Here is a 57,671-nt window from a genome sequence, read left to right as displayed (position 1 = left end):
GCCAAATGTAAAGAACCCTTAGCTATTCGCTGGTCTCGTCAAATCCCATCCGGTTGTGTGCCCAGTTCGGTAACAGTAAAACTGCATCGGTCAGGACGTTGGCATATTTCCATTAGATTTGATGACCCCACTATTAAACCCTTGCCTGCTAAGGATAAAGCAGTAGGTATTGATTTAGGAATTAGCCGCCTATTAACGACCAGTGATGGAGAGAAAATAGCTAATCCTAAAGCATTAAAGAAACACTACCATAAGTTAAGGAGACTTCAAAAAAGCTTATCGAGAAAACAGAAAGGTTCTAACAATAGATACAAAGCCAGAGTAAAGCTGGCTAGAGTTCACCAAAAAATAGTCGATACCCGAGGTGATCATTTACATAAGCTAACCACTCAACTGGTGCGTGAAAACCAAACGATAGGTGTTGAGGACTTAGCAGTTAAGAATATGGTCAAAAACCGAAAGCTGGCACAAGCGATATCTGATGCAAGTTGGGGAGAGATTACCCGACAATTGTCCTATAAATGCCGATGGTATGGCAGAAACACTATCGAGATAGACCGGTGGTTTCCGAGTTCAAAACGGTGTAGTAATTGTGGGTATATCGTTGAAAAAATGCCGTTAAATATTCGGCAATGGAAATGCCCTGAGTGTGGGAGTGACCATGACCGGGATATTAACGCCAGTAAAAATATCTTGGCCGCAGGACTTGCGGTGTCAGTCTGTGGAGCGAGTGTAAGACCCGATCAGAGTAAATCTGTGAAGGCAACTGCAAAGAAACAGAAACCTAAAGCCTCCTGCGGAGGAACTTCGCTAACGTGAGGTTTAGGAATCTCCTCGGCTTTAGCCAGGGGAGGATGTCAATCACTAAACGTTTTACTTCATTAGGTTCAAATTCAACTTTATGACCGACACTAAAGTCTCTCATATTCGTAATTTCTGTATTATTGCCCATATCGATCATGGGAAGTCTACCTTAGCCGATCGCCTCCTCCAGTCTACGGGAACGGTTGCCGCTCGCGATATGAAGGAGCAGTTCCTGGATAGCATGGATCTCGAACGGGAGCGGGGGATTACGATTAAGCTCCAAGCTGCACGGATGAATTATCAGGCGGATAATGGGGAAGTTTATGTCCTTAATTTAATTGATACTCCAGGGCATGTTGATTTTTCGTATGAGGTTTCGCGATCGCTGATTGCCTGTGAGGGGGCACTGTTAGTGGTAGATGCCTCCCAGGGGGTAGAAGCGCAAACCTTGGCGAATGTCTATTTGGCCCTAGAACACGATCTGGAAATTATCCCCGTTCTGAATAAAATTGACTTGCCTGGGGCGGAACCCGATCGGGTCAAGGCAGAAATTGAAGAGGTAATTGGATTAGATTGTAGTGATGCCATTTTAGCTTCGGCGAAAGAAGGCATCGGTGTTCCCGATATTCTAGAAGCGATTGTTCAGGGAGTTCCTGCTCCTCAAGAAACCCTAAAAGAACCCCTACGGGCCCTGATTTTTGACAGTTATTATGATAGCTATCGGGGCGTAATCGTCTATTTTCGGGTGGTGGATGGTAAGGTTCGTAAAGGCGATCGCATCCGCTTGATGGCAACCGGTAAAGAATACGATATTGACGAGTTAGGCGTTCTCTCTCCGACTCAAGTGCAAGTGGAAGAACTACATGCTGGAGAAGTGGGCTATTTAGCCGCATCCATTAAAGCTGTGGAAGATGCGCGGGTGGGCGATACCATTACCCTGAAAGCAGAACCTGCCGAAAATCCCTTACCGGGATATAAAGAAGCCAACCCCATGGTATTCTGCGGCATGTTTCCCACCGATGCCAACCAGTTCCCCGAATTGCGGGAAGCTCTAGAGAGACTCAAACTCAATGATGCTGCCCTTTCCTATGAACCAGAAACCTCTAGCGCCATGGGCTTCGGTTTTCGCTGTGGTTTTTTGGGATTATTACACATGGAAATTGTCCAAGAACGGTTAGAGCGGGAATACAATCTGGACTTGATTATTACTGCTCCTTCCGTAGTTTATCGGGTGGTTCTGAACTCGGAAGAAACCATTGCTATTGATAATCCGAGTACCTTACCGCCTGCCAACGAACGACAAAGCATTGAAGAACCCTATGTCAAAGTAGATATTATTACCCCAGAAGCCTATGTGGGCACATTGATGGAATTGTGCCAAACCCGACGGGGAATCTTCAAGGATATGAAGTATTTAACCCAAAGTCGGACCACCTTGATTTACGAGTTGCCCTTAGCGGAAGTGGTAACTGACTTCTTCGATCAGATGAAGACGCGATCGCGGGGTTATGCCAGTATGGAGTATCAGTTTATCGGCTATCGCTCCGATGATTTGGTGCGCTTAGATATCATGATCAACAACGATCCCGTCGATGCCCTAGCCATGATTGTCCATCGCGATAAAGCCTATTATGTGGGACGGGGATTAACGGAAAAATTGAAAGAATTGATCCCACGCCATCAGTTCAAAGTTCCCATTCAAGCCGCAATTGGTTCGCGAATTATTGCCAGTGAACATATTCCTGCCTTGCGTAAGGATGTATTGGCTAAATGTTACGGCGGTGATATTTCCCGGAAGAAAAAGCTGCTGCAAAAACAAGCCAAGGGTAAAAAGCGAATGAAGTCCATTGGTACAGTCGATGTGCCTCAGTCCGCATTTATGGCGGTTTTGAAGTTGGATAACGGGTAATTGGTGAGATAGCCGAGAAGGAGTGAGTTAGGAACAGTTAAGTTATTGCCTATTGCCTCAAACAATAACTTAACTGTCCCAACTTAAATCAACGGACATTAATGATGGAGGCTTCATTACCCCTGAAGCCACCGGGCAGCATCCTTGGCATGATAGGTGAGAATTAGATCGGCACCAGCACGCTTAAAGCTGGTTAAGGTTTCCATCACCACTCGCCGTTCATCAATCCAGTCATTGAGAGCAGCAGCTTTGACCATGGAATATTCACCGGAAACATTGTACGCGGCAACGGGGAGATTCGAGGCTTGTTTCACTTGCCAGATCACATCCATGTAGGCTAAAGCTGGTTTAACCATCAGCATATCCGCCCCTTCAGCCACATCTAGATCGATTTCCTTAATCGCTTCGCGACTATTAGCCGGGTCCATCTGATAGGTGCGGCGATCGCCAAATTGGGGGGCTGACTCAGCCGCATCTCGGAATGGCCCGTAATAGGCCGAAGCGTACTTAGCAGCATAGGACAAAATCGGAATCTCTTCAAACCCCTCTTCATCTAACGCTGCGCGAATCGCTTGTACAAACCCGTCCATCATCCCAGATGGGGCGATCACATCCGCTCCAGCTTTGGCTTGGGAAACGGCAGTTTTCTTCAATAACTCTAACGTCGGATCGTTCAACACCCGTCCCGTCAGATCTCCCACTTCCAAATAGCCACAATGACCATGGCTGGTATACTCGCATAAACAAGTATCTGCAATCACCACTAACTCAGGCACAGCTTCTTTGACTGCCGTAGCCGCTTGCTGGATCATCCCACAATGATGCCAAGCACCTGTTGCGTCCATATCTTTGGTTTCAGGAATACCAAACAGGATAATCGCCGGAATACCCAAATCATAGACTTCCTTCGCTTCGTCTACAATTTTGTCTACTGAGAGCTGATATACACCAGGCATCGATCTCACTTCCTTAGCGACTCCTTCACCTGGGATCGCAAACAACGGATAAATCAAATCATTAGTGGTTAAGACCGTCTCTTGTACCATGCGGCGCAAGGTAGCAGAGTTACGGAGGCGACGAGGGCGATGAATGGGAAACATAATTGGGAGTTTACAAACAGTAATCTAAATAAATCGAGAGTATTTCAGCATTGTATAGCGATCGCCGATCCCCCTTTACATTTGAGTCCTTTTTCTCAATGTTTTGTAACGTTAGCCCGCCCTAACCTCAAGCAAAATAAAATCAAGCATTCCCTATTCCCCATGCCCTCTATGAAACCTTGGAATTTTACCCCTCCTCCTGCCTCTGAATTAGGCGATCGCGAAGTCCCCCTACACGGAACCCACCTTCAAGGAAAACGTATTGCTCTGCTTATTACCGGCAGTATTGCCGCTCTCAAAGCCCCCCTATTAGCGCGGGAACTCAGGCGCGAAGGAGCAGAGGTTACCGCCTTTACCTCCACTGAAGCCCTGCGCTATACCACCCTCGACAGTCTAGAATGGAGTAGTACCCATCCGGTGATTACGAAACTGACGGCTGCGGCGGAACATCTTAGCGATGAAGACCCTTTTGATGTGTATGTCGTCGCTCCTGCCACCTACAATACGATTAATAAAATGCGCTATGGCATCGCCGATGGAGTTATCACCTCTACCCTCGCTTCCGCCTTAGGAAAACTAGAACAGGGGCAAACCCAAATTCTGATTGTGCCCACTATGCACGGCAGTTTACACAATCGAATTTTAACTGAATCCCTACAGCAATTACACCACTGGGGTGTAGAGATTATGCCTCCTAAAGAAGCCTACGGCAAACACAATTTACCCGATCTGCGATCGATTGTAACCACAGTTTCCCGCTTAGTTAGTTCTTCTCCTTTAAAAGGTATTCCCATTTTAGTCACGGGCGGTCCTACTCCCGTTCCCATTGATAACATTCGCCGAATCACCAATCGTTTTCGTGGCACATTAAGCCTTAAAATCACTGAAGAATTGTATTTACGAGGGGCAGAAGTCCAGTTAATTCTAGGAACGGGGGGGGATACCCCACCTTCCTATTTCCCCTGTGAAATCGCTCAAACCTACGAACATTATGCCCAATTAGTTTTAGATCACTTACAGCAATATCCCTATGTTTTTGGCATCTTTTCTGCCGCTGTTGCAGACTATCAACCGGAGCGCGTACTGCCTGGAAAAATCCCCAGTGGGGGAGCTTTGCACTCTCTGAAATTAGTCCCTACTGGCAAGGTAATTGAACGGGTAAGGACAGAATTCCCAGACCTGTATATGGTAACTTTTAAGTATCAGGAAGACGTTACCCATAAAGAATTAATTGATATTGCCCAAAAGAGACTAGAACAAGGATACAATGCAGTGGTGGCTAATCGCGGAGAAGAAACGGGAGAGCAAGGCGAACAAATTGCCTATTGGGTGTCGAAAAATAAAACGGCCGAGAAGATGATGGGTAAAGAAGGCATTGCCAGAGCAATTTCTAATCATCTAGAAGCCTGTTTTTCAACTACACTCCAAGTCTAAAAATCACTTTTTACCCATCGGGAAACTGCCAGCATAAGATACGCTCGATGCGATCGCCGTTACACTCTGGACAAGGCTGATTTTGCGCAGAACTCACCCATTCATAGTCACACTGATGGCAGTGGCAAAAAACATTATGTTCATTCGCAACATCTATCTTGTGCTTCCAGCGATCGATTTCAGTGCGATCGGGTTGAAATGGAATGTTCATCATTCAGTCAATCATTAAGGACAACCCAAAAACTTATGGGTTTGTAAACTTATACGCCAGTCTGGGTGATGTAAAACAAACTGCATCGCTAAATCAATCGTTTCTGGGCTATTCCATTCCGGTTGTAAAAATTTCACTGCGTTAGGCTTCACGAACTGAGCTTGTTCCTTAGCCCAGTCTAGATCTTCTGGCCCAGTAATCACCACTTTTAATTCATCTGCATAAGTGCCCATACTGCGATCGGGAGATTTAGACTGCTTCGGGGAAAACGTCACCCAATCAAATGTCCCGGAAAACGGATAAGCGCCAGAAGTTTCTAAGTGTAAAGGGAGATGACACAAAGATCTTAAGCCCTGGGTTAATTGATCCAAATTATGCATTAACGGCTCTCCCCCAGTAATCACAATCATACTCGGATTGACCGCTAAAACAGCTTCAGCCAATTGCTCAATGGAATATTGGGGATGTTTGTCCACAGGCCAAGATTCTTTCGTATCGCAGAACCAACAGCCGACATCACAGCCTCCGAGGCGAATAAAAAAAGCATTTCGTCCCATCCAATAGCCTTCTCCTTGGATAGAATGAAACGTTTCTACAATGGGATAGGTTTTCACAGATGGCTATCCATTAACATAGGAACAGATCTTCCATTATAACAACCACCTCTAGTTTTGGGTTATAATAATTAGAATTTACAGCGCTTCATGTTGGCAAATATAATAACTAACAATTACGACTATCAACCCAAAGGAGAAATGATGAACCATACAGGGTGTAAAGCGATTGGATTACTGGCCTTCTGGGGGGCGATCGTTGGGGCAATTTACCCCGTACAATTTGCTCAAGCTCAAAGCAATGGGGTAATGTATGGCAACTATGTCAGTGTCACGACTGCTGAACCCGCAGAAGACCCAAATTCTACCCTAGAGGAAACAACAGAAAGTCCTCTAGAATACCAGCCAGTCAGGGCAGAAAAACAACTTGAACCTGTTCCTTTAGAAAATCCTGTTCTACCAGAACCTCCTCCCCCTTTACCCACATATCCTCTACCCAATAATGAGTCAGCCGAACCCGATCAAACCACCGCACAGCAAACCAGCACATCCGATCCAAGACCAGCCGTAGGCAGTTATTTCGGCATTGGCGGAACCATTGGCTTAAGCGATGGAGAAACTGCCCTAGGCAGTGGTGGATTTTCTTTAATGAGTAAAGGAGCATTGAGCGAATATCTGACTTTGCATAATGCCACCTCTTTTGGCAACCAAACAGCAAGTATGTTTGCTCTAACTGGTGAAATTCCCATCAGAAATCCCCAAACTCAAGAAGTTGTTGCTATGCCGTTTTTAGGCGGAGGAACTTTAGTGACAACTAAAGATGAATTGCGGTTTCATGGGTTAGTGGTTGGGGGTGTTGATATTCCTCTATCCAGAGATTTCATGGGAACAGTGCGGGTGAATGCGGGGTTTGTTGATAGTAAAACTGAAGTCGGGATTGTATTAGGAGTTGGCTATCGATTTAATTTGTTTAACTTATTCTAATTCATCTTGATCTTCCTTGTCTTGGCAAGAGAGTTCTGGCACTTGAGGCTCAGGTAAACTCTCTTGAACCGTTTCATCTCTATTATCTCCCGAGCCTTGGAGAACGGCGGCGAAAGGTGAATCTGGGTTTTCTAATACCCATTGGTCAAGAATATCTTCAATCAGAAGTCGTTTAATCCAGACCTGAGCAATAACTGCTAAAGGAAGGGCTAAGAACAGACCAATAATACCAAAAAGCTGTAAACAAATAAGTTGAGCCAGGAGCGTTGCTGCCGGTAACAGGGAGACTTGTTTGGCCATCACTGTGGGTGTTAACCAATAGCTTTCCACTTGTTGAACAACAACATATAGAATCAAAACTGCCCCAGCTTTGAGGAATCCACCGGTATCCAAGAGGGAAACAGTCATCGGTAAAACAACACTTAAAGTTGGCCCAATATTGGGGATAAAATTGAGTAGTCCTGCCAATAATGCATGGGCTAAAACTAGCCGAACTCCAATGATGGATAATCCGATAAAACTGAGCGTACCAATGAAGAGGGAGTTGATAATAATGCCCCCAAACCAATTATCTAATGCGATTTCACATTCAGCTAAAATACTATCGGCTCGCCGCCGATAAAAGGACGGAAAAAGGCGAACTAAAGCTTGACGATAGGAAATGGGATCGCCTAAAAACATTAAGGTTAAGACAATCACCAGTAGCAATTGACCTACGGCAATGATGGAGTTAGAAAAGAAGGAGTAGAAGTTGCCAAAGACTTGGGTCAGCAAGGGTTGAATTTGTTGAAATCCACTGGATAAATCAGGAGGCTCTGGTAACCAAGAGGGAGTATTTGCTCTCCATTGGTAGAGCAGAATTCGCAGTTGTTCGAGTCCAGTCGGGATCAGATTAATCAGAATTTGAAATTGTTCAATGAAGGGAGGAACAATAATCCAATAGAAGAACAAAAAACAGAGAAAGGTAACACTGATAGTGACTAAAACCGAGAATCCTCGATTGAGGCCGAATTTCTGCACCAGACGCACTCCACGGTTGAGGGCAGTCGCCAGTACAATCGCAGTGAAAACAAGTAGCAAAATCCCCCGTATTGTCCAGAGAATATACAGGGATGTAACTAAACTAAAAAAGCCAAGTAATTGACCAAGTGTCACCAGGATTTCCTCCTTACCCTTGATGGGTAATGGGTAATGGGTAAGGTTGTTGTTCGGCTATTTTACTTGAGTAGAGGTCGATCGCGGGAGAAATTGCTTTAAAATCTTTAGGGGTGGACGATCCCAAGTATCGACATGATGATCGATCAGACCTTGGTCGTTGAAGGTATAAGTAGAATAACCATTAAAGTTAATCTGTGCCTTCCAGGGAACTCGCAGTTTGCCGCGCACAGTCCAGTCTACCCGCAGGGTTTGGGGAGGCAAAAAGTGCATCTGATGGACATCAAAAAATAGCTCGGTGAAAAACAATTGACCATGAAAGCGCAGTGTCCAAAAGATAATCCGATAGTTGAGTTTACCCTTAAATTGACTGATGGGGTCTTCAAAGAGGATATTTGGGGTATAAATGTTGTAGTTAATATCCTGTTCAAATAAGGTGGGTAAGTCCTGTTGCAGAATCTCCATCACCTCTTTAATCTGGGGCGGTAGAGCGTCAGAGTTGGTGGATAGGACGGATTCTGAGTTCATGATCGGTAAAGAGAATTTTGTTGAATGTATTTTAGGCTACTTGAGGGTAATTTTCGTTTTCCGTAGGAGAATGCATAACAGATTCAATCTAGCTTTGAACCATTGTAGCTATCTTGAAAAATCGCCGCTGATATACCGTATAGCAGAGGTAATGGTTTGAATGAATGCCTTACCCCTCCTATGATCGAGATTGGCTAGTTAGATTTTAGCCAATAATGCTCTGTCTCATTCGACGATCGCCACCCATTTCACCGAGTACCTTCATTGAGGACAATGCGATCGCGCCCTTGAGTTTTGGCTTGATACAATGAGGCATCTGCGGTAGCAATCAAGGCTTCTGGAGATTGGGCAATGCTGGGAACCATACAGGCAACCCCTAAGCTCAAGGTGACATAAGGCTGTACATCAGAATTGGCATGAGGCAATTGTCGTTCCCCGATTCCCTCATGAATGCGTTCGGCAACCTGGAGAGCGCCTATGCTATCAGTATTCGGCAATAAAATAACGAACTCTTCCCCTCCATATCGAGCCACTAAATCTCTGGAGCGTCTAACTGCCTCTGCCATCACCTGAGCGACTTTGCGCAAACAGTCATCCCCAGCTAAATGACCATAGCAGTCGTTATAGCGTTTAAAATAATCCACATCTGCCAAAATCAAAGATAGAGGTTGCATCAGATGCAACAATCGCGACCATTCATAACTTAATACTTGATCGAAATGTCCCCGATTGGCCACTTGAGTTAAACCATCGAGGGTAGCTAAACGAGTTAACTCTTGATTGGCGTGGCGTAAATCAGCCTCTGCTTGTTTGCGTCGCATTAAGGAAGCTAATTGGTTGGCGACGGATTGGACTAAAGTTAAGGAACGCTGCTCAGGAGAATAGGGCGATCGGGAAAAAAAGATCAATACCGCCAACACTTCCCTCTGCCAACAAATGGGTATAGCTAAAGCTCCCTTCAAACCCACCTCTTTGGCTTGCTGCATTCGGGGAGAGATCGTACGCGTAGTTTGCGAGATATCCTCAATCCATTCCAACTCTTTAGAGATCAAAACCCGTCCGAGTAACCCTTCATGGGGGGTAAAGGCGATCGCCTCACTCAGATGACAAAACTCCTCAAATTGCGGAATATGGCTATATCCACCCCGACTTAACCGTAACTGAGTCCCTCCCTGAGTGGGCATCCACGCTTCCCCAAAATCCCAATGAATCGTATGACAAATTTGGGCGAGTACCTTCTCTAAGGCAGACTCGATATCAATGGCATCACTCAGAGCTTCGGTGGTGTCTAGAAGTAACTGTAACTGGGCATTTTGTTCCTCTAGCTTCTGTTGATATTTACGCAATCGTAGCTGATGCTCAATCCGCACTACTACTTCCACTGGCTCAAACGGCTTACTAATGTAATCGACTGCCCCCACTTCAAACCCTTTAACTTTACTGAGGGTTTCATCCATGGCGCTAATAAACAACACGGGGACATCGGCAATTAATTCTATGGATTTTAGATGTTGACAAAGCTCATACCCATTCATATCGGGCATCATCACATCCAACAACACCAAATCTACTGACCCAGCTTGGATAGAGCTTAAAGCTTCCTTGCCACTAGAGGCTACCTGGACTCGATATCCCTCCTTCACCAAAATCCGATTCAGTAAACTCAGATTATCTGGTTCATCGTCAACCACAAGGATGGTTTCTTTTAATCGCTGTAAGAGCTTTCGACTCATGAATGGGTAATCGGTAATGGGTAATCGGTAAGGGGTAGTCGGTAATGGGTAAGGGGCGATCGCCGCTTTTGACGAATCATCTCTGAAAATTAAATGAATATGGGCCGATCATACCCAAATCCTGATATATAACCATTAGAGATTAGTCGAAAAAAATAGGAAGTTTCTATGGAATTAGAATATCCAGACGATCTAAAATACCTGGACAGCCATGAGTACGTGCGGCTTGATGGCGAGATTGCCACGATTGGACTGAGTGCCTTTGCGATCGATCAACTCGGTGATATTGTTCATCTTGAATTGCCAGAAGTCGGAGATGCTCTAGAAAAAGGAGAATCTTTCGGTTCAATTGAATCGGTGAAAGCGGTTGAAGATCTTAAGGCTCCCGTTATGGGGACCGTCCTTGAATGCAATGAAGAGCTACTGGAAAACCCTGAAAATATTGGTGACGATCCTTACGGAGATGGATGGTTAATCAAAGTCCGGATTGATGAGAAGGAAGAACTAGATGGCTTACTCTCAGCCTCAGACTACCGCGCTCAACTCGAAGGGGATGAGGAAGATCATTAAAGATAAACGGATTGAACCTCAAAGACTTTAAGCTTTAAGGACTGCTCATATCCAGTCCGGCACGTCAATGATGATGAAGTCATTGCAAAGGTCGCGGAACGCCATGAAGCAATCCCAACAATCTCCCTAGTCTTGGCGATTGCTTCTAGAACGGTAGCAATGACAACTGTTTCAAGGGAATTAATACAGCCGTTTTCTAGCTTGATGTGTGTTATAATTCTAAGCTAGAAAGGGTAATCAACCCCGTGAAAAACCCAGTAGCCGCAAGGCACGCACCTTGAAAACTGAAGTTATGGGGTTCTTCTCAGGAAGGCTTGAGAAGGTGAAAACTTCAAGCACCAAGTATCAGAGAAACTAAATATTTTAGGTTTTGAACTGTATCGTAGGGCATACGAAAACAGGCTTCTGGAATGGAGCGAACGTCTGAGGAGAGGATCGCCTCTGGATTAAATACCGCAAGAGATTTAGTTGAAGCGAACTCGTTGAATCAGAAATCCAAAGCAGTGATGTTTGGAGAATCTACTCGACTTTAGCCAGTGGAGTATGTCAAACCCTAAGCAAAGGAAAGGGTGTCATCATAACTCTTATGGCACTTTTTTCAAGCTTTTGATGTGAGATATGGATCGCCCATGCAGAATTCAGACGTAACCCCTAAAGCTAACATGAATACCGGATCTTTGTCCCCAAACTCCTCTGTCCCCGCGTCTGAGCCACAGACTCGTCCATTTTGCGATCGCCATTTAGGCCCGAATGACAACGATATTCAACGGATGCTCAACCTGTTAGAAATCGATGACTTAGATGCCCTAATTAAGCGTACCATCCCCCCAGCGATCCAGCTCCCTCGGCCCCTTAATCTCCCCAGCGCCCAAAGCGAACATGAAGCGCTGAAAACCCTCAAAGAGATGATGGGCGAAAACCGGATTTTTCGGTCTTATATTGGTATGGGCTATGCCAACTGTATCACCCCACCGGTCATCCAACGTAATATCCTGGAAAATCCCGGATGGTATACCGCCTATACACCCTATCAAGCCGAAATTGCCCAGGGTCGTCTCGAAGCCTTACTTAACTTTCAAACGCTGGTCATTGATTTAACTGGGTTAGAAATTGCCAATGCCTCCTTACTTGATGAAGGAACAGCAGCCGCCGAAGCGATGAGCATGAGCTATGGCCTCTGCAAAAATAAGGCCAACAGCTTTTTTGTCTCCCAAGAGTGTCATCCCCAAACCATTGAAGTGGTGCAAACCCGCGCCCAACCCTTGGGTATAGAAGTCATTGTTGGCGATCATCGCACCTTTGATTTTAGCCAACCCATCTTCGGGGCCCTGCTGCAATATCCCGCAACGGATGGCACGATTTATGACTACAGCGAATGTATTGCCAAAGTCCATGAATTAGGCGCTCTGGCGACAGTAGCGGCTGACCTTCTGAGCCTCACCCTGTTGACTCCTCCAGGAGAAATGGATGCGGATATTGTGGTGGGGAATAGCCAACGGTTTGGCGTTCCCCTAGGCTATGGCGGCCCCCATGCGGCCTATTTAGCCACCCGCGAAGCCTATAAACGGCAAGTTCCCGGTCGCATTGTCGGTCGCTCGAAAGATAAGGATGGACTGCCGGCTCTGCGGTTAGCACTGCAAACGAGGGAACAACATATCCGCCGGGATAAGGCGACGAGTAATATTTGTACGGCTCAGGTGCTGTTAGCGGTGATTGCCTCGACGTATGCCGTGTATCACGGGCCGGAAGGTCTGAAGGCGATCGCCCAAACCGTTCATAAACACACCGTCTGGTTAGCCGAAGGTCTCAAGCGTTTGGGCTATAGCTTGCCTGAAAGCCGTTTTTTTGACACTTTACGGGTAAACTTGGGTGAAACGTCCTTAGAGAGGCTGTTGGCAGCCGCTAATGGGAAAGAAATTAACCTTCGTACTCTAGATGAGAAGACCGTGGGGATTTCATTGGATGAAACCACGACTATCGCAGATGTCATCGACCTATGGGAAATTTTCGCCCAGGGACAAACTTTACCCTTTAGCGCAGAAGAAATTATCGGGTCTGCGCCAACCCCAGATTTGGGTCACTTCACGCGCCAAAGTCCCTATATGACCCATCCCGTATTCCATCAATACCATTCGGAAACGGAACTATTGCGCTATCTGCATCGCCTGGAAGCGAAGGATTTGTCCTTGACAACCTCCATGATTCCCCTCGGCTCTTGTACGATGAAACTCAATGCTACAGCCGAGATGATTCCAGTGACTTGGCCGGAAATCGGTCAAATTCATCCCTTTGCACCCCTGGAGCAAACGGCAGGCTATCAGGAAATGTTCCGTCAGTTGGAAGCTTGGTTAGCTGAAATTACCGGATTTGAGGCGGTTTCGTTGCAACCCAATGCGGGGTCTCAGGGAGAATATACCGGATTATTGGTGATTCGAGCCTATCATCAGCATAACGGACAAGGCGATCGCCATATTTGCCTGATTCCAGAGTCGGCCCATGGCACGAACCCCGCCAGTGCCGTGATGTGTGGGATGAAAGTAGTCGCGGTAAAATGCGATCGCCAGGGTAATATTGACCTCACTGACCTCAGAGCCAAAGCCGAAAAACACAGCGCTCAACTCTCGGCGCTCATGGTCACCTATCCCTCCACCCACGGCGTATTTGAAGAAGCCATTCAAGAAATCTGCGGAATTATCCATAGCCATGGCGGTCAAGTCTATCTCGATGGAGCCAACATGAACGCTCAAGTAGGATTATGTCGTCCTGGCGACTATGGCGCAGATGTCTGTCACCTGAACTTACACAAAACCTTCTGTATTCCCCACGGTGGTGGCGGTCCGGGAATGGGCCCCATTGGCGTAGCGCCCCACTTGGTTCCCTTCCTTCCCGGTCATAGTATCGTCGATTTGGGCAAGACCGAACAGGGAGCCGTAGCAGCCGCGCCTTGGGGAAGTTCGAGTATTCTGCCCATTTCCTGGATGTACATTGCTATGATGGGCACGCAAGGGTTAACGGATGCCACGAAAGTAGCGATTCTGAATGCTAACTATATTGCCCATCGGCTCGACCCCCATTATCCCATTCTGTACACCGGCAAGTTTGGCTTAGTTGCCCACGAGTGTATCGTAGACTTGCGCCCCCTGAAAAAGTCGGCGGGTGTGGAAGCGGAAGATATTGCCAAACGCTTGATGGACTACGGGTTCCACGCGCCTACCATGTCTTGGCCAGTTGCCGGAACCATCATGGTTGAACCCACCGAAAGCGAATCTAAGGAAGAGCTAGACCGTTTCTGCGATGCCATGATTGCCATTCGCGAGGAAATTGCCGCCATTGAGCAGGGAGAGATGTCTGCTGAGGATAATCTACTCAAAAATGCCCCCCATACGGCCGAAATGCTGTTAGCGGATGAGTGGACGCATCCCTATTCTCGCCAGCAAGCCGCCTATCCTGCACCTTGGACGAAGGAGTTTAAGTATTGGCCGCCAGTGCGACGAATTGATAATGCATTTGGCGATCGCAATTTTGTCTGTTCCTGCGCTCCCATGGAAGCCTATTCCTAGGCGATAGAACAGATAGAAACCCGGTTTCTGGTGCCTTGTTACTCAAAACAAGGACATCCCAGGAGAAACCGGGTTTCTTTGCACTGGGGAATAGGGAATAGGGAATAGGGAATCGGTTTGTGGTGCATTGCTTTGTAGGTTCAACACTATATTTTATAACAGTGCAAAGTGCTGTAACTTTCAATGGATTGAAAATTAGCAATACTCACGTTGACGATCTGTAAAACAATTCAATTTTCTCCAAGGTTTACAGGCTCTATCCCTTATATACTCTAGCTTGTTAGTCTCCTGATCAGTCCTCGGTGCGATAGCGTTTTCCCCATTTTTTCCACAAAGGAAACCAGTTTTCCACAGGGTTTTGAGGAAAAACAGGGGAAATGTACAATTTTAAAGTAGGGGCAAAAAATTTTTCGCCCCTACAGAGATAGAGTGGATCGCCCCTAACTCTTCTTGCGACCCCGCGAACTGGTACTTTTCGTACTTTTCTTAGCCTTCAATAACTCTAGAGCCTCTTCTAAAGTTACCTCTTCAACCGGCCGTTCTTTCGGCACACTGGCATTCACTTTACCATGCTTCACATAGGGGCCATAGGGACCATCATAAACATTAATGGCTTCTCCATCCTCTGGATGTGTTCCCAACTCTCGCAGGGGTTCCTTGGTTTTACTGCGACCTCCTCCCCTGGTTTTTTTCGGTTGGGCTAGTAATTCCAGAGCGCGATCGAGGCCAATCGTTAAGATATCATCTTCTTTCTTCAAAGAGCGATAATCTTTACCTTCCTTACCTTGATCGTGGACAATATAGGGGCCAAAGCGACCTAAACCCGCTTTGATATTCGCTCCCGTTTCGGGATGTTGTCCCAACAGTCTAGGTAAAGATAGTAACCCGACGGCCATATCCAAGGTTACCTCTTCTGGTTTCATCCCTTTGGGTAAGGAAGCGCGTTTTGGTTTTTTGTTTTCCTCCGACACTTCGCCAAGCTGCACATAGGGGCCATAGGTTCCATTGAGGATAAAAATCTCTTCTCCCATCTCCGGATGAACACCGAGGCAGTCAGGGCCTTCAGTTTTTTGCTTGAGCAGCGTTTGTACCTGTTCCAGATCGAGAGTATCGGGAGTTAAATGGGGCGGAATAGAAGCCGTGAGCGGTTCATCTTCTCCATTTTCCACCACCACATAGGGGCCATATTTCCCTAAACGGACTTTAGCTTCTAAGCCCTCTAATTCCAGGGTCTTAGCGGTATTGGGATCGATTTGGCTCTCCCGTTCTTTCACCTGAGTTTCTAAACCCGTTTCACCCTGATAAAAAGTTTTTAGATAGGGTAGCCATTCCACTTCTCCCATAGAAATATCATCCAGGGTTTGCTCCATACGAGAGGTGAATTGAGTATCCACCAGATCGGGAAAATGTTGTTCTAGAAGATTGGTAACCGCAAAGGCAGTAAAGGAAGGCACAAGGGCCTTATTGATCATTTGGGCATAACCCTTGCCGATAATCGTATCAATAATACTGGCGTAGGTACTGGGACGGCCCACCCCTTCTTTTTCCAGCGTTTTGACTAAGGATGCTTCAGTAAAGCGAGCGGGGGGTTGGGTTTGGTGATCGATCGCCTCTAATTGTTTACAATTAGGATGATCCCCTGCTTTGAGTTCGGGCAGGATCACCTCCTGATTTTCCAAGGCGGCATCGGGATCGTCAGAACCTTCCACATAAGCGCGGAAAAATCCAGGGAAATTAATCCGTTTACCAGAAGCACGAAATTCCGAGGTTTCCACTTGCAGATTAACCGCAATTTGGGTTAACTGGGCATTGGCCATTTGAGACGCTACGGTGCGCTTCCAAATCAGGTCATAAACCTTGGCTTCGCGACCCTCTAACCCCGTTTCTTGGGGCGTACGAAACTGCTTTCCGGCTGGACGAATAGCTTCGTGAGCTTCCTGCGCTCCCTTACTTTTGGTGCTGTATTGGCGTGGCGTAGGGGAGAGATATTCGGGCCCATATTTCTGTTCTACACAACTGCGAGCTGCGGCGATCGCCTCTTTCGACAAATGCACCGAATCCGTCCGCATATAGGTAATATAGCCCTGCTCGTACAAATTTTGCGCGGTCCGCATCGTTTCCTTCGCGGATAACCCCAATTTGCGGTTTGCTTCCTGTTGCAATGTCGAAGTGGTAAAGGGAGGAGACGGTTTACGCGTCGTCGGCTTTTCGTCTACCTCTTTCACTGTCCAAGTTTTTCCCTCTAACTGCTTTTGCAGTGCCTTCGCTTCTGTCTCATTCAGCAGTTTCACCTTACGGTTTTTAATGATTTTTCCGGTCTGAGGATCGAAATCACTGCCTGTTGCAATCTTCACACCATCCAGAGTGGTTAACCGGGCTTCAAACGTCAGTTTCATCTGTTCCAACGTCGCCTTGAGATCCCAATACGACCCCTGATGAAAAGCTCGCCGTTCTCGCTCGCGAGCCACCAACAACCGAACCGCCACCGACTGTACCCGTCCGGCTGAGAGTTTCGGCGCTATTTTTTTCCACAATAAAGGAGAAATCGTATATCCCACCAAGCGGTCTAAAATCCGCCGGGTTTCTTGAGCATGAACCAATTGCAAATCAATATCCCGGCAGTTTTTTAGAGCTGCCCGAATGGCTTCTTGGGTAATCTCATGAAAGACCATCCGCTTAATGGGAACCTTGGGTTTTAAGAGTTCCTTTAGATGCCAACTAATGCTCTCACCTTCTCGGTCTTCATCTGTCGCCAGAATTAACTCATCCGCTTTCTTGAGAGCATCTTTGAGTTCTTTAACAATTTTCTTTTTATCTTTGGGAATCACATAGAGGGGTTCAAAGTTCGCTTCTACATTGACTCCCAGTTGGGCCCATTTCTCCTTTTTGACGCTGGCGGGAATTTCATCAGCGGCGGAGGGAAGGTCACGAACATGACCCATTGAGGCTTCTACTTGGTAACCACTGGGTAAAAAATTGCGGATCGTTCGCGCTTTGGTTGGAGATTCAACGATAACGAGGCTTGACATAGGGCATATGGGGAATAGATCAGCAGAGATGGGTTAATTAATCTCTAGCTAGTTTGTCAACTTGGAAGATTTTTGTGCGTTTGTCAAGGGATAAATCATTAAGATTTATGGGAAGAGGGGAATGGAGAAAGGGCAACACGGGGTTTGATCCTTTCCTTGTTATATCCGATTTCCTCCCCATCCTCCCTATCCCCCTATTCAGTCCTAGTCGAGTAGGTGTAAACTGTCTAGTAAAGTTAAAGTGGATCAATAATCCCAAAATACTCAACTGCTTGGAGCAAATGATCCTGTAGATTCAGATGACCTTGACAAACCTCATGAAATCTAGTAAAGATAGCAGCTTTGAAGGGCCCGTTAAACCGAAAGTCTTATCCCAACTGGGTGACTTTCTTTACTGTACCGTCAAACCAACCTGTAATGGGAGCGTGGCATGAGTCAGGGTGAACGCCGAGAAAGACGTAGTAAAAAAGCCAAATTGATGGTCGTTGATGATGAACGAGATAACTTAGATCTACTTTATCGAACCTTTCGACGAGATTTCCAAGTTTACCGTGCTGAAAGTGCAAAGGCCGCTCTAGAGATTCTGGATCAAGAAGGAGAAATGTCAATCATTATCTCTGACCAACGGATGCCAGAAATGAATGGTACGGAATTTTTGGGCAAAACCGTAGAACAGTATCCAGACACAATCCGTATTTTATTAACCGGTTATACAGATGTGGAGGACTTGGTTGAGGCGATTAATGCGGGGAAGGTGTTTAAGTACATTGTTAAACCCTGGAATCCGACGGAACTGAAGGCCTTAATTGAGCAAGCCTCAGAGACCTACCAAGTCATTAAACAAAGTACGAATAATTTGCGGCGATCGCTACGGCGGGAGTCGATTCAAAATACGGTGATGACGGCTCTCAGAGATAAGCTCGATTACGACAGTATGTTGCAAAACATCAGCGAAACGCTGGGCGAGAACTTTGAAGCAGATTTCTGTTGTCTTCAGTCCGTTGAAGAAAAAAAGTTGACTGCACATCAGTTCGCTTATCATAAGGTTCCGGATTCCTCAGAGGATATCAATCTCCTCAATTCCCCAGACTCTCAAGCCTTAATTCAATCTGCTCTAGAGAGTCATCAAACCCAAACTCAACGGTCTTCAGAAGGCGATCGCCCCTATCTGCACTTAGCTGTCCCCCTAAGCTATCAAGAGAGCTTGTTTGGTATTCTCTCCCTTTATCAATATGACACCGACACGGTTTGGCCGGATGAGGATATTCAGCTACTAGAGAGCATCATTGAACAAGCCTCCTTAGCTCTCTCGCAAGCCAAACTCTATGAACGAGCCACCAAACTTGCCAATCAACTGCAATCGGAACTCGAAGTTGCTCGTCAATTTCAGGCGAACCTGCTCCGGCAAAGTTGGCCTGAAATTGATGCGGTTGATGTCCAAGCCCATTGCTATCCTGCACGAGAAGTTGGCGGAGATTTCTTTGAAGTCTATGTCCATCCCCAAGGCGATATTTGGGTAGCCGTTGGTGATGTCTCAGGTAAAGGAGTTCCTGCTGCTCTATTTATGGCTAGTGCCATTTCTGTACTGCGACGAGAACTGTCTCAGGATACATCCCAGGAGCCGAATGAAGTGATCCGGAACCTGAATAGTTCCCTGATTGATGATTTGACGAATAACAATTCTTTTATCACTATGGCGGTGGCTCGCTATCGTCCCTCAACTCAGGAACTCGCCTATGCCAGTGCCGGCCATGTTTATCCCCTGATTTGGTCTCACAAAAAACTGATGGAGCAATTGTCTTCCAATGAACCCGTTACGGTAGAACCCAATATCCTCAAAGTGCGGGGTATTCCGGTAGGTATTTTACCCGTTTGGAAAGCTCAGTCTGGACAGGTGAAAATGGAATCAGGCGATGTACTGTTACTCACCAGTGACGGAATTACTGAAGCGAAAGATCCGGGTGCAGGTCAAATAGATTCAGAAGCCATGCTGAATCAAGAAGGGTTATGGAGATTGTTGAGTCAGCAGGCTGGAAAACTTAATTTAACCCAACTGCTTGATAGTGTTCGAGCAGATAGTGCTATACAAGAAGATGATCAAACGCTGCTATCTTTGGAGGTTTTGTAGGTCTCATGAAAACTGAGCTAAATGTGCCAAGCGATTTGAAATTTCTGGGAATTGTTGAGTCCTGGTTACTGGGATGTTTGGAAGTGGAACTGGGGGAGTCAGCAGATTGGTCCAGACAATCAACTCGGTTTCGATTAGCCTTAGTGGAAGCTTATTCTAATGTGGTTCGTCATGCCCATAAAGATAAGGCAGAATTGCCCGTGGTGATGTGTTTGGAATTGCAAGATAGTGATATTGCTCTAGAGGTTTGGGATCACGGTCAAGGTTATGATTTAGCGACTTATCTGCCACCCGATCCAGAACAAAAACAGGAAGGAGGTTATGGGTGGTTGATTATGAATCGATTGATGGATAGAGTGGAGTATCGCCTGCAAATTGATGGTCGGAATTGTCTAAAACTAGAGGCGAGTGTACCGGCTTTGCAGAAAGAATAGTTTCGGATTGAAGGGTGAGTTGGGGTAGTATTGATGTCTGAAGAGTCCACCACCTTAACTTCAGAAAAGGTGAAAGAAAAAGCTATTGATCTTGGTTTTAGTCAAGCGGGGATAGCAGTGTTTGATCGGGCGATCGCCCAACAAGGGACTCAAGGACTGCAAAACTGGTTAGCCCAGGGCTATCATGCAGATATGGATTGGATGGCAAACCCCAAACGCCAAGATATTCGCAGAGCTTTTCCCCAGGTAGCCTCAATTATTAGTTTATCGCTCAATTATTATACGCCCTATTCTCAACCCCAAGCATCGGAGTATGGCAAAATTTCTCGCTATGCTTGGGGACGAGATTATCATCGGGTGATTGGCAAAAAGTTAAGGGTTTTTACGGTATGGTTACAGGAACAGGGGCAAGATATCCAACTTAAAGCCTATCTGGATACCGGGCCGGTTCAAGATAAACTCTGGGCCCAAACCGCAGGCTTGGGTTGGGTGGGCAAAAATGGTAATCTGATTACCCGTAAATTTGGCTCCTGGGTGTTTCTGGCGGAGATTTTGACGAATTTGACCTTAGAGCCAGATAAGCCCCATAGAGAACATTGTGGGACTTGTCAGCGCTGTATCCAGGCTTGTCCTACTGGGGCGATCGCGAAACCCTTTGTCGTCGATGCCAATCGCTGTATTGCTTATCACACTATCGAAAATCGGGCTGAGGAATTGCCAGAGGCGATCGCCGAAAACCTCAACGGATGGGTTGCTGGATGCGATATTTGTCAAGAGGTTTGTCCCTGGAATCAGAGATTTGCCCAACCCACCCATATCCAAGAATTTCATCCCTATCCAGAAAACCTTGCCCCCAAACTGATCGATCTAGCCAACCTCTCCGAACAAGAGTGGGATCGACGCTTTCGCGCCTCCGCCCTCAGACGCATTAAACCCCAAATGTGGAGAAGAAACGCCCGCGCTAATCAATTAAAAATTAAAAATTAAAAATGCTGTAAGGGCGAAAAATTTTTCGCCCTTACAGCATCGACAAATGGTGATTATTCGTCCATAATGCCATGCTCTCTTAAGAGCTGGGCTAACCGTTCAGCCCTTTGGCGTTCCTGTTCTGCACGTTGATGTTCCTCTTGGGCTTTTTCATCCCCAGTTAAGATGAGATTTCCTTCAGCATCACACCAGCGCAACCACTGATACTCAAAATCCTCAAACACGCCATTCCAGAGGGTTAATCCTAATTGAATACCGTCCATCCAACTATGGGGGAGCAGATGATAGCTTAACCCTCTTAGCTCATAGACTTGAAGGGTTTTCTCCGATAGACAATGGAAGGGATCAAATACAGCATAATAGGGTACTCTGGCTCTGGCATAGTCTTCCAATTTCGAGCCTAATTCATTGCCCACCTTATTGGAGACAATTTCAATAGCAACATCAGGGGGTTTCCCTAGGTTCCAGACAAAATAAGAGCGATTTTTCTTTTGACTCATATCTTCGGGCAGTTCTACCCCAAAACTGAGGAGCGCATCAGGAACTAGGGGGGGATAGTCTTTGCCATAGAATAAGCCTACATTAGCCATGGCAATGAAGGATTGATCCATCTCCAGCCCACTGTACAAGCAGGTGGTTAACAAGCGCTGTTGCTTTTCAGAAATGAGATTATCCACGGGTGTATCATCTTCGGTGACAATATCGCTGACATCGGGTTCGCCAATATCTTCCCAGTCGAGAGCAGGGGACTGTTCTGGGGAGGTGGTGAGCGTTGGGTTCATGGGGTTATAGCGCTTCGCGCGGTAATAGGTAATAGGTAATAGATACGGTAAAAGATCAATTGCCATTCTAACGTCGTTCTATAATTCTAGGCGATCGCTCGTTACCCGCTCCATTTGTTGAGGATCGTGACTTGTCCAAATACAGCACCTGTAAGGATTTTCCTGAATCCAATTATCGACTAAATTTTCAACTTTTTCTGTGGTTTGGGGGTCAAGAGATGCTGTTGGTTCATCTAAAAATAAAATCATTGGGTTGAGTTGCAGAGCGCGAATTAAACTGAGAATTTGCCGCTCTCCTCCGGATAGGGTAGTCGCCGGTCTTTGCAGAAAATCTGAAGGACGATTCAGTTGGGTGATCAGCCTTTTTATAGACTCTAGATTATAGGTTTTATGTTCATGAATATTAAGGGTATAAACAACCTTTAAATTATCTTCTACTGTTCCTTCAAATACGCTTGATTGTTGATGAATATAAATGGCTTGGGAACGATAATAAGGAAAGATTTTTGGGGTCAAATTGCGCTCTTTTCCTGGCTGTTTTGACCATAAAATATGACCTTCATCCAGGGGGTCTAATCCCGCTAAAGCGCGTAATAATAGGGTTTTTCCTTTCCCGGATGCTCCCACTAACCCCAAGCGAGATCCTGGGGTTAAGCTCAAGGTTAGGTTTCTCCAGAGCCATTTTCCTTGGATTCTGCGCCCAATTTGATGAGCGGATAAACAAGTATTGGTATTCATATATCTAGCGCTTCGCACTGGTAATGGGTGATTGGTCTCTGAGTTGTTCCCCTATTCCCCTATTCCCTATTCTTCACCTAACTATGGCTATAGCGAAAGGCATTATCCCATAAATAATCTAAGATTTCCAAGGAATCATCTAACGATTTGACTTGACACTTGCCCCACTCATCATAGCTCAATAAAGGAATACCCGATTGGGGTTTACCCTGGAGGTTGTTTAAGGTTCCTCGAATATTATATAAATTATTCAGGGGGCCATTAATATCGAAGTCGATACGGCAATTCCAGGTTTTTTCCATCCAAGACTCAATGCGATCGTCTAAGTGTTCTGGAGTCATGGGTTTGCCACTGGTGAGCAAATGATAGTAGACTAAAATTATCTCTTTACATTCTTCTTCCTCTGCCACATCAATAAGGGTGTGAAATACACTGGTATTGTTGGCTAAGTTCTTGAAAAATAGAGTCTCAGTTACCTTCTTCTGAAATTTTATCTTTTTGTTTTTGTAAGTATTATACTGCTTAAATGCAAATCCACCAAAAGCGACTAAGAGAGATAGGGTAGCCAACAATGCAGGGGTTAAATTCCGTACATCTTCTTCATTAGCTTTCATATCTTCCATTCCGGGTAAAGTACCCGTAAAAAATAGGATAACACCTACAAGAATTACGATTTGTGGCAAGATCTTGATTAAGACAGGAATCGCTGCACCAATGGCTGATGCGATTAAGATAATTCGGTCTTTCCAAGTCATGCTCACTTTGACATTGGGAAACAGAAGTTCTAAATCAAATTTAGGAACATTTTTATAATAAAATAGATAAATTTTCCCTGGTTTAAATTTTATATCCTCATCTTTGGCAAAATAGGATTCATCTTTAAACTTAATGGCCACGACAACGCGCTCGAAAATATCCAGATCTTCCTTAATGGTGCGAAACCATTTCTTACGAGTAATGAGTTGATAAATATCTCCCTGACAATAGAATAGCATTCGATCAAAGTCGTTAAAATCAATATCAGTTTTGAGTTCAATGAGGGATCGTTGGCTAAAGGCTTCCTCTAGAGTCTCTTGGGAAAGAGGGAAGTAGTTGGCTCGTTGTAAAACTTGCTCAAAGCGATTAAAGAAATCGACTTCCATCTGCTGTTGATCGGCGGACGTGAAGCTTTGAAACTCGGAGAGTTCTTCATAGGGATTAAAGGGTGTATAATAGTCTTTGAGATCTTCTAAAATTGAATGGAAGTGAAAATGATAATAGGCGGATAGAAGCTGACAAAATTGACGAAATTTTTCCTGTTCTGGTTTGGGGAGTTTTCCATCTCTGAGACATAAGTCAATCAGATGATGGCGGTCAAAGGGAATATAAGCTTCGCGATCGCTATAATGAGCCATAGGTCACAGAAAAGTCGAGAATCAAAGGGAACTGAAGGAGGTGTCCTTGTGAGAGTTGGTATCATAGGCACGGGCCTGATGGGTGGCCCCATGACCCTAAAATTGCAAGCATCCGGATATCAGGTCACTGCCTATAATCGTACACCAGAGAAGCTGAAATCTTTAGCAGAAGCTGGGGTAGCGATCGCCACTTCTGCTCTTGAAGTGCTACAATCATCGGACTGTACGCTCCTCATGCTGACCAATGGAGAGGCGATCGCTGAAGTTATCCTCAATCCTACCACCCGACCTGGATTAGCCGACCATACCATGATCCAGATGGGAACTATTGCCCCCACGGAAACTAAAACTCTGGCTCAACAGGTTCGCGACTGTGGAGGAAACTATTTAGAAGCTCCCGTATTAGGCAGTATTCCCGAAGTGAAGAAAGGGACACTCTTGGTGATGGTGGGTGCGTCAGAAGCCGACTTTGAACAGTGGTGTCCCCTCTTGCAAACCTTTGGCCCGAAACCGCTCCACCTTGGCCCTGTGGGGAGTGCAGCCACGGTAAAATTAGCAATGAATCAACTGATTGCATCCCTAACAACCGCCTTTGCTCTGAGTTTACATCTGATTCAACAGGAAGGGATCGATGTAGAAGCCTTTATGCAATTGGTGCGTCAAAGTGCCCTCTATGCACCCACCTTTGATAAGAAACTGCAACGAATGCTCGATCATCAGTATAGTAATCCCAATTTCCCCGTAAAACATCTGCTCAAAGATACCCGTTTATTTCTGCAAGCGGCGAATGATCTGGGATTAGAGGGGAGTATGCTGGAAGGGATCGCCAAAGTGTTAGAAAAATCTGGCGATCGCGGCCATTTCGATGATGACTATTCTGCCCTCTTTGAAGGGATAGCACTTCGCTCTAGGGAAGGGTAATACCATTTCTGTATGAATATTGAAATCCTCTATCAACGTCTAGATATCACTCCCCAGCAACTCCAGGTATTCTGCCAGAATGCCCAAATCATTGAATTGGCCTTGTTTGGCTCCATCCTCCGTGATGACTTTGGCTCTGAGAGCGATATCGATATCCTGGTCACCTTTGCTCCCAACTACAAAATTAGCCTGTTAGACTTTGTTGGACTTGAATACCAACTGCAAGACTTGTTCAACCGAAAGGTCGATCTCGTCAGTAAAAAAGCCGTTGAACAAGACCGGAACTGGCTTCGCCGTCAGGAAATTCTCAATCATTATCAGGTCATCTATGAATCGCGATCCCTTCTATCTGCTTGATATTGCCCAAAATGCCCAAGATATCATTAACTTTGTTCAAGACATGGACGAAGCTACATTCCTGACTGACCTGAAAGCCCAAAAAGCGATTCTCTACAGCATTACTATTATTGGAGAACCCACTAAAAAACTTTCCACCCAACTCCGGCAGCAAAATCCCCATATCCCTTGGCGACAAATTGCCGGAATGCGTGATAAATGTGTCCACAACTACCGACAGATCGATCTTTCTCAAGTCTGGGAAATCACCCAAACGAGCATTCCAGAACTTCTAGAGGATATAAAGCTTCTCTTATCGGTACAAGAGGAGCAACAAGAATAACTTTCAACTTTTTATAAGAAACATGCCGAAAACCCCGTGAATTCATTCCGGGGATGAAGGCTAAGGGCAGGTTAAAACCGGCCTATAAAAATTTGATTCTTACACGAGAGCGTGATAAGATCAATATATTGGTGCGATCAGAAGAAATGATAGTTTACGAATTCAAAATTAAGGCAAAACCAAACCAATACGCAGCCATCGATGAAGCGATCAGAACTGCCCAATTCATCCGTAACAAATGCCTACGTTATTGGATGGAAAGATTAGGTAATTCAAGAAACGATCTAAATAAATATTGTGCTTTGTTGGCTAAAGAATTTAGTTTTGCCAAAAACTTGAACAGTATGGCGAGACAAGCTTCTGCTGAACGTGCCTGGTTTGCAATTGAACATTTTTACGAAAACTGTAAGAAGAAAAAGCCCGGCAAAAAAGGATATCCTAAGTTTAAGAAATGTTCTCGCTCAGTGGAGTATAAAATCTCCGGATGGAAGCTCCTTTCTCCCAAGCGAATCAAGTTTACAGACAAGCAGGACATTGGAGAGTTAAAACTTGTAGGAACTTGGGATTTAGGATATTATTCTACCGATCAAATCAAACGAGTTAGATTAATTCGGAGGGCAGACGGATATTATTGTCAATTCTGTATCAAGGTAGATATCAGAATTGAAGTAGAGCCAACCAATCAAATGATTGGGTTGGATGTAGGGCTTAAGTATTTTCTGGCTGATTCAAATGGACACACTGAGCCGAATCCTAGGTTTTATAGAGAAGCGGAAAAAATGCTCAAAAGGGCTAATCGCCAGAAGTCCAAAAAATACCGTAAAAACAAGAAACCTCAATCCAAAAATTATCAGAAGGCTAGAAAAAGGTATGGCCGGCAACATTTGAAAGTAAGTAGGCGGCGAGAAGAACATGCAAAAAGATTTGCACGTTCCGTTATCCACTCTAACGATGTGGTTGCCTATGAAGATTTGAATATCGCCGGCCTGGTTAGAAACCATAAACTAGCCAAGTCGATAAGTGATGCAGGATGGTCGCAATTTCGGCGGTGGTTGGAATATTTTGGAGACAAATACGCAAGAGTAACTATTGCAGTTTCTCCCCACTATACCTCTCAGGAATGTTCCAATTGTGGCGAAATTGTCAAAAAGGGACTATCAACTCGTACTCACATTTGTCCACATTGCCGATATGTGGAAGATCGTGATATTAACGCGGCCAAAGTGATTCTGCAACGTGGATTGAAAATACTCTGGGGCACAGAGGAATTTACGCTTCAGGAGAGAAGCCCTCTTGGTGAGTTGGAGCAATCCTGCCCTCTTACGGCATCTCGATGAATGAAGAATCCCCGTGTCTTCAGACCGGGGAGTGTCAAAAGAACAACACCCTACACTATTGATTAGGTGTAGCGGTTGCACTGCTCCCCAGTCGTAACCTTTCCCGGAAATTATGTTAACTCTGCGTCCCAAACAAACCACATCCTTGACTACCCGTGATGGGATTAGACTTGATGCCGATCTTTATCAACCTGAAGGGGATGGCCCCTATCCGGTTCTCCTCATGCGACAACCCTATGGTCGGGAAATTGCCTCCACAGTGGTCTATGCTCACCCCGAATGGTATGCAGCTCATGGCTATATTGTGGTGATTCAAGATGTCAGAGGTCGAGGAACATCTGAAGGAGATTTTCACCTGTTTATCCATGAAGTTGAAGATGGTATCGATACGATTAATTGGGCCGCTCAACTGCCTGGAAGTACTGGAGAGGTGGGGATGTATGGATTTTCCTATCAGGGAATGAGTCAATTGTATGCCGCTTCAGGGAAACCGAAAGCCCTAAAAACCCTTTGTCCGGCGATGATTGCCTATGATTTCTATGCAGATTGGGCCTATGAAGGGGGAGCATTTTGTTTCGCATCTAATTTAGGTTGGGCCTTGCAATTAGCGGCCGAAACAGCACGTTTAAAAAACGATGCGATCGCTCACCAAATTCTCTACAATGCCTCCCGGAATCTTCCCGTCCATGGTCTAGAACCCCGCTTAGACGAAACGTTGCGGAAATATTGCCCCGATGCGTTTTATCATCGGTGGTTAGAACATCCCGAACTGGATGAATATTGGCAAGCTTTATCGCCGAATTTAGACGCTGTAGATTTACCGATGCTCCATATTGGCGGCTGGTTCGATCCCTATCTACGGGGAACGTTGCGCTGGTATCATGAATTAGCTGGACGCAGCAGTTATCCCCAACATCTGATTGTTGGCCCCTGGGCCCATCTCCCTTGGGGGCGTAAGGTGGGAGAATTAGATTATGGTGCAGCCGCAGCGAGTCCCATCGATCTGATGCAAGTGAATTGGTTTAATCAGTTTCTCAAGGGTCAAGATACGGGACGCTTAGAAATGCCTCCAATTTCGGTGTTTGAAATGGGAAGTAACCGATGGAGATCGCTGGCTGAATGGCCGAAGAATTCGACTAAATCCTATTATCTCTCCAGTACGGGACTGGCGAATATTAGCGATAAAGAAGGTTTTTTAATTGAAACTGCTCCCCCGAATGAAAGCATGGATCGCTGGGTTCACGACCCCTGGCGACCCTTTCCTGCTCTGGGGGGCCATGTGTATAGTCCTTTTGGAGCGTGCGATCGCTCCCTGCTCGACTGTCGAACAGATACCGTAACTTACACCAGCGAACCGTTAACGGAGGTGATGTGTATCTTAGGAGAGGCGATCGTTGAAGTCTATTGTCAAGCCTCTACACAGAGCTTTGATCTGTCCGCTATCCTCTCAGAAGTGAAACCCGACGGCAGAGTTTATAACTTTACCCAAGGCTATCTCTGTGTCACGGAACCCCAAAACCCCCTAAAACTCTACCTGCAATCGACCTGTATCCAATTACCCATCGGCAGTAGTCTGCGGTTAAGTTTAAGTGGTGCGTGTTTTCCTGCCTATCCTGTGAATCCCGGTACTGGTCAAAGTCCTGGTCAAACCCGTTTAATCGATGCTCAAGTTATCACCTTCTCCCTTCAATCTGGTAGCACTTATCCTTCCCGCATTTGCTTACCTTTAGAATCGAGTTTTTAAATTTTTCTCCCTCGCCAGCGATCCCCGTAGTCATTGTTACCATATTATCAAAGAAGGTAAGATAAGATAGCTGTGGCTACAGGATAAGCTCGAAAATAACTGCCTCCTTCTATTTCTAGAGGAGGCAGTTATTTTAATTGATTCAATTCCCCGTAGGGGCAGTACTATAGCAGAGAAAGGGAGAGTTAGGATATTTTCTATTGCCTGTTGCCTGTTGCCCATTCCCTAGCACAAAAAGCTATCATCTTAATTATTAATTAATTCCGGTTTTACCCGTTCCAGGAAAAGGACGACCATGGCGGTAAAAATCCCTTCTAAAATCACGAGGGGAATATGGGCGAATAGTAATGCCCATAAAGAAGCTTGTTCTAAGTTTTGGTCAATATCGGTAGGTAAGGTAAATAAGACCAAACTCAAGAAAATAGTAGCGGATAAAGCGACAGCAATACTCCCTGATAGGAAGCCAAAGAACGGTGTCCAAAATCGATTTTTTAACCCAAAAATGAACCGAGAACGAAAGAGATATCCAGCGAGTAAGGCAGGAATTCCCATTAAGAGGGCATTTACTCCAAGGGTAGAGAGTCCTCCATGTTGAAACATGACAGTTTGAAAAAATAATCCAATCACAATAGCAGGAAAGGCATAATAGCCTAAGATGGCTCCGAGTAATCCATTGAGGACTAAATGGACACTTGCGGGAGGGATGGGAATATGAAGGGAGGAGGAGACAAAAAAAGCAGCAGTGAGTAAGGAGGCTTTGGGAATTTGTTCTTGGGTGCGATCGCTCCGTTCAATCTGTTTCAAAGACCATGCCATGACTCCCCCACTGACCGCGTATCCCACAATGACCACCTGTGGGGGAAGCATACCATCAGGAATGTGCATTCGACTTACTCCGACTACTTCGCGAGAAAAATAACGTGGTTCCGATGAATCCCCAGAGGACTGAGGCAATCATCACCCCCTTCTGGATAGAAGTATAACCTCCTAAACTGGCAGGAGCGATCGCGGTTTGGGAGGCTTCCGGGCTGGAATTTTCGGCTATCAACTCGACGTTTGAGCCGGTTTCAGGGCTGGAAATATGGATAATTTGACCATGACCCGCTTTACGAATTCTCACCGTCCAAGTTCCGGTTTGACCCGGTTCGGGCACAAAAACAAATTCGCCCTGGGCATTGGAGATCCCTCGTATCCAAGGGGTTGTGGGATCGTCAGGAGCATAGATGCTCACTTGAGCGTTGTCCATTGGCTCCCCAGAATCGTAGGTGGCTTGCACTTGGATGGCAGAGATTTGATGATGTTGAATAGTTACCCCATGGGCGATCGCTTTTTCACCCAGAACCGATGTTAGGCCAAAGGCAAGAGGCAAAAGTAGGAGCAAAAACTTTTTCGCCCCTACTTGTGGTACAAAGTTTTGAGCATTCAACATGGGGAATAAGGGGAAATAGGGAATAGGGAATGAAAACGAGGTTTTACGGTTGACTTGAAGAGTAGCTTAAGGCTGTGTGGGGAGGGTCTGAGATTGATGACAATGACCTTCACCCACATGACCGAGGGAGTTGAGGGCTTCGTCGAAGCGTTTAACCTCTTCAGGAGTCAGTTGCGATCGCCACATGGACTCATCTAACTCAACTGTGTCATTTTGAGCCAATTTCGCTAAAGGTTCAAAGCCTAACGCACCGACATTAATATCATCATCATCAGGGGCAGTGCGATCGCCGAAAATATGATCTAAATGAAATGTCGCTTCTACATCAGCCGACTTTCCATCGGTCACAATACCCTTTCTTTGGTCGCCCACAAATTCACCGCAGGTATAGGAATAGCCTCGATCGACACTCACCTGAAAATTAATCCGGCGATCGTCTTTTTCAGCCACACCATCAAGGAGTAAGGTATGACCTTGGGCTGGCCCTTCAAGAGCAGGAAGCATCTGCCAAGAGAGCGCATTATAAACTCCCACAGGCACATCCTCAAGTTGCCCCACTAAAATCGGTTCTGCATCGTCATCTCCTGCTGCTAAGTCCACCGTCTGGGGAGAATCAAATGCCAAGATCGTTTCCGCTTCAATTTCTCCTTCTTCTTCCGCATTAAAGGGCGGATCGCTCTGATAAGCTTTTACCTGGTCTAAAGTTACATAGACGTGATTAAATTGGATCTGCCAACCGTCTTTAGAAGTAAATCCTTGCCGCACAAAATCTTCACCATTGGCACGCAAGTTTAAGCTGCCCGTACTTTCTTGAACATCTGAACTCGGTGGCGTAGGGCTGTTACACCCCATCAAACTACTCGCAACGAGAACAGCAGTCAGCAACACCTGAAAACGTTGATTGACCATATCTTTGTTGACTTGACATCTGTTTCTAGTCAAGCGAATCTTGATGGAGATTACAATGCCCCCTGTGGGGATAAAAAAAGAAGAGAGATGAGGAAGGAAAGAGCTTTCCGGCTTATCAGATCTCGGTTTGAGCAACTCTGTTAAAAAATGATGATCTTTTCGCGATCGGGAAAACTGCCTCAGTTCTGATGCTCAGTTGTACTTTGCACTCCAACAATAGGGAAAACTCTATTTTTAGGTTTTCCTGTTCTCTTAATTATTGTTTATTATTCATGTCCAACTTGCTTAACCGGCACTTGAATTACAAACTCTGTTCCCGTTCCAAACTCTGAATTACACTTCAAAGAACCTTGATGTTTTTCCACTACAATAGAATAACTAATTGATAATCCTAAACCAGTTCCTTTTCCCACTGGTTTCGTCGTTACAAAGGGGCTAAAAATCTCCGTTATTTTATCCTCTGGAATCCCTGGACCATTATCTGCAATCTTAATTTCCACCTTTCCCCCACCAACTGCCTTAGTCGTTAAAGTGATTTCATTGGGATTATCTTTTAAATCCTCATAACTTTTATTCTCCTTCTCATTTTGCTCATCCAGCGCATCAATTGCATTCGCTAACAGATTCATAAATACCTGATTTAAAGGTCCCGCATAACAATGAACAATCGGTAACTCTCCATAATACTTATTAATCTGGATTTCCGGTCGTTGATCGTTGGCCTTCAAACGATGTCTCAAAATCATGAGCGTACTTTCTAATCCTTCATGGATATTTAAATCCGTACATGTATTACTATCGGACCGAGAAAAATTTCGCAACGATAAACTAATATTCCGAATCCGTTCAATTCCCGACTCCATAGAACAGAGCATATTTGGCAAATCTTCCATTAAATATTCTAGTTCAATATCCTCTGAATGTTCAGTGATTTCATCCCCTGGATCGGCAAACTGTTTTTGATATAATTTCAAATGTTCAAAAATATCCTCGGTATATTCCATCGCCATACTAATATTACCCGCAATAAATCCAACTGGATTATTAATTTCATGGGCAACGCCAGCCACCAATTCGCCTAAACTCGACATTTTCTCACTTTGAATGAGTTGAATCTGAGCTTCCTGAAGTTGATGAAGAGAGTCTTTTAATTGTGCAGTGCGATCTTCAACCCGTTGTTCAAGTTCTTCCGTTAAATGTTTCAATTGTTCATTTTGAATTTTAAATTGACGAGTTAATTTTTGTAACTGGAGATGGATATTCATCCGAGCTAAAACTTCATCTTGTTGGAAGGGTTTAGTGATATAGTCTACTGCACCAATCTTCAATCCTTTAACTTTATCAACCGTATCGGATAAAGCCGTCATGAAAATAACGGGAATATCTTGGGTTTGGGAACAAGCTTTAATCTGACGGCAGGTTTCAAACCCATCAATGCCCGGCATCATCACATCCAATAAGATTAAATCGGGGGTAACTTCCTGGAGTTTTTCTAAGGTACTTTCCCCATCTTTGGCTACCAAAACCTTAAATCCAGATTCTTTTAAGAAGCTAAAGAGGACTTTGATATTTGTCGGATTATCATCGACAATTAAAATTAAGTCTTGTTTGGCAGTCTCCATCTCCATAGGTCATTGCTCCAATTTCTTTTGTTAGACTAACTTTAGGAGTTCCCTATCGGCAAGTTTGAAGGTAGAGGGGAGAGTGAGAACTGATGAAGAACCTCTCAAGGGACTCCCAATGCGATCTGTATCATCATTCATCATACTGATCTTTGTTCTGATCCAAATATAGGGTATCCTCCATTCATACTTGACAGATTGACCAAGTGCATAAGTTATGATTGAGATTTTGGCAGTCCTCTCTGCTTCTGCATCAGCAGGACTGAGAATTGCTTTACCGTTATTAGTCATTGGTCTATTACACGGTGATTCCCTATGGTCTCGTGTTCCTATTCTATCTTTAATTCCGCCCCAAGTTGTGTTAGGGGTGTTGGTCAGTTGGTCATTATTTGAGTTGGTTGCTCCCAAACAACTTTTAGGTCAACGGGTGCAGCAGTTACTTCAGGTGGTATTTAGTCCTTTAGTGGGAACGATCATGGGGATAGCGATCGCCCAAACAACTCTTCAACAACCCACCTGGATGATTTGGCTCGTTGGTGCAGTGGGCGGGATCTTAGCCTTAGTTTTACAACTGGTACAAGCAGGATGGTTTTATCGTCTCCGAGGACTTCCGATATGGGCTATTTTCCTGCAAGATTTGCTCTGTGTATTTTTGGTCTTGTTTGCCTTTGATGCCCCGGAACAGGGAGGACTGATTGCATTATTGTTGTTATGGTTGGCTATCCGCAGCTCTAAGGAGTGGTATCGCTGGTATGTGGAACAGTCAAAACCCGGCGATCGCTCCCATCCTCGTCGCCACAAACAGAATCCCGATTAATCCCAGTATTTGACTGACAAGGGAAAATACTGAGTATTTGCGTAAATAAACTGAGGCTTAGATTGCCATTTCTCTCTAGCCCGATTACAAAATAAGGTCAAAGAATTTCAAAATCCTGAAACCTAGTCTTGTAAAGGATTGGATTGTTTTCAAGATCGTGTAACTCTCCGTTCTATTACAGAGTTTTTTCGAGTAAATCAGAAAATTTATTTATTGACTTTTGACTAAATGTATTTTTTTTACATAAACTTTACATTTAATAGACAGATATTTTTAACAAATATTTACATAAAAACTCGTAATCTTCTCACTTTCTTTAACTAATTCTCTATGAGGTTGATTTAGAATAAGAGTTAACTTACATCATTAAAAGTTCTGGGAGATTACAGATATGGCTAATTACTTCAGTCAATTTACGATCAGTGCAACCACAGCTACTCTAGCTGTAACCTTACTGGGATCTTCGGCATTGGCGGGAAACCTTGTTCCTCAAGAAGAAGGGGAATTTGATGTTGGCTTTGGTTGCTTAGAAAGTTGTATTGCTCTTCCAGATTTGATTGAAAGCATCGAAAGCTTAGTGGATGCAAGCACAGGAGCTAGAAGCCGTCTGTTTGTTGATGATGTGACAAATGGTGGCAACACCTATACTGATGGAACTGATACAGTCAGTTTTGAACCAGTAGATATGGGAACCAACTCCAGTGGTTTCTGGTATCGCCCAGTTGATACGGAAGAAAATGGACAACTGGAAGTAGGAACCTTTAGATTTACGTTCACTGAAGTTCTATCGAACTTGACGATTGACTTCTTTGATACCGAAGTTTGGAACCAAACTGGTGTTGTAAGCGTTAATGGGATGACGCAGGATAGCTATCTTCGCGGCATGGGTGATGGTAATACGCAGAGTTTAACCTTTTCTGATGTAAGCACCATTACTCTGAAGCTAGGCTATGACTTTGAAACAGGTACTGGAGATGGTGTGAACTTCCGTCTGGATTCTCCTGTATCTGTGCCTGAACCTGCTAGTGTTTTGGGCTTAGGTGTTGTTGCTGCATTGGGTGCTTTTGGCTTACGCAAACGCTCTGCATAAGTAATAATTGACAATTGACAATTAATCATTTTGCTCTCATCGCTGAATCTCTTATCGCGTAAGCGTTAGGTGTCAGGAGTCTCCACGGTGAGGGCAATGCTATTGGACGATCGCCAACAAGAATGGTAATTGCTCTAAATCCACATTCCCTCCACTCAGGATCACACCAATTTTCGCGCCAGGAGCTTGAATTTGCCCCTCCAATAACGCAGCCGCGGCTAAGGTTCCAGTCGGTTCAACTACCAGTTTTAACCGTTCCCAAAGAAAGCGCAGGGTGCGGCGAATACTGTTTTCAGAAACAGTGACCATTTGATCGACATGGCGCAGCACTAGGGGAAATGTATAGTTGCCTAAAGAGGGAGTACGAGCGCCATCGGCAATGGTTTGGGGATTGTTCACAGTTTGCAGGGTTTGGGTATAAAAAGAGCGGGTAGCATCATCTCCTAGGGCCGGTTCTACGCCAACGACGTGACAGTGGGGGGAAAGGGTTTTAGCGGCGATCGCACATCCAGAGAGTAGTCCCCCTCCTCCACAACAAACGAGCAAATAATCGAGATCTCCGACTTCTTCAATTAATTCCTTGGCTGTGGTTCCCTGACCAGCAATAATCTGGGGATGGTCATAGGGGGGAATCAGAGTTAAATTCTGTTCTTTGGCTAACTGTAAGGCGAGGGTTTCCCGACGGGTTTGCGTGGGGTCATAAGTCACAATATTTGCTCCGTATCCCTCCGTAGCTGAGAATTTGACCTTGGGAGCATTTTCGGGCATCACCAGGGTTGTGGGAATTTCTAGTAAGGCTCCGGCGAGGGCGATCGCCTGGGCATGATTCCCAGATGAGTAAGCAATAACACCATGCTTGCGTTCGGATTCCGGCAGTTGAGAAAGGGTATAGTAAGCACCACGAAATTTAAATGAGCCAGTTTTTTGTAGATTTTCGCACTTAAAAAAGACTTGTGCTTGAGTAATCTCATTGACCATCCGAGAAGTCATTACAGGAGTCTGGTGAGCCTTGCCTTGGAGACCCTGGGCGGCCCGTTCAATATCTCTATATGTGGGTGAAAGAAGGCGATCGGACATATTGCAGGGTTAAACTTGAAATTATATCACTTTTTGGGGGTTAATTCCAGTCATAACCTTGAACTTCGTCATGTTTATTTACGGCATTGTGAATTTTTGTATCAATTCCCGCAAAAATGCATAAAATTGCCCATAAAAAACTGACTAACTTATAGAACCCTCTGAAATTTCTCTCTATGACATGACTTCAAGCGAGGACTTAGATCGCCAACTGCGGCAACTTGTACTCAGGGCCCAAGAATGCCCACAAGGAACACTCGATTATCGCCAGGCCCTAAAGCAACTCATCGGCTTACTCCTTAATTGTGGCCAGCTCTACCGTCCCCATCGGAATGACCTTCCTCCTGAGTATAGACAAGCCTATGCAGAAATTTATGGTGAAGCTCAACAAAATCTCATGCTTTACCTCTGTCAACATATCGATGAGTATAAACCAGAACGAGCGAACGTTTTAGCTTGGGTTAACTTCTTACTCAAACAGCGTTTTTGGTTGGGCGCTATTCAAGAGTTTCGCCGCTCTCATCTCCATGGATCGCAATTTTATCAACGGACGTTAGATGATTTCGAGGAATACGAACCCGACAGTCATGACGATGAGCAAAATCTCTCCACTACAGAAAAAGTCATTAAACAATTAGAGGAGAATCCAGAACATGAATTGAGTAAAATTTATGTTAAACGTCATCCGAAGGCGAATCTGAGGATTTTGATTTTAAGGCGGCTCTATGGTCAGTCTTGGCAAGAGATTTCTGAATCCCTGAGTGTTAGCGTTCCGACTTTATCGAGCTTTTATCGGCGCAAAATGATTCAATTCAAAAAACAGTTGCAGGATTTAACAACCTGATTTTAATTTTGTTCTTGGAGTTTATTGTCATGGTTATTCATTCTTCCCTATTCTTCAATTCTATCAGTCCTAAAATTCCCCTTGGATTTAGCGACCATCAACAAGCTGAAGTGTTTTTGCAATCACAAAAGAATCCTCGAAAGCGCAAGCAAGTCTATTTGAACACCCTATCAGTTTTAGCAGTTAAGTTTCATCTTCAATACTTGGGCTTTGATCCCCAAACAGAAGCTTGCGAGAGCTTTGATAGCGTGCTTCAAGCTTGCTTCGATGTAGCGGACTTAGAGTTACCTCATCAAGGTAAAATTGAATGCCGTCCGGTTTTACCAGGTCAGGATTATATGAGGGTTCCTCCAGAAGTCTTTGAGGATCGTCTCGCCTATATTGCTGTAAGATTAAATCGGGAATTAACGGAAGCGGAAATTCTGGGATTTGTGGAGCAAGTAGAAGCAGAAATGATTCCTTTAAGTCAATTGCGATCGCCAGAAGAACTGTTTGACTTTTTGCAGCCCGTACCGTTTCCCCGGATTAACCTCAGTGATTGGCTACAGAACTCAATCGCCCAAGGTTGGAAAACCTTGGATGAAATCTTCCCCGTTCAGGAGCCACAATTAGTGCTTAATTTTCGCTCCAGAGATAAACGTCAGGGTGTTAAGCGAGGCAAACTATTTCAACACCAAAACAATCATTTTACACTACTGATGGGGGTTCAACCGAGCGATCAAGAAATGCAGATTTCTGTCGAGCTTTATCCCACAGCAGAACAGAGCTATCTCCCCCGCGATCTGAAAGTGAATATATTGAACGAAACGGGTCGTTCTATTATGGAAGCGATCGCCACCCAGACGAAGAATATTCAAATGGAGTTTAAGGGAGAAACCGGAGAACCCTTTAGTGTCCAAATTTCGTTAGGTCAGATGTGCATGATTGAATCTTTTGTGATTTAATAAACATAGCTTCATGATGCCTAACCTCAGAATCCGCCATGAAAAAATTCGTCGGACTCAAGCTCGAAGGTGACTTAACTGTATCGGGTTGTCGAGTCACCTTGGAAATCGGTCGGGAAGGGGAACCCCGTCAGATCGAACAGGTGGGGAGATTGCCCGAGTGTCCTGACCTGTATTTTGCACTACAGCAGTGGAAAGAGAGTTATGACCAATTGGGTAGAAATTCGCGGCTGGAGCCGGGGAAAATTGTCTATGATGGATCGATTGTAGATAACTTCGAGCGCTGTCGAGATCGCGCCCTTGAACTGAAGGAGCAGTTCCAAATTTGGCTGCGCTCGCCCTCGTTTCAAGACCTCGATCGCCGACTGCGGGAAGAATTGCAACGGGACGATGAAATTCGATTTCTGATTCGCACGGAAATTCCCGAATTGCAACAGCTACCTTGGCATTTATGGGATTTAGTCGATCGCTATCGACGAGCGGAAGTCGCCTTAAGTCAAGTGAGCTTTGAACCCTGTCAACAGACCGATTCATCTCCAGAACAGATGAGAGTTCTGGCGATTTTAGGCAATAGTGAAGGTATTGATATTGAGCGCGATCGCCACATCCTAGAAAGCTTACCCGATGCACAAGTTACGTTCTTGGTAGAACCCCAACTGCATCAGATTACTGACCACCTCTGGAGTCAGCCGTGGGATATTATCTTCTTTGCCGGCCATAGTGAAACAGAAGGAGATGCCGGACGCATTTATATCAATTCCCAAGACTCTATCCTCCTGACCGAACTCTGGTATGGCTTGCGTCAAGCCGCGCAACAAGGTCTGCAACTGGTGATTTTTAACTCTTGCGATGGTTTAGGACTAGCACGAGATTTAGAAGATTTAGCCATTCCCTACACGATTGTCATGCGGGAGAAAGTCCCCGATCGCATTGCCCAGGAATTCCTCAAATCATTTTTGCACGCCTTTTCCCACGGCCAATCCTTTCATCTATCGGCACGAGAAGCGCGGGAAAGGCTTCAAGCTTGGGAAGACCAATTTCTCTGTGCCAGTTGGTTACCGATCATTTATCAACATCCAACCGCCATTGCTCCCACTTGGCCTCAACCGCAAGAGTTAACACCGATTTCTCCGCCCGTTTCAGCACCAGCGTCAAACCTCTCACGGCGATCGAAACTTAAGACCCTGCTTCTGGTCATACTGGGGATTAGTTTGGGTGCGCCGACGTATGGAATGCTTGCTCCAGAGGTATCCAAGCGAGTCGATCGACAGGGAGCATTTCACTACGACGAGGAAAGAATAACCCAAGCTTTGTTTTTCAATGCTTTGGCAATCGCGATCGCTCCCTGGACTCCCCAGCCTTACTATAATCGCGGCTGGGTCTGTAAACAGAAGCAACAATTAAATACTATCTGTCTTTTTTGGTACGAAAGAGCCGCCAATAAAGGACATCCAGATGCTCAGGCAGAAGCCGCCTATCTCAATATTCGCCTAGGAGATCTCGAAAAAGCAATCTACCGGAGCAATCAGTGTATCGAGCGTCCAGTCTACCCCGGTATAGAACTTGCCTGTTGGAAAAATCGCGGATGGGCGAGAATGAAGCAAGGACGGTGGATAGAAGCGAAAGAGGATTTAGAAAAGGCAGTTTCTCTATCGATCTCTAAACATCTTACAGCTCCCCATGCCGCTTGTTTACTCGCTCAAGTCTGGGAACAGGAGGGTAACCCAGAACAAGCCTTAGAGTATTGGCACAAAACCAAAGAAGATCTAGCAAAGGATGCCAAGGAGAAACTGAGTCAACGCTCTACAGAACAAGATGAGTGTTTAGGTGAAGCCATATCGAGACTCAATGATTGACAAATCCTAATCCACCCGAAAAAATTGAAACTTGACCCCTAGTAACGGCTAACGGGTATAGCAGAGTAGGAGAACGTTAGGACTTTCATTCAATCCTTAGAAACCTATTCCCTATTCCCCATTCCCTATTCCCCATTCCCCATGACCTATTCTGAGATCTTTGCTCAACCTTCTCTGCTCGACCTCGCTAAGGAAGGGAATCCCCAGGCAATTAGTTATTGGATGAATAGCTTACTTGCACCGCAAGGGGTTTCCGTGCAAGTGAACCAGTCTCCGGATCGCTGGCTGAATGTTCAGGTTGATTTTCACCATCCGAGACGCAAAGATCAATGTTTAAGCCTCCAGCAGCGTTTAGTGCGATTTGTCTGCTATCGTCTGTGGACGCTCAACTCCGCAGCTATTCACCAGGTGAGAATTATCGCCCGGCAAGCTGGCGATCGCCGCATCCTCTGGAAACAAGCCGTACGAATTGCAACCCCTGCCAGCGAACAAAGCAGTGCCCTCGCTCCAGAGCCAAGCCCCTCTACTTCTGCGCCTTTCAAATTCCGACTGATGCGGACGTTACTCATCAGTCGTTTAACTGCTGTAAGTTTTATTCTTTCCTGCTGGTGGTTTTATTCACAACTGATCAATGCCCATTGGATTCATCAAAATCGATTTGCCATCTCTACACCACTTCCCCTCGATCCCCCTCCTACCCTTGCTCCCACTCCAGAAGCCTCACCCAGTCCAGTTGCTGTCTTCCCCCCAAAACTTGAACCCTCTTTCAAAGTCGTGGATATTCCAGAGCAGTTTCGCGGCAAAATCATTAATAAGGCTGATGCTTTAGCGATGCCAAAAGTTGTGGCTTTAACCTTTGATGATGGCCCTTGGCCAAAGACTACGGAACAAATCTTAGACATTCTCAAGGAACATGAGATTAAAGCGACCTTTTTCTTGGTGGGACAGCATATGAAAAACTATCCCAAAATTGCTAAAAAAGTCGCTGATGCTGGTCATATTCTGGGAAATCATACCGAACATCATTATACCCATACTCTCGATCCACAAACGGCTGCCCAGGAAATCGAGTCCACCAGCAAACTGATTTTTGATCTTACAGGGGTTAAAACTAAGCTGTTTCGACCTCCAGGAGGGAATCTAGAGAGCGGTTTAGCCGATTATGCCGAGTCTAAAGGCTATGGGATTATGATGTGGTCTTCTGACTCGGAGGACTATTATGTGTCTACTCCAGTCTTAATCGATAACGTCTTAAAGAGTGTCACCCCTGGTGGGATTGTACTCTTTCATGATGGCGGAGGCGATCGCCGCAACACCGTCGAAGCCCTACCCCAAATTATCACCACCCTCAAACAACAAGGTTATCGCTTTGTCACCGTTCCCGAACTGTTAGAAATAGAAGCCAAGCAAACCCCATTAAATGAAACCGAAGAAGAGTTAACCCTTAATAATTAACAACTTACCCTAAGCGTGTTTTATGAAAGGATGTAACATTCATTTTCATCAAAATACAATATATATTATCTGTAAATCCAGAACTACGTTTGGTATATGGATATCCTGCCTGCCTGTATTTGAACTTGATAGAAAGATAGATGCATCTGAGCTAGGAGAACAAGTTTTAGAAAATTTACAATATTCCTTGGATCAAATCTCTCACGATCGTCTAAAAGAAACTTCTGAAGAAGTACTAAATCGCCTAGGGTTTAATGACTGGGAAAAATTCGATAGAGAAACGGTTTTTATTAGTTTGATTTTGAAGGAAAAAGAAATAGAAATTACTCCTTATATTCCAGCCAAAGATGGATATGGCTTTAATCCTGTGATACAGAAAAAATTGAAATGCGATCTGGAAGTCAAAACAATTGGCAAGTTGATTTTTGATGCAAAACTTATTGCCGAACAATTAAATCCCAGAAAAATCAACGATATGTCAACTCTAACTGATGCACTCGACCGGATCATAAAGTGGCTAGAAATACATAAGCCTGAATTAGCTCATTCTTTTCAGCCTGGACTCAGTTTCGATGAAATTCAGGCAGGAGAAGAAAAAATTGGATTCAAACTTCCCGCAGACATTTATGAACTTTATCAGTGGCGCAATGGAGCAACATTAGATTGTCATTTTTTGGTTTTCCCTTCTATGGTTTTTCTCCCTTTCGATGAAGCCATAGAAAGCAGCATGGGTTGGAATACTATGGTTGCTGAAGATGAAGAGTTATATGTTAATGAAGAATGGTATCTTAATGAAGAGTGGTGCGCTAAAAGTCCACTTTTTATCTTTATTAATGATGATATAGGCAGTTGTGGTATTCCCTTACAAATTCCACCTAACTACCCAGAACAACCAGTTGTTGAGTGGGGAGAAGGAGGCATGCCAAGCGTATACTATGATAGCTTAACAGCCATGATGTTAACATTGGCAGAATGCTGTGAAACAGGTGCTTACTATATCGACTCAGGCGGATTTATTATTGAAGATGTATCTAAATCAGCCCCCATTATTCAAAAATACAACTCTCAGTTTTATGAATACGATGAGTTAGGTCGCGTGACGGCATGGGTGGAAACAGTAATCATTGAAGGGGAAAAGAAAGAAATTAGAACCCAATATGACTCTCAATATGACTACAATAGAATTGCTACTGTGCAACGGCGATGCCTAATCTTAGAAATCATAACACTTTTGATCGGTTTAGGGATACCGATCCTAGTGGCTTATTTTGTTTGGGAGAAATTAATCCAGCAGTGGTGGCAGTAAGGTAGGTAAGAGAAGATCATAATTTTATTCAAATCTACAACTTTTTTCTTGTGTATTCTCACTGCTGTAAATTGCAAAAAAACAGTGTGATCTAAGTACAGGACAAAAAACAGAGGGAGTAGAGAAAAGCAGGGAATTAGTGGTCAAGATTGGTGAAAACAGAGCGTAGATAGTCAAATCCCAAGCGAAACAGACTTTTAGCTCTCCGTCGATGGGATTTAAGAGGAATGGGCAGAAGTTCATGTTGCCTAGGTTGCTTTTTAGGCTCTGTTTCACCATTGGAACGCCCCATTAGCCCCCGGGGCATCCCACAACGGATGTCTGATTGCACCCTGTTCCCAGCTTCGCTCTCCGGAGTTCCGAGTCCGGTCTGCGTGGGCAGATAGGGAGTCATACCTGAGTCTGGTAGGCAGGACTTACACCTGCATCAGACCGAGAGTTCAACTTTCCCTTTTGGGGTTAGTTAGTAGCGCTATTTACGGACTAGTTACCGAGATTCACGCTACAACGATCGTACTCCTTCTCCTAATTCATCAAATTAGCGGAGAAAGTCTAGTAGGTTGCCCTGCGCTCTTGTAGCAGAGAAATCGTCGGTTAGGACTCCGATTCAATACTGAAACCTAGCTACCATAACCTATTCCCTAGCGCGCAGCGCTATACTAATGCATCCACAGAAAAGAAAAGTGGGCTGTATTACCAAAGCAAGACCTTAGCCAAAGTATTTAATAATCGCGTCAGCAAACTCCGAACACTTCAGAGGGGGCTTAACCGGAGGCTCCATAAGTCGGGCTAAATCATAGGTCACTTCCCGATTAGAAATCGCCTTTTCTATGCCCATTTTAATCAAGTCTGCGGCTTCTTGCCAGCCCATGTATTCTAACATCATGACTCCAGAAAGAATCAATGATCCAGGATTGACCCGATCCAAACCCGCATGTTTGGGAGCAGTGCCATGGGTTGCTTCAAAAATAGCGCAACTATCGCCAATATTGGCCCCTGGCCCCATACCTAAACCCCCAACAATCGCGGCAGCAGCATCCGAGAGATAATCCCCATTTAGGTTCATGGTAGCGAGGATCGAATATTCTCCAGGACGGGTTTGTAGTTGTTGGAAAATACTATCGGCAATCCGGTCATTGACCATGATTTTCTCTTTCCATTTCCCATTACCGTGACTTTCCCAAATCGCATCCAGAACGGCTTTTACTTCAGCGCAAGCTTCTTCTTTTTTCTCGGCAGTTAAGGCATCATAACCGGGTTCGAGTTTGTGAGCATTGTCTTCTAAACTAATGTCTGGATTTTCTTCTTTATTGCTCAAAATCCAGGATTCGCGCTCAGTTACACATTCCTGGCGAAACTCAGTGGTGGCTAATTCATAACCCCAGTCGCGGAAGGCTCCTTCGGTATATTTCATAATATTGCCTTTATGAACCAAGGTGACCGTTTGTTTCTCTTTGGGTAAGCGAAGGGCGTTTTGAATAGCCCGCTTCACCAGTCGTTGAGTTCCGGTTTTACTGATGGGTTTAATGCCAATACCAGAGTCGAGACGGATTTGTTTTTTCCCATGCTCAGGAGTAGAAGGAATGAGGTCGGTATTGAGGTATTCAATCAGTTTCTTGACGATTTCTGTGCCTTCGCGCCATTCAATACCGAGGTAAATATCTTCGGTATTTTCCCGATAGATAATTACGTCCATTTTCTCTGGCGTTTTGTGGGGCGAGGGAGTTCCGGCGTAGTAACGACAGGGGCGCACGCAAGCATAGAGATCAAAAATTTGCCGCAGAGCAACGTTGAGGGAGCGAATACCGCCACCAATGGGGGTGGTTAAGGGACCTTTGATAGCAACTCCATATTCTTCGATCGCCTTTAGAGTATCTTCAGGTAAATACTGGTACGTTCCATATTGTTCGCAAGCTTCGTCACCAGCGTACACCTTAAACCAGGAAATTTTCCGTTTTCCACCATAGGCTGCTTGAACGGCAGCATCAAAGACCTTCTGAGAGGCGGGCCAAAGGTCTACCCCCGTACCGTCTCCACGAATGAAGGGAAGGATGGGATGGTCGGGAACAATGGGTTTACCTTCAGCAAAGGTAATTTTTTCGCCGGTTTCAGGAGGGCTGATTTTTTCGTACATAGGGTAATCCTTGCTGAAATTAAGGGTTTATGCTTACCGATGTTCAGTTAAGCACGTACCAGGCTACCAGATCCTGATTGTTGATTTTTAATTTTTAATTTTTAATTTTTAATTGATTTTGTACGGATGGGAATCGCTACGGGTTGGTCGATCGCCTTGCTCTGATAACTGGATGAGGGATATTGTTCAACGTGGCGAAAAATGGCGATCGGGGCACTGGTGCGACAAGTGAAAAATTCTACGGCAATTTTGCCATCATCCAGCTTACGGATTTTGGGGGATAAGTCTTTGATTTGGCCTTTCCATTGCCATTTGACTTGCTTGGGAGGCGAGTCAATCAAGCGGTGGTGGCTCCAATCTCGGTTCGCTTCTGCATAGACAAATTCTTGAATTTCTCGGCGCAGGAGGGCAGCAACCATAAAAGAAGGAGCGCTGCGATCGCCTTCAATGGCAGCCATAAAATTATCTAATGCCCCTTGGGGCCGGGGGGGATGCTCTGGATCGCAGCCATCGGCTAGGGCTTCTTCGAGGGTAGCCGTCGCACAATAGTCTTCTGGTACAGCCCAAGTTATTCCCGTGCCACTGTTGGGTTCATTGGGGTCACGATAAATATAGCTAACCCAGCGTAGACCCAGTTTTAAGCGTAGCCCAGGTAATTTGCGTAAAGCAGTAGCAGGATTAACGGCACTAATTAACCAAGGCCCAGAAGGTGATGTGGCGATCGCCTCCTCATCCTCTTCTGCTGGCCCCAAATCAAATAATCCCCCTAGCTCATCGAGAGATTCCGGTTCTGGGAGATCGTCAGATTCATTAAAAGAGAGCGATCTCCGGCAGTTTTCAGACTCTGGAAGCACCAGCAGACTCGTGAGATAGGTACGGATTTTTTGGATAGATGCCAGGGGAATTTTTTGGATACTCATCAGAAAAAAGAGGGTCTAACAAGGGGCCAAAGCCCCTTGCCTTGAGAGCCTTCAACAAGGGATTTAAGGCTAGAGGGTTCTTTCGTTCACAACTCACACAAACCGTTATCCTTCATACTCTGGTTTTTTCAGAGTCTCTGGAATATTAACTTTCGGCAAATCTAAGGGTTCTTCCTGGTCTTTATCAGCCCAAGCATCCTCTTCTATCTCTCGATAGGAGGGTTCATAAGGAGCCTCTGGAATCTCTTCATTATCTACTTCAGGAGGATCGACCCGATAGCTTGGTTCTCGATAGCTGCGATCTTCGTCCCCATCACCTCCCCAGTTATCTTCCTCATAGCTTTGCTCATACCGAGGTTCGGGTTGCTTGAACTGCTGCATGGGAGCCGGTTGCGGTTTTTGCCATTCATCCGCATTCCAATCTTCTTCCATGACTGGCTCCATCTCGGGGATCGGCTTTTGTGTGTGTATGGGAGTACCTGTACCTAATTGCTTTTCGCTGTCAATGATTGGCATAGCATAGGGTTCAGCTCCTTCTCGTTCCCAAGGTGCTTGGGAAATACCCAGCTTCTCTAGTACCCCCACACTTAACTGCACCATCTGCTCTTCTGCACCTTCAAACACAATCAGGCGGTTTGGCCCGCTGCTCACAATTTGATCAATAGTGAGTTCATAGGTACTAACCACCTGTTCAGGAATCAGGGGTAAGCCAATCGAGGCAATAATTAAGGAAGTGACTCGATAATCTTCTGTATCAAAGCGATACCCTCTGACTTTGCCGAGCATTTCCCCAGCTTCGGTAATCACCTCACTACCAATGAGGCTGCTGTAAACTTCTACGTTGACATCTTCAATTACGTCGTCATCATCAACAAGAATCACATCACCGACTTGGCGAATATTGCTCAAGTACATATAGCGGGGAATTCCGGCGAGAACACCTGAGAGCAGATTATCTCGCAAACTTAAGGCAACCACTTCCCGCCGGTCTATATCGACCCACAGTTGGCTGACGACTCCCAAGCGTTTGCCATTATTCCGGGTGATGACTTGGGTTCCAAGAAAGTCAGAGCGTTGGCTGATTTTTTCCGATATCATTATTAGGGGACGAGTCCTCTTCTCTGGCGAAATATTTATTCTTTATTTTGACATACTCCCCGACCTGAAGGTGCGGGGATTCTCCGCTCAAACAGCAATAGCAGTCTGGGACTGTCTGACTAAAGCCTAACGAATCAGTTGATGCCCCAACTGATTTAAGGTTTCTAGCCGCATTTAAATCTCTATCATGCTCGGTTGAACATGAAAGACAAGACCATTGACGATCTTTGAGCTTCAGTTCATTGAGTACATGACCGCATTCAGAACAAGTCTTGGAACTGGGAAACCATCGATCGATATAAACTACACGCTTAGATTTTTTAGCAGCTACCCATTCAAGAATAGAAAGAAATTCAGCCAATGCCAAATCACCGATCTTTCTACCCCAAAGTCGTTGCATTCCTTTCAGATTAAGAGTTTCAAAGTACAAAACATCAAACCAATTGGTTAACTCATGGGCCAATTTCCACTGCCAATCTCGTCTACGGTTAACAATCTTTTCATGTTTGCGAGCCAGATTAAGTCTTGCCTTGTGCCAATTTCTAGATCCTTTTTTCTGGCTAGATAAAGCTAAGGACTTATATTTTTTAATCTTCTTAAAACCTGGCGGTCTCAAATCTTTTCCGTGGTTGGTGAGCGAAGCCAAACCCTGATGTTTGAAGAATAGATTATAAGCTTTATCTATTCGCTGGCAAATATCTTGAACCGCCTGAGAACCAACTAATTGCCAAAAAGGATTACGCTTTCTTAACTTAGCAGTATGTTTTTGCAGTTGGGCACAGTTTAAGTGTTTACCCCACAATCGGTAGGACCGTTTGTGAAGTGCTATACAATGATTATAGATGACCCCAGCAGCATTTATCTGTCGCTTCAGGTATCTATTTCGTTTATGTTTGTATAGCTTAAACTTTAGGGTTCTCATGATATTATCATAATACAAGCAGTCGGGAAAAAGCTGCCCTGGAAGGGCATTGCTCTAGACCCATCTTTTTGGTAATTGAGCTGACATCTTCCTGAGCGTTCGGGTTTTCGTCAGCCTAGATTAAGTTTGAACTAAGAGCAGCCCATGCTCTAATTCTACTCTCTCTAGGGATTGGGGGCAAGGGCGGGATGGGAGGATGGAGAGGGAATGGGGAAGATGGGGCAGAACCGTAATTATTAATTGTTAATTGCATGGATTTATCGATTCGTCAGGCTTATGAAACCTGGGGAGTAGAAGACTTTTACCAACAGCAGGGAGCAACCTATCGTAATCCCCATGAGGAGAGGATTGGGCAAGTTTTGGCTCAGGGGCTAATAGATGTACCGAGAGGGAGTTTACCCGTTTTGGATTTGGCTTGTGGGAGTGGCGAAGTGACGTTGGCTTTGCGTCAGTTGGGATGGCAGGATATACAGGGCATCGATCCGTATACTCAGGAGGCTTATCTAGAGCGCACGGGACAGGTGGCCGAGGGTTATCGATTTGAAGACATTGAGCAGGGAGTGTTGTGGGGACGTGAATATGGGTTAATCGTGTGTAGTTTTGCGCTGCATTTGGTGGAGCGATCGCGCTTACCGGCCTTAGTGTATCAGTTAAGCTGGATTGGCGATCGCCTGATGATTGTCACTCCCCATAAACGCCCGGAAATCTCCCCGAAATGGGGCTGGATATTAGTTCATGAGTTTTGCTTAGAACGGGTGCGATCGCGCCTCTATCTTTCTGGGAATAGACCCTTATAAATCAGTAGGTTAAATAAATTCTAAATAGGTTAAATAAAGTTTAAGGCGATAATAAAAATTGACTTACTCAAACCCTCATTATAGTCTATTATAGTTTTTATTCCTATAATAGAGGAAGAGTTTTTGAATAATAAAAAATATGGTGGTAAAAGTGTCAGAGATACCAACAGAAGTAGTGGCTCGCGCCGGTCTGAGAGCCACAGAAGTAAACCTTGATTCAACCTTAAAAGACCTCTCGTTATGGGAATGTTCTGTGGATGTTAGTCAACCAGGACGTGTCGTCGCACAAATCTTTAAAGAATATTCCCTTTTGCCTGGAGTAATTTTAACAGACAAAGGTGAATTTGCCGGAATGATTTCCCGAAGAAGATTTCTAGAGCAACTGAGTCGTCCCTATGGTTTAGAAGTTTTTATCCGGCGAGAAATTAGAGTTTTAAATCGATTAGCCAATCAAAAAGTTGGTCAACATCTTTTACCCGATCACCTGATTATGCCCGGTACAGAACCTATTGTAGAAGCAGCAGTTCGCTCTTTAGAACGTCCTCCAGAAAAACTCTATGAACCCTTAGTCATAAAGTGTTCAAGCCATTGCTATTGTTTGCTCGATGTTCATCAATTACTCCTAGCTCAATCCAGAATTCATGAACTAACCACGAAACTATTACGCGAAAATACTCAAGCCCATCTGATTCAAACCGAAAAATTAGCCAGTTTAGGGCAAATGGTAGCTGGATTAGCTCATGAAATCAGAAATCCAGTTAATACCCTATGGGGAAATGTAAAGTTCTTAAAAACCTATAGTGAGGATTTACTAGATTTAGTAGAAGCTTATAAGGAAGAATCTGGAGAAGATCCGGAACCCATTGAAGAGATCAAAGAAGATATTGACTTTGAGTATTTACAGAACGACTTACCCGAACTAATTGATAGTATGCAGGAGAGTGCAGAGCGCTTAAATGCCTTAGTCGGTGGAATGCGGAACTTTTCTCATATGGGTGAAAACCATCCCCAACTGGCGAATCTTCATGAATGTTTAGATAGTACCTTATTGATTTTACGGAATAAACTCAAATATGGAATTCACTTGGTGAAAAGTTATGGAGAGTTGCCCTTAGTTGAGTGTTATTCAGGGCAATTGAGCCAAGTCTTTATGAATTTACTCACCAATGCGATTGATGCTTTAAATGAACGGGAAAAATCTGATCAATGGAAACCAGAAATTACGATTACCACTCAATGGTTAATGGAATCCGATCAGTCAGAATGGGTTAAAATTGAGGTGGGAGATAATGGAACGGGGATACCTCCAGAAATTCAACAGCGTATTTTTGAAACATTTTTTACAACTAAACCCGTGGGAAAAGGGACGGGATTAGGATTAGCCATTTCCCACCAGATTGTAACTGAAAAACATCAAGGATATCTGAAACTGCGATCGCAAATTGGAAGCGGTACAACCTTTGAAATTTGGTTACCTGTCTCCCTTTCCTCCTCCTCAGATTAAGTCCTGTCGAGGGAAGATAGGGTAATGCCTCGCATGGAATAGTCGAGTAGCTCAATGGGATGGAAAATCGAAACAGTCTTACCCTGCTGCTGTAAATGTTTTTTGATCTGTAAACTACAGCCTGGATTTGCAGAAGCAATTAAATTAGCTCCCGTATTGAGCAAATTATTCACTTTTTGATCGCCTAAACTTTCTGCCACCTCTGGCTGCAACATATTATAAACTCCTGCACTTCCACAACATAAGGCAGCATCTACAGGTTCTTTTAATTGAATGCCAGGAATTTGTTTGAGTAATTGGCGGGGTTGCACACTGATTTTTTGTCCATGCAACAGATGACAAGCATCCTGATAAACAACCTTCAACTCTTCTTCAGCTAGGGGAGATAAGGGTGCAGTTAAGCCCACCATGGCTAAAAATTCTTGAATATCTTTGACTTTACTGACAAATTGTTTTGCCCGATCTTGATAATTGGGATCGTCAGCTAAAATATGACCATATTCTTTTAGGGTATGTCCACATCCAGCGGCATTGATAATCACATAATCCAGATCGTAATTGGCAAAGGAATCAATCATTTGGCGTGCTAAATCTTGGGCGGGTTTGGTTTGCCCCTGATGTTCTGGGAGTGCCCCACAACAGCCTTGGGTTTTGGGAATCACAACTTCACACCCATTCCCAGTTAGAACGCGAATCGTTGCCGCATTCACTGGATTAAAAAACAGCCGTTGCACGCAGCCAAGAATGACTCCCACCCGATAGCGTTTTTTCCCTTGGGCAGGAATGACATCAGCAAAGGAATGGTGTAGGGAAGAGAGAGAAATCTGGGGTAAAATGGATTCCATTGCCGCCAATCTAGGCGATACTTTTTTCAGAAGATTGGTGCGCCGAATGAGGGATTGCAAGCCTGATTTTTGATAGAAATAGAGGGGATAAAGAAGGGGAATTAAGCGATTAGGATAGGGAAAAAGATTGAAGATTAAGGAGCGAATAATGCGATCGGGAATATTGCGATTAATATTGCGTTCGACTTGGTGGCGGGTAGCGGAAATGAGTTTATCATATTGCACTCCTGAAGGACAGGTGCTAACACAGGCTAAACATCCTAAACAGGTGTCAAAATGTTGGGAGGTAGCGGGGGCTAAGGGAGCTTCACCTTGGTTAATCGCATCCATCAAATAAATGCGTCCTCTAGGAGAGTCCATTTCTTGTCCTAAAACGCGATAACTGGGGCAAGTGGAGAGACAAAATCCGCAATGAACGCAGGTATTAATTAGATCGGGATTGGGTGGATTTTGAGGATCAAATCCAGAGGACAAATGGGGGTTTTGAGATAAGAAATTACTACTTTTGGCGGGAGTCATGAAAAGAGGGAATAGGGAATAGAGAATAGGGAATTAGGGCACTACCTACCCTACTAATTGACTGGATCTGATTTTAATTATGCAAAAAAGGGTTAGCTTGGTGCAAGGTAAAAAACATGAGTTATGCTAATCGATACTATAGAAATGTAGTTTATCGAATGAAGCGATCGCCACTGAGTAAGTTATCGGGATCGAATTGATGCTTGATATTTTGCATAATTTTAAGTGCATTTCCTGTACATCCCCATACGTCTAGGGATTGTTTTAGGGATGAGGAGGCTTCTAAGACACTGAGAAAGCCGCCATGGGAGGTAAGATAAGATCGCAACTCCAACAGTTGTGTCGATCGAATTTGATTGCATCGTAGTATACCTAAGCCAGTACGAGCGTGAAGCACACATTGACTTTGCACTTGGGCAAGTTGTTCAATTTTTAGCAACAGGTTAACGACTTCGGTGGGACGAATACCGAGTTTACAGATAACCTTTTGGGGGTGGGTTTCCCAAATTTGATGTTGCCAGGTTGCCCATAGTTGGCTTTCTTCCTGCTGCTCGTAGATTTGGGCGCTCAATCCTAATGCTTGGCTAAGATCGAATACTCGTTTAGCTTGTTCTTGCACACTTAAGGATATACTTTGGAACCGAGCAATGAGCAGAATTTGGTCATTTTGGGGTCTTAAATCGAGGGCAGTGGGGGTTAAACTGGAATTCAGTAGGGTTTGGGTGGCTTGGGCGATCGCCTCTGGATTTCCTGAAAGCACCACAGTAGCTGAATGTTTGGGAATCGGATATAGGCGGAACGTGGCTTGAGAAAGTATCCCCAAACTGCCATAACTGCCGATGAACAGTTTCATCAAGTCATAACCGGCAACATTTTTGACGACTCTGCCCCCTGCTTTGGCAATCTCACCATCACTGCGGATAAAGGAGAGTCCAATCAGGCGATCGCGCACGCCACCATACCGATGTCGCCAACTTCCGGTATCCGCTGTCGCAATGATACCGCCGATGGTGGCTTGGTTGGGGTAGGCTGGATCGAAGGCTAAAAACTGGTTGTGGGGCGCGAGAAATTCCTTCACCTGTGCCAAGGTTATCCCGGCTTCTACAGTAATCGTGAGGTCTCCGGCTGCATGTTCAATCACCTGATTGATGCGTTGAGTACTGATGATAAGATCTACTGGTTTACCGATGCCACCCCAATGAATTTTACTGCCTGCTCCCCAGGGTAAAACCTGCCATTGGTTAGCTTTGGCAAGTTTCATCACCTCGCTCAATTGTTCTTGAGTTTTGGGATATACCACAGAAGGAAGGGGCGATCCGGGTTGCCAAGCCTGTTGAAAACGCTGTTGTAGGGAGGGTTCGAGCTGTTCAAAGGGTAACAGTTGGGAAGGTTCGAGGAGGGAGTTAGGGGCGATCGCAGTCACAGGATGGATAAGGTTAGAGTCTATTTTCTTATGATACTGCGCGATCGGCCCTCGATAGTCGATTATGGGTCTAGGAGATCGGGATCAATGCCTAATTCCCTCAATTTTTGGGCAAGTTTCTCTGCTTTCTGTTCAGCAGATAATGCCCGTTTTTCAGTGAATAATGCCTGTTGTTGAGCTGAGATCATTCGCTCTTCTGGCGTTAAATAGCGTTCTCCCTGCTCATCATACCAATAGAGCCATTCTCTGGTGATTCCTTGATACGTTCCCTCCGCTTTACCAATGCCTAAATTCAACTGGGATAACCACACCACTTCCCCAGATAATAATTCATATTCACCGTCTTTGAGTTCATACACTTCCAACTTTTGTTTCCTTTTCCTTAAGGGATTATAGATCGCATAATATAAAATCCCCATTTGGGCGTATGCTTCTTTTTTCTGAGTATATTCTTTCCGCCGTTTATGGGAAACGACTTCTAACACGAGGGTGGGTAATTTCTGCTCTTCCCACAATACATAAGAGAGACGTAAATCAGAGTCAATAATTCGGGGCACACCTACACTCAAAAAGCCATCGGGGACAATAGCGGGTTCTTTGGGATCGTAATAGATCCCCATATCTACTCCAAAAAACCAATCCATCCGCTCTGCCCAAATTAAAGCCAGCATCGCTTTAAGCAAACTGGGAATTAAGTCTTGTAGTTCGTTATCCACAGGAGTATCGTCAGAATCGGGTAAATCTTCAGCAGAGGGTAAGCAAGCTCTGGGATTATAGTTGAGTAACATAGGCTCCTCAAGTCTAAATTAGGGTCATATGCAATCGGGCTGAGACAGTTTCATAACTCATATTAGCGTACAAATTTGAGATATTCTTGAAAAATAGAATTCAGGATAAATGAAGGTCGATCTCCCTGAACTGAATTTAATAGATAGTGCCTATTCAACGAGGGAAATTATCGATCGCGAGCGTCCATCAGGCTTTAAGTTATATCATCAAGAATGATCATCAGTAAGATACGCGATCGCCCCCCAATCGAGTTAAGCTAGAGATATGGTTGGGTTTAGTGGAGAAATCAATGACAACACTCATACGTCGTCCTCTGTTAGTTGGTGGCTTAGGATTAGGGGCACTTCTGTGGTTGTGGGCAAGTATCCAAAGTTCCGTGAGTGAATGGGGAGAATGGGTTACCCTGGGGGCGATCGCCTGGGGTGGGATTTGGTGGTGGCGACAAAATTCTGTCTCTGTTCCCGTGAAAACCCTTTCTTCACCCGTAAATAAGGAAACTCTAGAGCGAACGTTTACCCAGGTTGAAGGGGCGATACTCCTTTGGAGTCGCTTCGCGAACGCCGAGTTGGCGACAGAAGAGATTGATATTTCCAGTTGGCAAAATCGCCTCAATGAACTCAAAGAAGAAATCAACCGCCAAACCCTGAAAATCGCGATTACCGGCGGTAAAAATGTGGGAAAAAGTAGCCTGTTTGAGCTACTATCCCAGGATTGGCAAATTATCGAAACGCCTGCTCTATTTACGCCCAATCCGAGTGAAGAAATTCAAACCCAGATTGAAGAACAACACCGCAACAGCGACGTTATTCTGTTGGTCATTTCCGGAGATTTAACCGATTCTGAATATCAAACCATACAACAGCTAAAAAATAACCATCATCACGTTATTTTAGTCTTGAATAAACAAGACCAATACTTACCCCAAGAACTGCCCAGTATTCTCCAACAAATCAACAGCCGCATTACCGGTAAACTAGAGAAAGAGGATTTAGTGGTAACTGCCGCTATCCCTCAACCCATCAAAGTCCGCAAACATCACCCCGATGGCACTGTAGACGAATGGATGGAAAATCCAGCGCCCCAAATTGAATCCCTGAAAAGCCGTCTCGCGCAAGTGGCGGATGCTTCCCATGTGCCCATTTTAGGGACGATTCAGCGCCAAGCAGAAGCCTTACAGAGCGAGATCCAAGCGATCTGGAACCAAAAACGCCGCGATCGCGCTTTGCCGGCGATCGAGCAATATCAATGGATCGCTGCCACCACCGCCTTTGCCAACCCCATTCCCAGCCTCGATCTGTTGACAACCGGCGCAATTACGGGTCAACTGATTTTAGACATAGCTAAAATATATCAACCGAACCAATCCTTTAGCCTGCAACAGGGGCAAAAAGTTGCTGCTATTGTCGGAGAACTGATCGTGAAACTGGGATTAGTTGAACTCTCCACCCAAACCATTACTAACATTCTCAAAACGAATGCCATTACCTATACGGCAGGTGGACTGGTACAAGGCATCAGCGCTGCCTATTTAACGCGCATTGCCGGATTAAGTTTAATTGAATATTTCCAAACCCAAGACTTTAATCCAGAACAGGGCTTCAATTTGGAGAAGCTGACCTCGATTATCAAAACCATCTTTGAACAAAATCAGCGCACAGCGTTTGTTCAATCCTTTGTTACTTCAGCCGTCAATAAATTGAAACTCGTGCAAATAAAATCCATTTAGATTTAATAGATTGCTTGCATCTTAAGCAACGCCATACTTGGTATAAGGACGTTTATATGGGGGATGTAAACCGAGAATAATATCTGAAGCAGGAACGCCTTTATCCACTAACTCTTGTCCTAAGTCGGCTTCTGTCATATTGTTCTGAATCCAGATTTTTCCGTCCTTAATATCGATATGAATATAGCAGGCATAAATCCGATTGAAACCCTGCCAACCCAGATCCACCAGTTGATAATGATCCTGTTCGCGATCGCAAATCACTTGGGATTCAATATCCGCATTTTCGGGGGCAGCATGGCTTTTGATAACTTCTTGGACAATTTGACGATACTGTTCTAGTTTTTCTATTCTACCACCTCTTCTAAATTAGGGTCATATGCGATAATACTTAGACGATGTTGAAGTATAGCAGCTTGGACAAAACGCTCTTGAAAAAAATCGTTAAAAATATCTACTGGTACAGCTAGATAAAGATTGCGTAAGGGATCTGTCATTTGCAAACCTAAGCGATAATTCAAGAACTGTCCTAAAGCTGCGTGAAAGTCATAAATCGCAGAAGGATTGATGAATTCTTTTACTTCTACAGCAATTTTTCGCCCATCTTTTTCTGCGGCAAATACTTTTTCGGCTGCTAGATCAATTTCTAGTTTAACTCGATCTATACGAATGATTAGAGGATCGCTTGTAATTGTCCAGCCTTTCTTAATTAAGGCTGTTTTTACAGATTAATGGAATTGATTTTTAGCCATTTTTTCATCATGTCACTTACTCTTAACTTTGTCAAGAATTATGTGCGATCTGGTTGCCCTGGGAGAATATCAAGAGCGAGGTGAGTCAATAGGAAGATGCGTGTTAAAATATCAGTAAATTTGGATTGAATCAGCAAAAATCAGTTTATGCCAGAACAATTAAAAGCTAAATCAAAGTTCGTTTTGCCCCATAAAAGAGAGACTCTTGAAGAGCAGATAGATAAAAATAAAGAGGCTCTTGCACTATTAAAACAGTGGATAGAAGAAGAACCCTCCTCAGAAGAAGTGCGCGATCGAGAACAATATTGGCAAACGGTAAAGGAAATCATTGATGGAGAGCGTTCATCAGGCTTTAAGTTATATCATCAACAATGATGGTCTAAAGAATCTAGATCGGTTACCAGAAATTATCGATTTTCTACCGATTATCCAACCGGTACTTAAGGAAGCATCTAAATTATGGGCAGAAGCTAGAACGCAAGGGATACCAACTGCCGATCTCAAAACTATTGATTGTGATATGATTATATGCGCTCAATAGAAACTCATTCAAGAAGAATATCCTGGTCAGTATGTTGTGATTGCGACAACAGATCGCAAACGTTTAGAGGGCTTTGCTGACGCTGAAATTTGGCAGGATATTCGTTTTTAAAATCGCCAATTATAGTAGTAAAAGAGGTAAAAACACGGTATGCTAACTCCATCCCAGTGAAACGAAACGGAGTCGAGCAACAAGAGTGTCTATTGAGGAGAAGCAAATTAACGTCGGTTCCCTAGAGTGGTTTTATCGCGAAGCGCAACCGATGCAAGCAACCGACAAACCCCCAGTTTTATTACTCCATGGGTTACTCTCCCAAAGCTATAGTTGGCGAGAAGTTCTGCCGTCTCTAGCCGAACAAGGATTTTGGGCGATCGCCCCAGACTGGATCGGTTCCGGACAATCAGCATTTCCGGAAAAACGGGACTTTGCCTATACTCCAGAAGCGTTTGCTAAAGCTTTGGGTGACCTCATGGATAGTCTAGAATTGGAGCAAGTTTCCCTCGTGCTGCAAGGCTACACCAGTGTTCCCGGACTCCTCTATGCTCTGCAAAATAGCGATCGCATCCATCGCCTCAGCTTAATCAACATTCCCCTGAGTCCCCAAGCTAAATTACCCTGGAAAATCCAGCAGTTTACCCTACCTCTAGCGGGAGAAATGATGACCCAAGATCCCCTGATTGTCGATCGCACCCTGGAAGGTGGATCGCCTTATCAAGTCGATGAAAAAGACCTCAATGTTTATCGTCGCCCCTTTTTAGAAGTTTCGGCTGCTGGACGCGCTCTGCTGGCAACGTTGCGAAATCTGAACCTGAAATCAAGTTTGACCAATATTAGTAGCACTCTTCCCCAATGGTCAAAACCTCTGCAAGTGATTTGGGGAGAAAACGATCCCTGGTTGTTGTCATCCAGTGCAAAAGAGGCGATTTCTAGTATATCCCAAGCCGAATTTATTGCCTTAGAAGAAGTTGGACATTATGCTCAAGAAGACTGGCCAGAAAAAGTGTGCGAGGCTCTGATTCCGTTTCTACGACGACAAAGTGAGTAGAGTTGAACGTTGATGATTCTGGGATTCGATCCGGGTAAAGATAAATGTGGCATTGCGGTGATGGATGAAGATCGCCAGGTATTCGAGCATGAAGTGGTTGCTTCGGAGCAGGCGATCGCCGCTTTAAAAGCTTGGTCTCAACAGTATGGGGTTTCCGTGTTAGTGATGGGAAATCAAACTACCTCGAAAGCTTGGGAAGCGAAACTGAAACCGGAGTTTGCCGAAACCGTGGAAATTATCAAGGTAGATGAGAGATATTCTACCTTAGAAGCTCGCGATCGCTACTGGCAAATGTATCCCCCCAAAGGCTTAACTCGTCTGGTTCCCCAAGGAATGCGCCAACCTCCCCGTCCCATCGATGATATTGTGGCAATTATCCTGATTGAACGCTATTTTGCTTCATTGTAATTTTTTTAGTGGTTATGGCGACTCAGAAAATGACTCAAGAACACCTCAAGGGGTGACAAGGTAGCTCAAAGGTCGCTATGGCGACCTTTTTCGGTGGTATTTTGCTGAAAAGATCAACTGAAAGCTGGCGAACGCTAAAAGAGGTAAAGTGGTCGGGTAGAGACCACCAAAAATGTAAATGTTC

At 44.8% G+C, this 57,671-nt stretch carries 51 protein-coding genes and 1 pseudogene (1 of these 52 running past the window's edge); 28 read left to right on the top strand and 24 right to left on the bottom strand.

Features of this window, described 5'->3' with window-relative positions; translation table 11 throughout:
* Together PN466_RS21485 and lepA are read left to right on the top strand one after the other, a co-directional pair.
* On the top strand, window positions 1-819 hold the 3' portion of the coding sequence (locus PN466_RS21485) for an RNA-guided endonuclease InsQ/TnpB family protein (RefSeq protein WP_271943745.1). 378 nt of this gene lie to the left of the window's left edge; the window shows 819 of its 1,197 coding nt (coding positions 379-1,197); the start codon falls outside the window, past its left edge; the stop codon is at window positions 817-819.
* Between the two features lie 82 nt (window positions 820-901).
* Window positions 902-2,713 (top strand): translation elongation factor 4, encoded by a 1,812-nt coding sequence (gene lepA, locus PN466_RS21480; protein WP_271943743.1) that lies wholly within the window; start codon window positions 902-904, stop codon window positions 2,711-2,713.
* A 116-nt stretch (window positions 2,714-2,829) separates the two neighbouring features.
* On the opposite strand, the gene hemB is transcribed toward lepA, so the two are convergent.
* Window positions 2,830-3,813: a porphobilinogen synthase gene (gene hemB / locus PN466_RS21475; RefSeq protein ID WP_271943740.1), complete on the bottom strand. Its 984-nt coding sequence runs from the start codon at window positions 3,811-3,813 to the stop codon at window positions 2,830-2,832.
* A 171-nt stretch (window positions 3,814-3,984) separates the two neighbouring features.
* On the opposite strand from hemB, the gene PN466_RS21470 reads away from it, so the two are divergent.
* Window positions 3,985-5,247, top strand: a complete 1,263-nt coding sequence (locus PN466_RS21470) for a phosphopantothenoylcysteine decarboxylase domain-containing protein (RefSeq protein WP_278003184.1) — start codon at window positions 3,985-3,987, stop codon at window positions 5,245-5,247.
* A gap of 10 nt (window positions 5,248-5,257) precedes the next feature.
* Here PN466_RS21470 and PN466_RS21465 read toward each other — a convergent pair whose 3' ends face one another.
* Window positions 5,258-5,461, bottom strand: a complete 204-nt coding sequence (locus PN466_RS21465) for a hypothetical protein (protein WP_271943735.1) — start codon at window positions 5,459-5,461, stop codon at window positions 5,258-5,260.
* An 11-nt stretch (window positions 5,462-5,472) separates the two neighbouring features.
* Entirely contained in the window at window positions 5,473-6,072 is a 600-nt protein-coding gene (locus PN466_RS21460) for a 7-carboxy-7-deazaguanine synthase QueE (RefSeq protein WP_271943730.1), read from the bottom strand.
* 141 nt (window positions 6,073-6,213) lie between these two features.
* Here PN466_RS21460 and PN466_RS21455 point away from each other — a divergent pair, with 141 nt between their 5' ends.
* Window positions 6,214-6,996 (top strand): hypothetical protein, encoded by a 783-nt coding sequence (locus tag PN466_RS21455; RefSeq protein WP_271943727.1) that lies wholly within the window; start codon window positions 6,214-6,216, stop codon window positions 6,994-6,996.
* Here the strand turns inward: PN466_RS21455 and PN466_RS21450 are convergent.
* The 3 genes from PN466_RS21450 to PN466_RS21440 all read right to left on the bottom strand — a co-directional run bounded on the left by PN466_RS21450 (window position 6,988) and on the right by PN466_RS21440 (window position 10,412).
* Complete coding sequence (locus PN466_RS21450; protein WP_271943725.1) at window positions 6,988-8,151, bottom strand: AI-2E family transporter; 1,164 nt, start codon at window positions 8,149-8,151, stop codon at window positions 6,988-6,990. The two genes, PN466_RS21455 and PN466_RS21450, sit on opposite strands and share 9 nt — an antisense overlap.
* A gap of 57 nt (window positions 8,152-8,208) precedes the next feature.
* Entirely contained in the window at window positions 8,209-8,679 is a 471-nt protein-coding gene (locus tag PN466_RS21445; RefSeq protein WP_271943722.1) for a DUF2358 domain-containing protein, read from the bottom strand.
* 248 nt (window positions 8,680-8,927) lie between these two features.
* Window positions 8,928-10,412 (bottom strand): diguanylate cyclase, encoded by a 1,485-nt coding sequence (locus tag PN466_RS21440; RefSeq protein WP_271943719.1) that lies wholly within the window; start codon window positions 10,410-10,412, stop codon window positions 8,928-8,930.
* Window positions 10,413-10,580: 168 nt separating this feature from the next.
* On the opposite strand from PN466_RS21440, the gene gcvH reads away from it, so the two are divergent.
* Together gcvH and gcvP are read left to right on the top strand one after the other, a co-directional pair.
* A complete protein-coding gene (gene gcvH / locus PN466_RS21435) occupies window positions 10,581-10,982 on the top strand; it encodes a glycine cleavage system protein GcvH (protein ID WP_271943716.1) in 402 nt (133 codons plus the stop codon).
* 629 nt (window positions 10,983-11,611) lie between these two features.
* Window positions 11,612-14,542 (top strand): aminomethyl-transferring glycine dehydrogenase, encoded by a 2,931-nt coding sequence (gcvP, locus tag PN466_RS21430; protein ID WP_271943713.1) that lies wholly within the window; start codon window positions 11,612-11,614, stop codon window positions 14,540-14,542.
* Window positions 14,543-14,982: 440 nt separating this feature from the next.
* On the opposite strand, the gene topA is transcribed toward gcvP, so the two are convergent.
* Window positions 14,983-17,571 carry a type I DNA topoisomerase gene (topA, locus tag PN466_RS21425; RefSeq protein ID WP_271943710.1) on the bottom strand — a complete coding sequence of 863 codons (2,589 nt, stop codon included), beginning with the start codon at window positions 17,569-17,571 and terminating at the stop codon, window positions 14,983-14,985.
* Between the two features lie 430 nt (window positions 17,572-18,001).
* Here topA and PN466_RS21420 point away from each other — a divergent pair, with 430 nt between their 5' ends.
* From PN466_RS21420 to queG, 3 genes are read left to right on the top strand one after another with little or no spacing between them, the layout of a single operon-like run.
* Window positions 18,002-19,699, top strand: a complete 1,698-nt coding sequence (locus PN466_RS21420; RefSeq protein WP_271943708.1) for a SpoIIE family protein phosphatase — start codon at window positions 18,002-18,004, stop codon at window positions 19,697-19,699.
* Window positions 19,700-19,704: 5 nt separating this feature from the next.
* Window positions 19,705-20,133 (top strand): ATP-binding protein, encoded by a 429-nt coding sequence (locus PN466_RS21415; RefSeq protein WP_271943705.1) that lies wholly within the window; start codon window positions 19,705-19,707, stop codon window positions 20,131-20,133.
* Between the two features lie 33 nt (window positions 20,134-20,166).
* The gene (gene queG / locus PN466_RS21410) at window positions 20,167-21,120 is read left to right on the top strand and encodes a tRNA epoxyqueuosine(34) reductase QueG (RefSeq protein ID WP_271943703.1); all 954 of its coding nucleotides are present in this window, start codon (window positions 20,167-20,169) and stop codon (window positions 21,118-21,120) included.
* A 53-nt stretch (window positions 21,121-21,173) separates the two neighbouring features.
* Here queG and PN466_RS21405 read toward each other — a convergent pair whose 3' ends face one another.
* The 3 genes from PN466_RS21405 to PN466_RS21395 all read right to left on the bottom strand — a co-directional run bounded on the left by PN466_RS21405 (window position 21,174) and on the right by PN466_RS21395 (window position 24,034).
* The gene (locus PN466_RS21405) at window positions 21,174-21,968 is read right to left on the bottom strand and encodes a Uma2 family endonuclease (protein ID WP_271943701.1); all 795 of its coding nucleotides are present in this window, start codon (window positions 21,966-21,968) and stop codon (window positions 21,174-21,176) included.
* 12 nt (window positions 21,969-21,980) lie between these two features.
* Window positions 21,981-22,640 (bottom strand): ABC transporter ATP-binding protein, encoded by a 660-nt coding sequence (locus PN466_RS21400; protein ID WP_271943699.1) that lies wholly within the window; start codon window positions 22,638-22,640, stop codon window positions 21,981-21,983.
* Between the two features lie 77 nt (window positions 22,641-22,717).
* Complete coding sequence (locus PN466_RS21395) at window positions 22,718-24,034, bottom strand: TMEM143 family protein (protein WP_271943697.1); 1,317 nt, start codon at window positions 24,032-24,034, stop codon at window positions 22,718-22,720.
* A 48-nt stretch (window positions 24,035-24,082) separates the two neighbouring features.
* On the opposite strand from PN466_RS21395, the gene PN466_RS21390 reads away from it, so the two are divergent.
* The 5 genes from PN466_RS21390 (at window position 24,083) to PN466_RS21370 (ending at window position 28,715) form a co-directional block, all read left to right on the top strand.
* Window positions 24,083-24,955, top strand: coding sequence for an NAD(P)-dependent oxidoreductase (locus PN466_RS21390; protein ID WP_271943694.1), 873 nt, complete (start codon window positions 24,083-24,085; stop codon window positions 24,953-24,955).
* Between the two features lie 12 nt (window positions 24,956-24,967).
* A complete protein-coding gene (locus tag PN466_RS21385; RefSeq protein ID WP_271943691.1) occupies window positions 24,968-25,312 on the top strand; it encodes a nucleotidyltransferase family protein in 345 nt (114 codons plus the stop codon).
* On the top strand, window positions 25,284-25,634 hold the full coding sequence (locus PN466_RS21380; RefSeq protein ID WP_271943689.1) for a HepT-like ribonuclease domain-containing protein: 351 nt from the start codon (window positions 25,284-25,286) through the stop codon (window positions 25,632-25,634). The genes PN466_RS21385 and PN466_RS21380 overlap by 29 nt, the downstream gene beginning before the upstream one ends.
* Window positions 25,635-25,780: 146 nt before the next feature.
* Entirely contained in the window at window positions 25,781-26,971 is a 1,191-nt protein-coding gene (locus PN466_RS21375; protein ID WP_278003182.1) for an RNA-guided endonuclease InsQ/TnpB family protein, read from the top strand.
* 112 nt (window positions 26,972-27,083) lie between these two features.
* Complete coding sequence (locus PN466_RS21370) at window positions 27,084-28,715, top strand: CocE/NonD family hydrolase (RefSeq protein WP_271943686.1); 1,632 nt, start codon at window positions 27,084-27,086, stop codon at window positions 28,713-28,715.
* Window positions 28,716-28,961: 246 nt separating this feature from the next.
* Here PN466_RS21370 and cbiM read toward each other — a convergent pair whose 3' ends face one another.
* The 4 genes from cbiM to PN466_RS21350 all read right to left on the bottom strand — a co-directional run bounded on the left by cbiM (window position 28,962) and on the right by PN466_RS21350 (window position 32,681).
* Complete coding sequence (cbiM, locus tag PN466_RS21365; RefSeq protein ID WP_271943684.1) at window positions 28,962-29,600, bottom strand: cobalt transporter CbiM; 639 nt, start codon at window positions 29,598-29,600, stop codon at window positions 28,962-28,964.
* A complete protein-coding gene (locus PN466_RS21360; protein WP_271943682.1) occupies window positions 29,587-30,144 on the bottom strand; it encodes a carboxypeptidase-like regulatory domain-containing protein in 558 nt (185 codons plus the stop codon). Before PN466_RS21360 ends, cbiM begins: the two co-directional genes overlap by 14 nt.
* Before the next feature lie 66 nt (window positions 30,145-30,210).
* On the bottom strand, window positions 30,211-31,053 hold the full coding sequence (locus PN466_RS21355; protein ID WP_271943680.1) for a DUF4382 domain-containing protein: 843 nt from the start codon (window positions 31,051-31,053) through the stop codon (window positions 30,211-30,213).
* Between the two features lie 266 nt (window positions 31,054-31,319).
* The gene (locus tag PN466_RS21350; RefSeq protein ID WP_271943677.1) at window positions 31,320-32,681 is read right to left on the bottom strand and encodes a hybrid sensor histidine kinase/response regulator; all 1,362 of its coding nucleotides are present in this window, start codon (window positions 32,679-32,681) and stop codon (window positions 31,320-31,322) included.
* A 211-nt stretch (window positions 32,682-32,892) separates the two neighbouring features.
* On the opposite strand from PN466_RS21350, the gene PN466_RS21345 reads away from it, so the two are divergent.
* Together PN466_RS21345 and PN466_RS21340 are read left to right on the top strand one after the other, a co-directional pair.
* The gene (locus PN466_RS21345) at window positions 32,893-33,492 is read left to right on the top strand and encodes a DUF4126 domain-containing protein (RefSeq protein ID WP_271943675.1); all 600 of its coding nucleotides are present in this window, start codon (window positions 32,893-32,895) and stop codon (window positions 33,490-33,492) included.
* Between the two features lie 391 nt (window positions 33,493-33,883).
* The gene (locus PN466_RS21340) at window positions 33,884-34,582 is read left to right on the top strand and encodes an LEVG family PEP-CTERM protein (RefSeq protein WP_271943673.1); all 699 of its coding nucleotides are present in this window, start codon (window positions 33,884-33,886) and stop codon (window positions 34,580-34,582) included.
* Window positions 34,583-34,681: 99 nt separating this feature from the next.
* Here the strand turns inward: PN466_RS21340 and PN466_RS21335 are convergent, their stop codons facing one another.
* On the bottom strand, window positions 34,682-35,659 hold the full coding sequence (locus PN466_RS21335) for a threo-3-hydroxy-L-aspartate ammonia-lyase (RefSeq protein ID WP_271943671.1): 978 nt from the start codon (window positions 35,657-35,659) through the stop codon (window positions 34,682-34,684).
* A gap of 181 nt (window positions 35,660-35,840) precedes the next feature.
* On the opposite strand from PN466_RS21335, the gene PN466_RS21330 reads away from it, so the two are divergent.
* The 5 genes from PN466_RS21330 to PN466_RS21310 all read left to right on the top strand — a co-directional run bounded on the left by PN466_RS21330 (window position 35,841) and on the right by PN466_RS21310 (window position 42,064).
* Window positions 35,841-36,503 carry a hypothetical protein gene (locus PN466_RS21330; protein WP_271943669.1) on the top strand — a complete coding sequence of 221 codons (663 nt, stop codon included), beginning with the start codon at window positions 35,841-35,843 and terminating at the stop codon, window positions 36,501-36,503.
* 29 nt (window positions 36,504-36,532) lie between these two features.
* The gene (locus PN466_RS21325) at window positions 36,533-37,447 is read left to right on the top strand and encodes a DUF1822 family protein (RefSeq protein ID WP_271943667.1); all 915 of its coding nucleotides are present in this window, start codon (window positions 36,533-36,535) and stop codon (window positions 37,445-37,447) included.
* A 38-nt stretch (window positions 37,448-37,485) separates the two neighbouring features.
* The gene (locus PN466_RS21320) at window positions 37,486-39,303 is read left to right on the top strand and encodes a CHAT domain-containing tetratricopeptide repeat protein (protein ID WP_271943664.1); all 1,818 of its coding nucleotides are present in this window, start codon (window positions 37,486-37,488) and stop codon (window positions 39,301-39,303) included.
* Between the two features lie 141 nt (window positions 39,304-39,444).
* Window positions 39,445-40,758 (top strand): polysaccharide deacetylase family protein, encoded by a 1,314-nt coding sequence (locus PN466_RS21315; protein ID WP_271943661.1) that lies wholly within the window; start codon window positions 39,445-39,447, stop codon window positions 40,756-40,758.
* Window positions 40,759-40,780: 22 nt separating this feature from the next.
* Window positions 40,781-42,064, top strand: a complete 1,284-nt coding sequence (locus PN466_RS21310; RefSeq protein ID WP_271943658.1) for an SMI1/KNR4 family protein — start codon at window positions 40,781-40,783, stop codon at window positions 42,062-42,064.
* Window positions 42,065-42,773: 709 nt separating this feature from the next.
* Here PN466_RS21310 and PN466_RS21305 read toward each other — a convergent pair.
* The 4 genes from PN466_RS21305 to PN466_RS21290 all read right to left on the bottom strand — a co-directional run bounded on the left by PN466_RS21305 (window position 42,774) and on the right by PN466_RS21290 (window position 47,156).
* Window positions 42,774-44,198, bottom strand: coding sequence for an NADP-dependent isocitrate dehydrogenase (locus tag PN466_RS21305; RefSeq protein ID WP_271943656.1), 1,425 nt, complete (start codon window positions 44,196-44,198; stop codon window positions 42,774-42,776).
* A gap of 101 nt (window positions 44,199-44,299) precedes the next feature.
* Window positions 44,300-45,118: a hypothetical protein gene (locus tag PN466_RS21300; RefSeq protein WP_271943653.1), complete on the bottom strand. Its 819-nt coding sequence runs from the start codon at window positions 45,116-45,118 to the stop codon at window positions 44,300-44,302.
* Window positions 45,119-45,223: 105 nt separating this feature from the next.
* On the bottom strand, window positions 45,224-46,216 hold the full coding sequence (locus tag PN466_RS21295) for a PRC-barrel domain-containing protein (RefSeq protein WP_271943651.1): 993 nt from the start codon (window positions 46,214-46,216) through the stop codon (window positions 45,224-45,226).
* The gene (locus PN466_RS21290; protein ID WP_271943649.1) at window positions 46,185-47,156 is read right to left on the bottom strand and encodes an RNA-guided endonuclease InsQ/TnpB family protein; all 972 of its coding nucleotides are present in this window, start codon (window positions 47,154-47,156) and stop codon (window positions 46,185-46,187) included. Before PN466_RS21290 ends, PN466_RS21295 begins: the two co-directional genes overlap by 32 nt.
* A 233-nt stretch (window positions 47,157-47,389) precedes the next feature.
* Between PN466_RS21290 and PN466_RS21285 the strand changes: the two genes are divergently transcribed.
* Complete coding sequence (locus PN466_RS21285; RefSeq protein ID WP_271943646.1) at window positions 47,390-47,935, top strand: class I SAM-dependent methyltransferase; 546 nt, start codon at window positions 47,390-47,392, stop codon at window positions 47,933-47,935.
* Window positions 47,936-48,086: 151 nt separating this feature from the next.
* Window positions 48,087-49,439 (top strand): ATP-binding protein, encoded by a 1,353-nt coding sequence (locus tag PN466_RS21280; protein WP_271943643.1) that lies wholly within the window; start codon window positions 48,087-48,089, stop codon window positions 49,437-49,439.
* Here the strand turns inward: PN466_RS21280 and PN466_RS21275 are convergent.
* The 3 genes from PN466_RS21275 to PN466_RS21265 form a co-directional block, all read right to left on the bottom strand.
* The gene (locus PN466_RS21275) at window positions 49,436-50,803 is read right to left on the bottom strand and encodes a (Fe-S)-binding protein (protein WP_271943641.1); all 1,368 of its coding nucleotides are present in this window, start codon (window positions 50,801-50,803) and stop codon (window positions 49,436-49,438) included. The two genes, PN466_RS21280 and PN466_RS21275, sit on opposite strands and share 4 nt — an antisense overlap.
* A 151-nt stretch (window positions 50,804-50,954) precedes the next feature.
* Window positions 50,955-52,226, bottom strand: a complete 1,272-nt coding sequence (locus PN466_RS21270) for an FAD-binding oxidoreductase (RefSeq protein WP_271943638.1) — start codon at window positions 52,224-52,226, stop codon at window positions 50,955-50,957.
* A gap of 62 nt (window positions 52,227-52,288) precedes the next feature.
* Window positions 52,289-53,014, bottom strand: coding sequence for a Uma2 family endonuclease (locus PN466_RS21265; protein ID WP_271943635.1), 726 nt, complete (start codon window positions 53,012-53,014; stop codon window positions 52,289-52,291).
* A 290-nt stretch (window positions 53,015-53,304) separates the two neighbouring features.
* Between PN466_RS21265 and PN466_RS21260 the strand changes: the two genes are divergently transcribed.
* On the top strand, window positions 53,305-54,741 hold the full coding sequence (locus tag PN466_RS21260; protein ID WP_271943631.1) for a slr1306 family protein: 1,437 nt from the start codon (window positions 53,305-53,307) through the stop codon (window positions 54,739-54,741).
* Between the two features lie 21 nt (window positions 54,742-54,762).
* Here PN466_RS21260 and PN466_RS21255 read toward each other — a convergent pair whose 3' ends face one another.
* Complete coding sequence (locus PN466_RS21255) at window positions 54,763-55,092, bottom strand: XisI protein (RefSeq protein WP_271943783.1); 330 nt, start codon at window positions 55,090-55,092, stop codon at window positions 54,763-54,765.
* Window positions 55,089-55,493: pseudogene (locus tag PN466_RS21250) on the bottom strand (XisH family protein). The gene PN466_RS21255 and the pseudogene PN466_RS21250 overlap by 4 nt, the downstream one beginning before the upstream one ends.
* 147 nt (window positions 55,494-55,640) lie before the next feature.
* On the opposite strand from PN466_RS21250, the gene PN466_RS21245 reads away from it, so the two are divergent.
* The 4 genes from PN466_RS21245 to PN466_RS21230 all read left to right on the top strand — a co-directional run bounded on the left by PN466_RS21245 (window position 55,641) and on the right by PN466_RS21230 (window position 57,487).
* Window positions 55,641-55,868, top strand: a complete 228-nt coding sequence (locus tag PN466_RS21245; protein ID WP_271943628.1) for a hypothetical protein — start codon at window positions 55,641-55,643, stop codon at window positions 55,866-55,868.
* Entirely contained in the window at window positions 55,825-56,034 is a 210-nt protein-coding gene (locus tag PN466_RS21240) for a hypothetical protein (RefSeq protein WP_271943626.1), read from the top strand. The genes PN466_RS21245 and PN466_RS21240 overlap by 44 nt, the downstream gene beginning before the upstream one ends.
* 196 nt (window positions 56,035-56,230) lie before the next feature.
* A complete protein-coding gene (locus tag PN466_RS21235; RefSeq protein ID WP_271943623.1) occupies window positions 56,231-57,079 on the top strand; it encodes an alpha/beta fold hydrolase in 849 nt (282 codons plus the stop codon).
* Between the two features lie 12 nt (window positions 57,080-57,091).
* Entirely contained in the window at window positions 57,092-57,487 is a 396-nt protein-coding gene (locus tag PN466_RS21230; RefSeq protein WP_271943621.1) for a pre-16S rRNA-processing nuclease YqgF, read from the top strand.
* Window positions 57,488-57,671 lie beyond the last annotated feature (184 nt).

The sequence above is a fragment of the Roseofilum reptotaenium CS-1145 genome, from assembly GCF_028330985.1.
In the GTDB taxonomy this organism is placed as follows: domain Bacteria; phylum Cyanobacteriota; class Cyanobacteriia; order Cyanobacteriales; family Desertifilaceae; genus Roseofilum; species Roseofilum reptotaenium.
Note: the sequence above shows the minus strand (reverse complement) of the source record. Positions and strands in the feature narration are given on the sequence as shown.

Bases quoted from the DNA above. Each gene is read 5' to 3' on its own strand.
- lepA (WP_271943743.1), top strand. From the start codon at position 902: ATGACCGACACTAAAGTCTCTCATATTCGTAATTTCTGTATTATTGCC.
- hemB (WP_271943740.1), bottom strand. From the start codon at position 3,813: ATGTTTCCCATTCATCGCCCTCGTCGCCTCCGTAACTCTGCTACCTTG.
- PN466_RS21470 (WP_278003184.1), top strand. From the start codon at position 3,985: ATGAAACCTTGGAATTTTACCCCTCCTCCTGCCTCTGAATTAGGCGAT.
- PN466_RS21465 (WP_271943735.1), bottom strand. From the start codon at position 5,461: ATGATGAACATTCCATTTCAACCCGATCGCACTGAAATCGATCGCTGG.
- PN466_RS21455 (WP_271943727.1), top strand. From the start codon at position 6,214: ATGATGAACCATACAGGGTGTAAAGCGATTGGATTACTGGCCTTCTGG.
- PN466_RS21445 (WP_271943722.1), bottom strand. From the start codon at position 8,679: ATGAACTCAGAATCCGTCCTATCCACCAACTCTGACGCTCTACCGCCC.
- PN466_RS21440 (WP_271943719.1), bottom strand. From the start codon at position 10,412: ATGAGTCGAAAGCTCTTACAGCGATTAAAAGAAACCATCCTTGTGGTT.
- gcvH (WP_271943716.1), top strand. From the start codon at position 10,581: ATGGAATTAGAATATCCAGACGATCTAAAATACCTGGACAGCCATGAG.
- gcvP (WP_271943713.1), top strand. From the start codon at position 11,612: ATGCAGAATTCAGACGTAACCCCTAAAGCTAACATGAATACCGGATCT.
- topA (WP_271943710.1), bottom strand. From the start codon at position 17,571: ATGTCAAGCCTCGTTATCGTTGAATCTCCAACCAAAGCGCGAACGATC.
- PN466_RS21420 (WP_271943708.1), top strand. From the start codon at position 18,002: ATGAGTCAGGGTGAACGCCGAGAAAGACGTAGTAAAAAAGCCAAATTG.
- PN466_RS21415 (WP_271943705.1), top strand. From the start codon at position 19,705: ATGAAAACTGAGCTAAATGTGCCAAGCGATTTGAAATTTCTGGGAATT.
- queG (WP_271943703.1), top strand. From the start codon at position 20,167: ATGTCTGAAGAGTCCACCACCTTAACTTCAGAAAAGGTGAAAGAAAAA.
- PN466_RS21405 (WP_271943701.1), bottom strand. From the start codon at position 21,968: ATGGCAATTGATCTTTTACCGTATCTATTACCTATTACCTATTACCGC.
- PN466_RS21400 (WP_271943699.1), bottom strand. From the start codon at position 22,640: ATGAATACCAATACTTGTTTATCCGCTCATCAAATTGGGCGCAGAATC.
- PN466_RS21395 (WP_271943697.1), bottom strand. From the start codon at position 24,034: ATGGCTCATTATAGCGATCGCGAAGCTTATATTCCCTTTGACCGCCAT.
- PN466_RS21385 (WP_271943691.1), top strand. From the start codon at position 24,968: ATGAATATTGAAATCCTCTATCAACGTCTAGATATCACTCCCCAGCAA.
- PN466_RS21380 (WP_271943689.1), top strand. From the start codon at position 25,284: ATGAATCGCGATCCCTTCTATCTGCTTGATATTGCCCAAAATGCCCAA.
- PN466_RS21375 (WP_278003182.1), top strand. From the start codon at position 25,781: ATGATAGTTTACGAATTCAAAATTAAGGCAAAACCAAACCAATACGCA.
- PN466_RS21370 (WP_271943686.1), top strand. From the start codon at position 27,084: ATGTTAACTCTGCGTCCCAAACAAACCACATCCTTGACTACCCGTGAT.
- cbiM (WP_271943684.1), bottom strand. From the start codon at position 29,600: ATGCACATTCCTGATGGTATGCTTCCCCCACAGGTGGTCATTGTGGGA.
- PN466_RS21360 (WP_271943682.1), bottom strand. From the start codon at position 30,144: ATGTTGAATGCTCAAAACTTTGTACCACAAGTAGGGGCGAAAAAGTTT.
- PN466_RS21355 (WP_271943680.1), bottom strand. From the start codon at position 31,053: ATGGTCAATCAACGTTTTCAGGTGTTGCTGACTGCTGTTCTCGTTGCG.
- PN466_RS21350 (WP_271943677.1), bottom strand. From the start codon at position 32,681: ATGGAGATGGAGACTGCCAAACAAGACTTAATTTTAATTGTCGATGAT.
- PN466_RS21345 (WP_271943675.1), top strand. From the start codon at position 32,893: ATGATTGAGATTTTGGCAGTCCTCTCTGCTTCTGCATCAGCAGGACTG.
- PN466_RS21340 (WP_271943673.1), top strand. From the start codon at position 33,884: ATGGCTAATTACTTCAGTCAATTTACGATCAGTGCAACCACAGCTACT.
- PN466_RS21335 (WP_271943671.1), bottom strand. From the start codon at position 35,659: ATGTCCGATCGCCTTCTTTCACCCACATATAGAGATATTGAACGGGCC.
- PN466_RS21330 (WP_271943669.1), top strand. From the start codon at position 35,841: ATGACTTCAAGCGAGGACTTAGATCGCCAACTGCGGCAACTTGTACTC.
- PN466_RS21325 (WP_271943667.1), top strand. From the start codon at position 36,533: ATGGTTATTCATTCTTCCCTATTCTTCAATTCTATCAGTCCTAAAATT.
- PN466_RS21320 (WP_271943664.1), top strand. From the start codon at position 37,486: ATGAAAAAATTCGTCGGACTCAAGCTCGAAGGTGACTTAACTGTATCG.
- PN466_RS21315 (WP_271943661.1), top strand. From the start codon at position 39,445: ATGACCTATTCTGAGATCTTTGCTCAACCTTCTCTGCTCGACCTCGCT.
- PN466_RS21310 (WP_271943658.1), top strand. From the start codon at position 40,781: ATGAAAGGATGTAACATTCATTTTCATCAAAATACAATATATATTATC.
- PN466_RS21305 (WP_271943656.1), bottom strand. From the start codon at position 44,198: ATGTACGAAAAAATCAGCCCTCCTGAAACCGGCGAAAAAATTACCTTT.
- PN466_RS21300 (WP_271943653.1), bottom strand. From the start codon at position 45,118: ATGAGTATCCAAAAAATTCCCCTGGCATCTATCCAAAAAATCCGTACC.
- PN466_RS21295 (WP_271943651.1), bottom strand. From the start codon at position 46,216: ATGATATCGGAAAAAATCAGCCAACGCTCTGACTTTCTTGGAACCCAA.
- PN466_RS21285 (WP_271943646.1), top strand. From the start codon at position 47,390: ATGGATTTATCGATTCGTCAGGCTTATGAAACCTGGGGAGTAGAAGAC.
- PN466_RS21275 (WP_271943641.1), bottom strand. From the start codon at position 50,803: ATGACTCCCGCCAAAAGTAGTAATTTCTTATCTCAAAACCCCCATTTG.
- PN466_RS21265 (WP_271943635.1), bottom strand. From the start codon at position 53,014: ATGTTACTCAACTATAATCCCAGAGCTTGCTTACCCTCTGCTGAAGAT.
- PN466_RS21260 (WP_271943631.1), top strand. From the start codon at position 53,305: ATGACAACACTCATACGTCGTCCTCTGTTAGTTGGTGGCTTAGGATTA.
- PN466_RS21245 (WP_271943628.1), top strand. From the start codon at position 55,641: ATGCCAGAACAATTAAAAGCTAAATCAAAGTTCGTTTTGCCCCATAAA.
- PN466_RS21240 (WP_271943626.1), top strand. From the start codon at position 55,825: ATGGAGAGCGTTCATCAGGCTTTAAGTTATATCATCAACAATGATGGT.
- PN466_RS21230 (WP_271943621.1), top strand. From the start codon at position 57,092: ATGATTCTGGGATTCGATCCGGGTAAAGATAAATGTGGCATTGCGGTG.